Annotated in this window: 57 protein-coding genes and 1 tRNA gene (2 of these 58 only partly in view); 20 read left to right on the top strand and 38 right to left on the bottom strand. The window is 67.7% G+C overall.

What is annotated here, in order from left to right; translation table 11 throughout:
• Both ACU5E9_RS18200 and ACU5E9_RS18195 read right to left on the bottom strand, forming a co-directional pair.
• A protein-coding gene (locus tag ACU5E9_RS18200; protein ID WP_456811296.1) for an ABC transporter ATP-binding protein crosses the window boundary here: on the bottom strand, nt 1-1342 show its 5' portion. The gene continues 392 nt to the left of window position 1, outside the view; only the first 1342 of its 1734 coding nucleotides appear in the window; it begins with the start codon at nt 1340-1342; its stop codon lies off the left edge, out of view.
• Nucleotides 1342-2304, bottom strand: a complete 963-nt coding sequence (locus tag ACU5E9_RS18195; protein ID WP_456811295.1) for an aldo/keto reductase — start codon at nt 2302-2304, stop codon at nt 1342-1344. Before ACU5E9_RS18195 ends, ACU5E9_RS18200 begins: the two co-directional genes overlap by 1 nt.
• Nucleotides 2305-2436: 132 nt before the next feature.
• Between ACU5E9_RS18195 and ACU5E9_RS18190 the strand changes: the two genes are divergently transcribed.
• Entirely contained in the window at nt 2437-2946 is a 510-nt protein-coding gene (locus tag ACU5E9_RS18190) for a methylated-DNA--[protein]-cysteine S-methyltransferase (RefSeq protein WP_456811294.1), read from the top strand.
• Nucleotides 2943-3545 carry a DNA-3-methyladenine glycosylase I gene (locus ACU5E9_RS18185; protein WP_456811293.1) on the top strand — a complete coding sequence of 201 codons (603 nt, stop codon included), beginning with the start codon at nt 2943-2945 and terminating at the stop codon, nt 3543-3545. Before ACU5E9_RS18190 ends, ACU5E9_RS18185 begins: the two co-directional genes overlap by 4 nt.
• Before the next feature lie 18 nt (nt 3546-3563).
• Here ACU5E9_RS18185 and ACU5E9_RS18180 read toward each other — a convergent pair whose 3' ends face one another.
• The 15 genes from ACU5E9_RS18180 to prmC all read right to left on the bottom strand — a co-directional run bounded on the left by ACU5E9_RS18180 (nt 3564) and on the right by prmC (nt 16373).
• The gene (locus ACU5E9_RS18180) at nt 3564-4556 is read right to left on the bottom strand and encodes a malate dehydrogenase (protein WP_456811292.1); all 993 of its coding nucleotides are present in this window, start codon (nt 4554-4556) and stop codon (nt 3564-3566) included.
• A 34-nt stretch (nt 4557-4590) separates the two neighbouring features.
• The gene (locus tag ACU5E9_RS18175; protein WP_456811291.1) at nt 4591-5343 is read right to left on the bottom strand and encodes a YaaA family protein; all 753 of its coding nucleotides are present in this window, start codon (nt 5341-5343) and stop codon (nt 4591-4593) included.
• Nucleotides 5344-5364: 21 nt separating this feature from the next.
• A complete protein-coding gene (locus ACU5E9_RS18170; protein WP_297366726.1) occupies nt 5365-5631 on the bottom strand; it encodes a F0F1 ATP synthase subunit epsilon in 267 nt (88 codons plus the stop codon).
• 2 nt (nt 5632-5633) lie between these two features.
• The gene (gene atpD / locus ACU5E9_RS18165; RefSeq protein ID WP_456811290.1) at nt 5634-7097 is read right to left on the bottom strand and encodes a F0F1 ATP synthase subunit beta; all 1464 of its coding nucleotides are present in this window, start codon (nt 7095-7097) and stop codon (nt 5634-5636) included.
• 17 nt (nt 7098-7114) lie between these two features.
• Nucleotides 7115-8017 carry a F0F1 ATP synthase subunit gamma gene (locus ACU5E9_RS18160; protein WP_456811289.1) on the bottom strand — a complete coding sequence of 301 codons (903 nt, stop codon included), beginning with the start codon at nt 8015-8017 and terminating at the stop codon, nt 7115-7117.
• 90 nt (nt 8018-8107) lie between these two features.
• On the bottom strand, nt 8108-9745 hold the full coding sequence (gene atpA / locus ACU5E9_RS18155) for a F0F1 ATP synthase subunit alpha (RefSeq protein ID WP_456811288.1): 1638 nt from the start codon (nt 9743-9745) through the stop codon (nt 8108-8110).
• Nucleotides 9746-9832: 87 nt separating this feature from the next.
• Nucleotides 9833-10630 carry a F0F1 ATP synthase subunit delta gene (locus tag ACU5E9_RS18150; protein ID WP_456811287.1) on the bottom strand — a complete coding sequence of 266 codons (798 nt, stop codon included), beginning with the start codon at nt 10628-10630 and terminating at the stop codon, nt 9833-9835.
• Nucleotides 10631-10634: 4 nt separating this feature from the next.
• Nucleotides 10635-11204, bottom strand: coding sequence for a F0F1 ATP synthase subunit B (locus tag ACU5E9_RS18145; RefSeq protein ID WP_456811286.1), 570 nt, complete (start codon nt 11202-11204; stop codon nt 10635-10637).
• Nucleotides 11205-11235: 31 nt separating this feature from the next.
• Entirely contained in the window at nt 11236-11469 is a 234-nt protein-coding gene (atpE, locus tag ACU5E9_RS18140; RefSeq protein WP_066593671.1) for an ATP synthase F0 subunit C, read from the bottom strand.
• A 48-nt stretch (nt 11470-11517) separates the two neighbouring features.
• Nucleotides 11518-12405, bottom strand: coding sequence for a F0F1 ATP synthase subunit A (gene atpB, locus ACU5E9_RS18135; RefSeq protein ID WP_456811285.1), 888 nt, complete (start codon nt 12403-12405; stop codon nt 11518-11520).
• Nucleotides 12406-12529: 124 nt separating this feature from the next.
• Nucleotides 12530-12991 carry a hypothetical protein gene (locus tag ACU5E9_RS18130; RefSeq protein ID WP_456811284.1) on the bottom strand — a complete coding sequence of 154 codons (462 nt, stop codon included), beginning with the start codon at nt 12989-12991 and terminating at the stop codon, nt 12530-12532.
• Complete coding sequence (locus ACU5E9_RS18125; RefSeq protein WP_456811283.1) at nt 12988-14217, bottom strand: MraY family glycosyltransferase; 1230 nt, start codon at nt 14215-14217, stop codon at nt 12988-12990. The genes ACU5E9_RS18130 and ACU5E9_RS18125 overlap by 4 nt, the downstream gene beginning before the upstream one ends.
• Entirely contained in the window at nt 14214-14915 is a 702-nt protein-coding gene (locus ACU5E9_RS18120; RefSeq protein WP_456811282.1) for an L-threonylcarbamoyladenylate synthase, read from the bottom strand. The genes ACU5E9_RS18125 and ACU5E9_RS18120 overlap by 4 nt, the downstream gene beginning before the upstream one ends.
• Nucleotides 14916-15009: 94 nt before the next feature.
• Nucleotides 15010-15525 (bottom strand): GNAT family N-acetyltransferase, encoded by a 516-nt coding sequence (locus ACU5E9_RS18115; protein ID WP_456811281.1) that lies wholly within the window; start codon nt 15523-15525, stop codon nt 15010-15012.
• Nucleotides 15522-16373: a peptide chain release factor N(5)-glutamine methyltransferase gene (prmC, locus tag ACU5E9_RS18110; protein WP_456813573.1), complete on the bottom strand. Its 852-nt coding sequence runs from the start codon at nt 16371-16373 to the stop codon at nt 15522-15524. The genes ACU5E9_RS18115 and prmC overlap by 4 nt, the downstream gene beginning before the upstream one ends.
• A gap of 227 nt (nt 16374-16600) precedes the next feature.
• On the opposite strand from prmC, the gene cysK reads away from it, so the two are divergent.
• The 3 genes from cysK to ACU5E9_RS18095 all read left to right on the top strand — a co-directional run bounded on the left by cysK (nt 16601) and on the right by ACU5E9_RS18095 (nt 19311).
• Nucleotides 16601-17539 carry a cysteine synthase A gene (gene cysK / locus ACU5E9_RS18105; RefSeq protein ID WP_456811280.1) on the top strand — a complete coding sequence of 313 codons (939 nt, stop codon included), beginning with the start codon at nt 16601-16603 and terminating at the stop codon, nt 17537-17539.
• A 38-nt stretch (nt 17540-17577) separates the two neighbouring features.
• Nucleotides 17578-18156 (top strand): serine O-acetyltransferase EpsC, encoded by a 579-nt coding sequence (gene epsC, locus ACU5E9_RS18100; RefSeq protein ID WP_456811279.1) that lies wholly within the window; start codon nt 17578-17580, stop codon nt 18154-18156.
• A 126-nt stretch (nt 18157-18282) separates the two neighbouring features.
• A complete protein-coding gene (locus ACU5E9_RS18095) occupies nt 18283-19311 on the top strand; it encodes an isopenicillin N synthase family dioxygenase (protein WP_456811278.1) in 1029 nt (342 codons plus the stop codon).
• Between the two features lie 17 nt (nt 19312-19328).
• Here ACU5E9_RS18095 and ACU5E9_RS18090 read toward each other — a convergent pair whose 3' ends face one another.
• From ACU5E9_RS18090 to argS, 10 genes are all read right to left on the bottom strand, one after another.
• The gene (locus ACU5E9_RS18090; protein WP_456811277.1) at nt 19329-19970 is read right to left on the bottom strand and encodes a LysE family translocator; all 642 of its coding nucleotides are present in this window, start codon (nt 19968-19970) and stop codon (nt 19329-19331) included.
• A gap of 1 nt (nt 19971) precedes the next feature.
• The gene (locus tag ACU5E9_RS18085) at nt 19972-20454 is read right to left on the bottom strand and encodes a GNAT family N-acetyltransferase (protein WP_456811276.1); all 483 of its coding nucleotides are present in this window, start codon (nt 20452-20454) and stop codon (nt 19972-19974) included.
• Nucleotides 20455-20525: 71 nt separating this feature from the next.
• Entirely contained in the window at nt 20526-21605 is a 1080-nt protein-coding gene (gene prfA / locus ACU5E9_RS18080; protein ID WP_456811275.1) for a peptide chain release factor 1, read from the bottom strand.
• Entirely contained in the window at nt 21605-24274 is a 2670-nt protein-coding gene (gene rho / locus ACU5E9_RS18075) for a transcription termination factor Rho (protein ID WP_456811274.1), read from the bottom strand. The genes prfA and rho overlap by 1 nt, the downstream gene beginning before the upstream one ends.
• A 317-nt stretch (nt 24275-24591) precedes the next feature.
• Nucleotides 24592-25545 carry a homoserine kinase gene (thrB, locus tag ACU5E9_RS18070; protein ID WP_456811273.1) on the bottom strand — a complete coding sequence of 318 codons (954 nt, stop codon included), beginning with the start codon at nt 25543-25545 and terminating at the stop codon, nt 24592-24594.
• Nucleotides 25542-26663, bottom strand: a complete 1122-nt coding sequence (thrC, locus tag ACU5E9_RS18065; protein WP_456811272.1) for a threonine synthase — start codon at nt 26661-26663, stop codon at nt 25542-25544. Before thrC ends, thrB begins: the two co-directional genes overlap by 4 nt.
• Nucleotides 26663-28000: a homoserine dehydrogenase gene (locus tag ACU5E9_RS18060; RefSeq protein ID WP_456811271.1), complete on the bottom strand. Its 1338-nt coding sequence runs from the start codon at nt 27998-28000 to the stop codon at nt 26663-26665. The genes thrC and ACU5E9_RS18060 overlap by 1 nt, the downstream gene beginning before the upstream one ends.
• Nucleotides 27997-29466: a diaminopimelate decarboxylase gene (lysA, locus tag ACU5E9_RS18055; RefSeq protein ID WP_456811270.1), complete on the bottom strand. Its 1470-nt coding sequence runs from the start codon at nt 29464-29466 to the stop codon at nt 27997-27999. Before lysA ends, ACU5E9_RS18060 begins: the two co-directional genes overlap by 4 nt.
• A 144-nt stretch (nt 29467-29610) precedes the next feature.
• Nucleotides 29611-30399, bottom strand: coding sequence for an LmeA family phospholipid-binding protein (locus ACU5E9_RS18050; protein WP_456811269.1), 789 nt, complete (start codon nt 30397-30399; stop codon nt 29611-29613).
• Between the two features lie 2 nt (nt 30400-30401).
• Nucleotides 30402-32078, bottom strand: coding sequence for an arginine--tRNA ligase (gene argS, locus ACU5E9_RS18045; protein ID WP_456811268.1), 1677 nt, complete (start codon nt 32076-32078; stop codon nt 30402-30404).
• 43 nt (nt 32079-32121) lie between these two features.
• Here argS and ACU5E9_RS18040 point away from each other — a divergent pair, with 43 nt between their 5' ends.
• From ACU5E9_RS18040 to ACU5E9_RS18025, 4 genes are all read left to right on the top strand, one after another.
• Complete coding sequence (locus ACU5E9_RS18040; RefSeq protein WP_456811267.1) at nt 32122-32769, top strand: hypothetical protein; 648 nt, start codon at nt 32122-32124, stop codon at nt 32767-32769.
• Nucleotides 32770-32914: 145 nt separating this feature from the next.
• Nucleotides 32915-34381: a DUF222 domain-containing protein gene (locus ACU5E9_RS18035; RefSeq protein ID WP_456811266.1), complete on the top strand. Its 1467-nt coding sequence runs from the start codon at nt 32915-32917 to the stop codon at nt 34379-34381.
• Nucleotides 34382-34455: 74 nt separating this feature from the next.
• Nucleotides 34456-34527 (top strand) — tRNA-Arg (locus tag ACU5E9_RS18030).
• 1139 nt (nt 34528-35666) lie between these two features.
• Nucleotides 35667-36227, top strand: a complete 561-nt coding sequence (locus ACU5E9_RS18025; protein ID WP_456811265.1) for a GNAT family N-acetyltransferase — start codon at nt 35667-35669, stop codon at nt 36225-36227.
• 46 nt (nt 36228-36273) lie between these two features.
• Here ACU5E9_RS18025 and ACU5E9_RS18020 read toward each other — a convergent pair whose 3' ends face one another.
• Nucleotides 36274-37347, bottom strand: coding sequence for a DNA polymerase IV (locus tag ACU5E9_RS18020; protein ID WP_456811264.1), 1074 nt, complete (start codon nt 37345-37347; stop codon nt 36274-36276).
• A 90-nt stretch (nt 37348-37437) separates the two neighbouring features.
• Between ACU5E9_RS18020 and ACU5E9_RS18015 the strand changes: the two genes are divergently transcribed.
• Nucleotides 37438-37878 carry a VOC family protein gene (locus tag ACU5E9_RS18015; RefSeq protein WP_456811263.1) on the top strand — a complete coding sequence of 147 codons (441 nt, stop codon included), beginning with the start codon at nt 37438-37440 and terminating at the stop codon, nt 37876-37878.
• 48 nt (nt 37879-37926) lie between these two features.
• Here ACU5E9_RS18015 and pgi read toward each other — a convergent pair whose 3' ends face one another.
• Nucleotides 37927-39642 (bottom strand): glucose-6-phosphate isomerase, encoded by a 1716-nt coding sequence (pgi, locus tag ACU5E9_RS18010; protein WP_456811262.1) that lies wholly within the window; start codon nt 39640-39642, stop codon nt 37927-37929.
• 150 nt (nt 39643-39792) lie between these two features.
• Nucleotides 39793-40146, bottom strand: coding sequence for a VOC family protein (locus ACU5E9_RS18005; RefSeq protein WP_456811261.1), 354 nt, complete (start codon nt 40144-40146; stop codon nt 39793-39795).
• 76 nt (nt 40147-40222) lie between these two features.
• Between ACU5E9_RS18005 and ACU5E9_RS18000 the strand changes: the two genes are divergently transcribed.
• From ACU5E9_RS18000 to ACU5E9_RS17985, 4 genes are all read left to right on the top strand, one after another.
• Nucleotides 40223-40852, top strand: coding sequence for a dihydrofolate reductase family protein (locus ACU5E9_RS18000; RefSeq protein WP_456811260.1), 630 nt, complete (start codon nt 40223-40225; stop codon nt 40850-40852).
• Nucleotides 40853-40950: 98 nt separating this feature from the next.
• On the top strand, nt 40951-41973 hold the full coding sequence (locus tag ACU5E9_RS17995; protein ID WP_456811259.1) for an NYN domain-containing protein: 1023 nt from the start codon (nt 40951-40953) through the stop codon (nt 41971-41973).
• Between the two features lie 84 nt (nt 41974-42057).
• Complete coding sequence (locus ACU5E9_RS17990; RefSeq protein WP_456811258.1) at nt 42058-42708, top strand: class I SAM-dependent methyltransferase; 651 nt, start codon at nt 42058-42060, stop codon at nt 42706-42708.
• A gap of 134 nt (nt 42709-42842) precedes the next feature.
• On the top strand, nt 42843-43757 hold the full coding sequence (locus ACU5E9_RS17985; RefSeq protein WP_456811257.1) for an alpha/beta hydrolase fold domain-containing protein: 915 nt from the start codon (nt 42843-42845) through the stop codon (nt 43755-43757).
• A gap of 63 nt (nt 43758-43820) precedes the next feature.
• On the opposite strand, the gene ACU5E9_RS17980 is transcribed toward ACU5E9_RS17985, so the two are convergent.
• Together ACU5E9_RS17980 and ACU5E9_RS17975 are read right to left on the bottom strand one after the other, a co-directional pair.
• A complete protein-coding gene (locus ACU5E9_RS17980; protein ID WP_456811256.1) occupies nt 43821-44639 on the bottom strand; it encodes an SDR family NAD(P)-dependent oxidoreductase in 819 nt (272 codons plus the stop codon).
• Entirely contained in the window at nt 44636-45316 is a 681-nt protein-coding gene (locus ACU5E9_RS17975; protein WP_456811255.1) for an acetoacetate decarboxylase family protein, read from the bottom strand. The genes ACU5E9_RS17980 and ACU5E9_RS17975 overlap by 4 nt, the downstream gene beginning before the upstream one ends.
• Before the next feature lie 294 nt (nt 45317-45610).
• Between ACU5E9_RS17975 and ACU5E9_RS17970 the strand changes: the two genes are divergently transcribed.
• The 6 genes from ACU5E9_RS17970 to ACU5E9_RS17945 all read left to right on the top strand — a co-directional run bounded on the left by ACU5E9_RS17970 (nt 45611) and on the right by ACU5E9_RS17945 (nt 52562).
• Nucleotides 45611-45913, top strand: a complete 303-nt coding sequence (locus ACU5E9_RS17970) for a hypothetical protein (protein ID WP_456811254.1) — start codon at nt 45611-45613, stop codon at nt 45911-45913.
• Nucleotides 45914-46074: 161 nt separating this feature from the next.
• The gene (locus ACU5E9_RS17965) at nt 46075-48465 is read left to right on the top strand and encodes an ATP-binding cassette domain-containing protein (protein WP_456811253.1); all 2391 of its coding nucleotides are present in this window, start codon (nt 46075-46077) and stop codon (nt 48463-48465) included.
• A 76-nt stretch (nt 48466-48541) separates the two neighbouring features.
• Entirely contained in the window at nt 48542-49777 is a 1236-nt protein-coding gene (locus tag ACU5E9_RS17960) for a hypothetical protein (protein WP_456811252.1), read from the top strand.
• Between the two features lie 48 nt (nt 49778-49825).
• Complete coding sequence (locus tag ACU5E9_RS17955; RefSeq protein ID WP_456811251.1) at nt 49826-50659, top strand: class I SAM-dependent methyltransferase; 834 nt, start codon at nt 49826-49828, stop codon at nt 50657-50659.
• 66 nt (nt 50660-50725) lie between these two features.
• Nucleotides 50726-51109: a thioredoxin gene (trxA, locus tag ACU5E9_RS17950; protein ID WP_456811250.1), complete on the top strand. Its 384-nt coding sequence runs from the start codon at nt 50726-50728 to the stop codon at nt 51107-51109.
• 64 nt (nt 51110-51173) lie between these two features.
• Nucleotides 51174-52562 (top strand): AAA family ATPase, encoded by a 1389-nt coding sequence (locus tag ACU5E9_RS17945; RefSeq protein ID WP_456811249.1) that lies wholly within the window; start codon nt 51174-51176, stop codon nt 52560-52562.
• Here ACU5E9_RS17945 and ACU5E9_RS17940 read toward each other — a convergent pair.
• The 6 genes from ACU5E9_RS17940 to ACU5E9_RS17915 all read right to left on the bottom strand — a co-directional run.
• Entirely contained in the window at nt 52559-53509 is a 951-nt protein-coding gene (locus tag ACU5E9_RS17940; RefSeq protein WP_456811248.1) for an alpha/beta fold hydrolase, read from the bottom strand. The two genes, ACU5E9_RS17945 and ACU5E9_RS17940, sit on opposite strands and share 4 nt — an antisense overlap.
• 31 nt (nt 53510-53540) lie before the next feature.
• Nucleotides 53541-53729, bottom strand: coding sequence for a hypothetical protein (locus ACU5E9_RS17935; protein ID WP_456811247.1), 189 nt, complete (start codon nt 53727-53729; stop codon nt 53541-53543).
• Between the two features lie 76 nt (nt 53730-53805).
• A complete protein-coding gene (locus ACU5E9_RS17930) occupies nt 53806-53955 on the bottom strand; it encodes a hypothetical protein (protein ID WP_456811246.1) in 150 nt (49 codons plus the stop codon).
• 7 nt (nt 53956-53962) lie between these two features.
• A complete protein-coding gene (locus ACU5E9_RS17925; RefSeq protein ID WP_456811245.1) occupies nt 53963-54676 on the bottom strand; it encodes a phosphotransferase in 714 nt (237 codons plus the stop codon).
• A 20-nt stretch (nt 54677-54696) separates the two neighbouring features.
• Nucleotides 54697-55368, bottom strand: a complete 672-nt coding sequence (locus tag ACU5E9_RS17920; protein ID WP_456811244.1) for a CG0192-related protein — start codon at nt 55366-55368, stop codon at nt 54697-54699.
• A 38-nt stretch (nt 55369-55406) separates the two neighbouring features.
• Nucleotides 55407-55780: the 3' end of a hypothetical protein gene (locus ACU5E9_RS17915; RefSeq protein WP_456811243.1), read on the bottom strand. The gene runs 862 nt beyond the window's last position; the window shows 374 of its 1236 coding nt (coding positions 863-1236); the start codon falls outside the window, past its right edge; its stop codon occupies nt 55407-55409.

The raw sequence follows: 55780 nt of genomic DNA, 5'->3' as shown, positions 1-55780 counted from the left end.
CGGTCTCGAGCGCCTGCCAGATCTCGGCCTCGGTGGCATCCGGTTTGCCGTAGAGCAGGTTGCTGCGCACGGTGCCGGAGAACAGGTACGGCTTCTGCGGCACCAGGCCGATGTGGCCCCAGAGCAGGTCGGGGTTGAGCTCCCGCACGTCGACGCCGTCGAAGAGCACGGTGCCGCTGGTGGCGTCGAACAGGCGGGGCAGCAGGTTGACCAGGGTGGTCTTGCCCGAGCCGGTGCTGCCGATGATGGCTGTGGTGAAGCCGGGCCTGGCCACGAAGCTGATATCGCTGAGCACCGGCTGCTCCGCCCCCGGGTAGGCGAAGCCCACCCCGCGCAACTCGAGTTCGCCGTGGCCGGTGGTCTGGTTCACCGGGCTCGCCGGCGGGACCACGCTGGACGCGGTGTCGAGCACCTCGCCGATCCGGTCGGCGGACACGGTGGCCCGCGGGATCATCACCGCCATGAAGGTAGCCATCATCACGGCCATCAGGATCTGCATCAGGTAGCTGAGGAACGCGATCAGGGTGCCCACCTGCATGGACCCGTCCTCGATGCGGAACGCGCCGAACCAGATCACGGCGACGCTGGAGACGTTGAGCACCAGCATCACGACGGGGAACATCAGCGCCATCAGCCGCCCGGCCTGCAGGGCGGTCTGGGTGACGTCGGTGTTGGCCTGGCCGAAGCGAGCGGTTTCGACGTCTTCCCGCACGAACGCGCGGATCACGCGGATGCCGGTGAGCTGCTCCCGCAGCACCCGGTTGACGGTGTCGATGCGCACCTGCATCACCCGGAACAGCGGAACCATCCGCACGATGATGAGCCCGACGCCGATGAGGAGAACGGGGACGCTGACCGCGATCAGCCAAGACAATTCGAGGTCCTGCCGCATCGCCATGATGATGCCGCCGATGCAGAGGATGGGCGCGGAGACCAGCAGGGTGCAGGTGGTCAGCACCAGCATCTGCACCTGCTGCACGTCATTGGTGGAGCGGGTGATCAGCGACGGGGCGCCGAACCGGCTGACCTCCTGCTCGGAGAATTCACCCACCCGGGTGAAGACGGCGCCGCGCAGGTCACGGCCCAGCGCCATGGCCGCCTTGGCGCCGAAGTAGACGGCGATGATGGCGCAGATGATCTGGCCGAGCGTGATCAGCAGCATCATCCCGCCGGTGCGGAGGATGTAGCCGGTGTCGCCCGTGGCCACACCCTCATCGATGATGTCGGCGTTCAGCGCCGGCAGGTACAGCGACGCGATCGACTGGGCCAGCTGGAACACGATGACGGCGACCAGCAACCGCCAGTGCGGCCGGAGGTAGCGGACGAGCAGTGTCCAGAGCATCAGGCGAACAACGCTGAGATATAGGCGACGTCGTCGCTCGTGGGGCGCCAGCTGGTGGCGGCGTCGGCGTTCTGCAGGATCTGCTCCGGCTTGGTGGCGCCGGCGATCACGCTGGTCAGGCCGGGCTGGGCCAGCAGCCAGGCGAGGGTGGCCGCGAGCATGGTCACGCCGCGGTCGTCGCAGAACTGCTGGTAACGCTCGATGGTGTCCCAGGGGGCGTCGTCGAGCAGGTGCCGGCGCACCATCATGATCCGGCTGTCCGCCGGGCCGCCGGCGCGGGTGAACTTACCGGTGAACAGGCCGTTGTAGAGCGGGAAGAACGGCAGGAAACCCAGGCCGTACGCGTTCACGGCCGGGATCACCTCGTCCTCGGCGTCTCGCACCAGCAGGCTGTACTCGTTCTGCGCGGAGATGAAGGCCGGATGCCCTGCCATTCTCGCGGTGAACTCGGCCTCGGCGATCTGCCAGCCGGCGAGGTTCGAGTGGCCGATGTAGCGGATCTTGCCCTCGCGGATGAGATCGTCCAGCACCGAGAGGGTCTCCTCGATGGGCGTGTTCGGGTCGGGCCGGTGCAACTGGTACAGGTCGATCCAGTCCGTCTGCAGGCGGGTGAGGGAGGCCTCGACGGCCAGGCGGATGTACCGGCGCGAGCCGCGCGCGTCCCAGTCGGGGCCGTTGGCTCCGCCCATGTCCATCCCGAACTTGGTGGCGAGCACGATCTTCTCCCGCTTGCCGCGCAGGGCGTGTCCCATCAGGGTCTCGCTGAGGCCCCGTTCGGCGCCGTAGATGTCCGCGGTGTCGAACAGCGTGACGCCGGCGTCGATCGCCGCGTCGATCACCTGCGACGTGCCGTCCTGGCCTTCGGTGGTGGTGCCCGTTCGGCCGAAGTTGTTGCAGCCGAGCCCGATCGTCGAAACGACGAGACCTGAGTTGCCGAGAGTGCGATAGTCGATCTGAGCCATTTCACAATGCTATTCCTCCGACGCGCCCGGATGACGACCTTTCGCCCCTCCTCCACAGCCCCCGATCGGACGGAACATTCCCGTGTCCGAAACCCGCCGGATGCGCATCGTGCCGCCGACTACAGTCGCAGTATGAGCAGCCCAGCCATCCTCCCCCCGAACCTGATCCGTCTGCCGAGCCCGCTCGGCGGACTCGAACTCACCGGCGACGACGACGAAATCTGGTCGCTGGCCATCATCCGGAACGGCCACCTGCCGTTCGAGGGCCTGCCGGAGGCCCCGAACCCCCTCCTGCAGTCGGCGGCACAGCAACTCACGGAGTACTTCGCCGGCGACCGGGTTGCCTTCGACGTCCCCGTACGGCTGTCCCGCGGCACCGAGTTCCAGCGCAGCGTCTGGCTGGGTCTGGCCGCGATCCCGTTCGGTGACCACCTCTCCTACGGCGAGCTCGGCCGGTCGATCGGGAAGAGCGGGGCGGGGCGGGCCATCGGCGGCGCCGTAGGCGCGAACCCGGCGCCCATTCTCGTGGGCTGCCACCGGGTGCTCGCGTCCAACGGCCGGATCACCGGCTTCAGCGCCGGCGAGGGCATCCCCACCAAGCAGTGGCTGCTGCGCCACGAGCGCATCGAGTACGTCGGATGACTGACCTTCCCGCGCCGGCGCGGGTCTCGGTGGTCGTCGGCGACGACGGGCTCCCCCGCTGCGGCTGGGCGGCCAACGATGCCGAGTACCAGCGCTACCACGATGAGGAGTGGGGTCAGCCGCTCCGCGAAGACCGGGCACTGTTCGAGAAGCTCTGCCTGGAGGGGTTCCAGGCGGGGCTGTCCTGGATCACCATCCTGCGCCGCCGGCCGGCGTTCCGGGCCGCGTTCGCGGGCTTCGACATCGCGGCGGTGGCCGCGTTCACCGATGAGGACGTGGAGCGCCTGCTCGGTGACGAACGGATCATCCGGCACCGGGGCAAGATCACCGCGACAATCGACAACGCCCGCACCACCCTCGCGCTCGGCGAGAGTCTCGCCGAGCTGATCTGGAGCTTCGCCCCCGCCCCGCGGCCGCTGCCGCTGCCCAGCCTGGCCGACGTGCCGGCGATCACCGACGAGTCCACCGCGCTCAGCACGAAACTCCGCTCGCGCGGCTACCGGTTCGTCGGCCCCACCACGATGTACGCGCTGATGCAATCCAGCGGCCTGGTGAACGACCACGTGGCCGGCTGCCACCGTGCGCCGACGCCCGCCTAATGGAACCGGCGGGTGTCGTCAGCGCGGGCCGAGCAGGCCCAGCGCGCTGACGGCCTCCCGTTCGGCGGCGAGCTCTGCGACCGACGCGTCGATCCGCGCCCGCGAGAACGCGTCGATCTCCAGGCCCGGTTCGATCGCCCAGCGCCCGCCCAGGGAGCGCACCGGGTAGGACGACACCAGGCCCTCAGGCACCCCGTAGGACCCGTCGGACACCACGCCGGCGCTGGTCCAGTCGTCGCCGGTGCCGTTGACCCAGTCGTAGACATGGTCAACGGCGGCGCTGGCTGCCGAGCCCATCGAGGAGGCGCCGCGCACGGCGATGATCTCGGCCCCGCGGTTGGCGACCCGGGGGATGAATTCGTCCACCAGCCAGGCTTCGTCGACGAGGTCCCGCACCGGGCGCCCGTCGACGGTGGCGTGCGACACGTCCGGGTACTGCAGCGTGGAGTGGTTCCCCCAGATGGCGACGCCCCGCACCGAGGTCACCGGCACGGACAGGTGGGCGGCGAGCTGGGCGACCGCCCGGTTGTGGTCGAGCCGGGTGAGGGCGGTGAAGCGGTCGGCGGGAACGTCGGGCGCGTGGCTGGCGGCAACGAAGGCGTTGGTGTTGGCTGGGTTGCCCACCACGACCACCCGCACGTCGTCAGCGGCACCGGCGTTGATCGCGGCGCCCTGGGGGCCGAAGATGCGGGCGTTGCCCTCGAGCAGGTCGGCGCGTTCCTGGCCGGGGCCGCGCGGCCTCGCGCCCACCAGGATCGCGACGTTGGTTCCGTCGAAGGCCTGCGCCGGATCATCCGTCACCCGTACGTCGTCGAGCAGCGGGAACGCGCTGTCCTGCAGCTCGAACGCACTGCCTTCGGCGGCGCGGAGTCCGCTGGGGATCTCCAGTAATCGCAGGGCCACCGGGACATGGTTGCCGAGCAGCTGCCCGGACGCGATCCGGAACATCAGCGCGTAGCCGATGTTGCCTCCGGCGCCGGTGACGGTGACCGTTACTCGTTGTCTCTGCACGAGTTCATCCTAGGAGCCCGACGATGCAAAAAGGTCAGTGCCCGGAAACGACGAGTTCCAGTTCACCGGCGGCACCGGGTCGGAGGGTCAGGCCGGCAGCGTCTGCCCAGCCGAGCAGCTGGTCGACGGAGGCGAAAACCTGGCCGTTTTCGAGCAAGGCGCGGGTGAACTCCCCTTTGGATTTCTTGTTGAAGTGATTGAGCGCGCGCGTCTGCCCGTCGGCGCCCTCGGTCACGACCCGCAGGAAGTACCGCTCCGCGTGGTCAGCGGCGGGACCGAGCGACACGTACCCTTCCGAGCGGAGGTCCAGGAGCAGCCCCTCGGAGGTCTCCAGTACGGCGGATACGTCGCTGGCCCAGTGCTTCTTGAGGGGCAGCCCCGGCAGCCGGGAGTCGTGCGAGAGCCGGTAGGCGGGAACCCGGTCGAGGCCGCCGACGGGCCCGAGCAACGCGGAGTGCACCAGCAGGTGCCGGCCGGCGAAGGCGCGGGCGTCCGCGGACAGCGTCGCGGCATCCAGGGCGTCGTAGAGCACACCGGTGTACCTGTCGATGACCGGGGTCGTCGCGGAGGAGCGCAGGGCAGCGTTCCGGTCCACCTCGGCGAGCTGCGTGCGGCCGAGCTTGAGGGCCCGGACGGTGGCCTCCGGGTCGCCGGCCAGATCCGCCAACGCCTGCACGAGAACGTTGCGCCGGGCAGTCAGGGCGGGAAACCGCAGGGAGTCCAGCTCCAGGGGCAGAAAACCGCCGCCGGAGCGTTTAGTCTCCGACGGCGGTAACAGTACTAACAATTCAGCACTAACAAGTACGTCCTAAACGAGCGCGGCCTTGCGGGCCACGATGGTGATGGTGTCGTTCTCGACCGAGAGGAAACCGTCTGCCGCCTCGGCGACGACCTTGGTTCCGTCGGCGAGCGTGACCCGAACCTCACCGCTGGAGAGGATCGCCAGCAGCGGCTCGTGGCCGGCGAGAATACCGATCTCGCCTTCCACGGTGCGTGCCACGACCATGGTCGCCTCGCCGGACCAGACCTGCTGGTCCGCCGAGACGACACTCACGGAAAGCGGAGCCGAAGCCATGCTTAGCCGTTCTCCTTCTGGATCTGAGCCCACTTCTCTTCGACGTCGCCGATGCCACCGACGTTGAAGAAGGCCTGCTCGGACACGTGGTCGAAGTCACCGTTGGCAATGGCCGTGAACGACTCGATGGTGTCCTTGAGCGACACCGTCGAACCCTCGACGCCCGTGAACTTCTTTGCCATGTAGGTGTTCTGCGACAGGAACTGCTGGATGCGCCGGGCACGGGCCACGGTCACCTTGTCTTCTTCAGAGAGCTCGTCAACACCGAGGATCGCGATGATCTCCTGGAGTTCCTTGTTCTTCTGCAGGATCGCCTTCACGCGAACGGCCGTGTTGTAGTGATCGGCGCCCAGGTAGCGGGGGTCGAGGATACGGCTGGACGAGGTGAGCGGGTCGACGGCCGGGTACAGGCCCTTCGACGCGATCTCACGCGAGAGCTCGGTGGTGGCGTCGAGGTGCGCGAACGTGGTCGCCGGGGCCGGGTCGGTGTAGTCGTCGGCAGGCACGTAGATGGCCTGGAGCGAGGTGATCGAGTGGCCACGGGTCGACGTGATGCGCTCCTGCAGGATGCCCATCTCGTCGGCCAGGTTCGGCTGGTAACCCACGGCGGAGGGCATGCGGCCCAGCAGGGTCGACACCTCCGAGCCGGCCTGGGTGAAGCGGAAGATGTTGTCGATGAAGAGCAACACGTCCTGCTTGGCGACGTCACGGAAGTACTCCGCCATGGTCAGCGCGGAGAGCGCGACACGCAGTCGCGTTCCCGGCGGCTCATCCATCTGGCCGAATACGAGGGCGGTCTTGTCGAAGACGCCGGCCTCTTCCATTTCGCCGATGAGGTCGTTGCCCTCACGGGTACGCTCGCCGACACCGGCGAACACTGACACTCCACCGTGGTCCTGCGCAACGCGCTGGATCATTTCCTGGATCAGGACGGTCTTGCCGACACCGGCACCACCGAAGAGGCCGATCTTTCCACCGAGCACGTACGGCGTCAGCAGGTCGATGACCTTGATGCCGGTCTCGAACAGCTGGGTCTTGGACTCCAGCTGGTCGAAGGGCGGCGGCTTGCGGTGGATGGGCCAGCGTTCGGTGATCTCGATGGTCTCGCCGGGCTTGGCGTTGAGCACCTCGCCGATGACGTTGAAGACGCGACCCTTGGTGACGTTTCCGACCGGGACCATGATGGGCGATCCGGTGTCCCGGACCTCCTGGCCGCGGACGAGTCCGTCGGTGGGGTTCAGGGCGATGGCGCGAACGAGGTCGTCACCGAGGTGCAGGGCAACCTCGAGGGTGATCTCGGTCGACTCGTCGCCAATGACGATGGTCGTCTTGAGCGCGTTGTACATTCCAGGGATCGAGTCGTGCGGGAACTCAATGTCCACGACGGGTCCCGTAACGCGTGCGATCCGGCCCACAGCGCCGGCTGTGCCCTCCTCGAGGACTGGCGCGATTGCGGTGTCAGTCATAACTCTCTCTTCTCTGGTTAGTTCTTGGCGGATGAGAGCGCGTCGGCTCCACCCACGATCTCGGAAATCTGCTGCGTGATCTCGGTCTGGCGCGCGTTGTTCGACAGCCGCGTGAAGTCCTTGATGAGCTTGTCTGCGTTGTCGCTGGCCGACTTCATGGCCTTCTGACGGCTGGCGTGCTCCGAAGCGGCCGACTGCAACATGGCGTTGAAGATGCGGCTTTCGATGTACACCGGGAGCAGGGCGTCGAGAACAGTCTCGGCCTCCGGCTCGAATTCGTAGAGCGGCAGAACGGCGGACGCTTCGGGCGCTTCTTCGCCTTCGACGACCTCGAGCGGCAGCAACCGGACAACCTCGGGAACCTGGGTGACCATGCTCACGAAGCGGTTGTAGACGATGTGAATTTCGTCCACGCCACCGTCGTCGGCTTCGCGGAGGAACGCCTCGAGGAGGGCCTCACCGATTTCCTGGGCCGTGTCGAACTGCGGCTGGTCCGTCGCGCCGGTCCAGGATCGCTCCGAGACGCGGCGGCGGAAGCTGAAGTACGCGAGCGCCTTGCGGCCGACCAGGTAATAGACGACGTCCTTGCCCTGGCTGCGCAGCAGCTCGGTGAGCTGCTCGGCCTCGCGGAGCACCTGGGAGCTGAACGCTCCGGCCAGGCCACGGTCGGACGCGAAGATGACGACCGCTGCGCGGTTGATGGTCTCGGGTTCGGTGGTCAGGACGTGCTCGATGTTCGAGTACGTGGCGACCGCGGAAACTGCCCGTGTGATCGCACGCGAATACGGGGTGGACGCAGCAACCCTCGCCTGCGCCTTCTGGATGCGCGAGGCGGAGATCAGCTCCATGGCCCGAGTGATCTTCTTGGTCGTCTGGGCAGATTTGATCTTCTGCCGGTAGACCCGAAGTTGCGCTCCCATGTGTCTCCTGTGCTTACTTGTCTGTCGTGTCGGTGGGTGTCAAGCGGTCCGGTTCGCGCCGCGGCTGGCGGCGCGAACCGGGTGAAGCGACTAGCGCTTGTGCTTGACGATCTTTTCCTGGTTGACGTCTTCCGCCTTGGTCGCGACGAACTCTTCGCGGCCGACGGAGGCGAGTGCCTTGCCCTCACCGGTCTGGAATTCGCGCTTGAAGGTGTCGACCGCGCCAGTGAGCTCGGCGACAGTGTCGTCGGAGAGCACGTTGGTTTCGCGCAGGGTGGTGAGAATGCCCGTGTTACGGCCCAGGTAGTCGAGCAGTTCGCGCTCGAAACGCAGGATGTCTTCGAGGGGAACCTCGTCGAGCTTGCCGTTGGTGCCGGCCCAGATCGAAACGACCTGGTCCTCGACCGGGTACGGGGAGTACTGCGGCTGCTTGAGCAGCTCGGTCAGGCGGGCGCCACGAGCAAGCTGGCGACGGCTGGCCGGGTCGAGGTCCGATGCGAACATCGAGAATGCCTCGAGCGAGCGGTACTGGGCCAGTTCGAGCTTGAGGGTACCGGAGACCTTCTTGATCGACTTGACCTGGGCGTCACCGCCAACTCGGGAGACCGAGATTCCCACGTCGACAGCGGGGCGCTGGTTGGCGTTGAAGAGGTCGGACTGCAGGAAGATCTGGCCGTCGGTGATCGAGATCACGTTGGTCGGAATGTAGGCGGCAACGTCGTTGGCCTTGGTCTCGATGATCGGCAGGCCGGTCATCGAGCCGGCGCCGAGCTCGTCGGAGAGCTTGGCACAACGCTCGAGCAGGCGGGAGTGCAGGTAGAACACGTCGCCGGGGTACGCTTCGCGTCCCGGCGGGCGACGCAGCAGCAGCGACACCGCACGATAGGCCTCGGCCTGCTTGGACAGGTCATCGAAGATGATGAGGACGTGCTTGCCGGAGTACATCCAGTGCTGGCCGATGGCCGAGCCGGTATACGGGGCCAGGTACTTGAAGCCGGCCGGGTCGGAGGCGGGGGCGGCGACGATGGTGGTGTACTCCATCGCTCCGGCATCCTCGAGCGCACCCTTCACCGAAGCGATGGTGGAGCCCTTCTGGCCGATGGCGACGTAGATGCAGCGAACCTGCTTGTTGGTGTCGCCGGACTCCCAGTTGGCCTTCTGGTTGATGATGGTGTCCACCGCGATCGCGGTCTTACCGGTCTGGCGGTCACCGATGATCAGCTGGCGCTGGCCACGGCCGATCGGGATCATCGCGTCGATGGCCTTGATGCCGGTCTGCATCGGCTCGTGGACCGACTTGCGGTGCATGACGCCGGGAGCCTGCAGCTCGAGGGCGCGGCGGCCGTCGGTCTTGATCTCGCCGAGACCGTCGATCGGTGCGCCGAGCGGGTCGACGACCCGGCCCAGGTAGCCGTCGCCGACGGGTACGGAGAGCACCTCGCCGGTGCGGTACACCTCCATGCCCTCCACGATGCCGGCGAACTCGCCGAGGACGACAACACCGATCTCGTCTTCGTCGAGGTTCAGCGCGAGGCCCAGGGTGCCATCGGCGAACTTGATGAGCTCGTTGGCCATGACGCCGGGGAGACCCTCAACGTGGGCGATGCCATCGCCCGCGGTGGTGACGTAGCCGACCTCAGTCGTCGCGGTCTTGTTCGGCTCGTAGGACTTGACGAAGTCCTGGAGAGCGTCGCGGATCTCATCGGGGCTGATCGTTAGTTCTGCCATCATCTTCCCTTTTCTGTACAGCAGTACAGGCTTTGTCTTTTCGACACGTTACCGTCTCGAGGTTTGTGTGATCTGGGAACCCGAAGGTTACCCAGCAAGCTGCAGTCTCAAGTCCTTGAGACGGGTGGCGATGCTGCCGTCAATGACGTCATCGCCGATCTGTACTTTCAGGCCGCCGACGACGGATGCGTCGATGACCTGGTTGATGGTGAGGTTACGTCCGTACCGGGCTGACAGGGTCTTGGCGAGCCGGTCCAGCTGCGCGCTCTGCAACGGTGTCGCGGAGGTGACAGTGGCGATGACGGAGTCAGCCTGGTCGGCGACGATCGTGGCCGCGTCCCGGAGCAGTTCGCCGATGCGGCGTCCGCGGGGCTGCCGCACGAGGTGACGCACGATGGTGAGCGTCTGGTCGCTCGCCTTGCCTTTCAGCAGGGCGTCAACGAGACTCACCTTGGCGACAGCCGGGGTGAGCTTGCTGGTCAGCGCCAATTCGAGCTCGGCGTCCGACGAGACCGCCGCACCAAAGGTGAACAGCTCGGCGTCGATCGACACGTCCGCCGGGGCGGATGCTGCGACGACGCGGAGGCCGAGCGCTTCGATGCCTGCGAGCAGGTCCTGGTGGTTCGACCACCGAGCTGCGGCAGCGGACTGCAGCAACTCGAGTGCGACCGGCGTCACGGTCGGCGCGAAGACCGCCCGGACGAGGGCGGTCTTGGCGGCCTCATCAGCCGAGGCGTCGCCGATGGCGGCCAGCAGCTGAGAGGAGTTGCCGATGACCCGGCCGGCGTCGAACAGGCTTTCGCCCGTCGCCAGATCGGCCGAGTCGGCGTGGGCGGCCAAGGCCGTCCGCGACGAGGCCAAGGCTTCTCTGGTGGCGCTTCCCATGTGTCTAGTGCTTTCCGGCCGACGGGGCCGTGTTCTCGGAGGACTCGATGTCGGCGAGGAACCTGTCGACGATGGCGCTTGCACGCGCGTCGTCGTTCAGGCTTTCACCGATGACACCGGAGGCCAGGTCGAGAGCCAGGGTGCCGACCTCGCTGCGAAGCGAGGTGATGGCGGCCTGGTGCTCTGCCTCGATCTGGGTCTTGGCGGTGGCCAGGATCCGGCCGGCGTCCGAGGACGCCTGCTCACGAAGCTCGGCGACGATCTGCTGACCGTCGGCGCGAGCCTGCTCGCGGATCTGACCGGCCTCGACGCGGGCTGCAGCGAGCTGGGCGGTGTACTGCTCGAGAGCAGCCTCTGCCTTGCGCTGAGCTTCGTCGGCCTTCGCGATGTTTCCTTCAATGGCCTCTGCGCGGTCGTCGAGGAGCTTCTGCATCCGTGGAAGCACAAGCTTCCAGAAGAAGAAGAGAATGACGACGAAGACGAAGGACGACCAAATGATGTCGTAGATCGCGGGAATGAGCGGGTTGACCGTCTCTTCCGCTTCTGCGGCGGCTGCAATCACTGAGTGAAGCATCGTGCCTCCTAACTAGTTGTAGAAAAGAGGACTAAACGAAGATGAAGTACGTAGCGATACCGATGAACGCAAGCGCCTCGGTGAATGCGATACCGATGTACATCAGCACCTGCAGGCGGCCGGCCAGCTCAGGCTGACGTGCGACACCCTCGATGGTCTTGCCCACGACGATACCAACGCCGATTGCCGGGCCGATAGCCGCGAGGCCGTAGCCGACGGTGGCAATGTTGCCGTTGATTTCCGCGAGAACGGTAACTGCGTCCACGTGTGTTTCCTTCCGTAGTGACGTATCCGGCGATCGCCGGGTACGAGGTTAGTGCTCGTCAGCCAGCGCGAGCTGGATGTAGACAGCGGTGAGCAATGCGAAGACGTACGCCTGCAGCGTCGCCACCAAGAGTTCGAACAATGTGAACACGAAGCCGAACGCGAGGGTACCGACACCGAACAGCTTGAAGCCGCCGTCCGCGGTGAAGAAGAAGAACTGGGTCGCCGCGAAGAACAGCACCAGCAGGAGGTGGCCGACAACCATGTTCATCAGCAGTCGCAGGGTGAGCGTGACCGGGCGGATCAGGAACGTGGAGACGAACTCGATCGGCGTGACGATGATGTACAGCACCGGGGGAACTCCGGGCGGGAAGAGCGAGTTGCGGAAGAACTTGCCCGGGTGCTTCTTGATGCCGGCGTAGAGGAACGCGCCGTACGCGACCAGGGCGAGCACCAGCGGAACGCCGATGACCGAGGTTCCCGCGATGTTCAGGAACGGGATCACCCCGGTGAGGTTCATGAAGAGCACCATGAAGAAGATGGTGGTGATCAGCGGAAGGAAGCGTTTGCCATCCTTCTTGCCGAGCAGGTCCTCTGCGATGTTGACACGCACGAGGTCCAGGCCCATTTCGACCAGGCTCTGGAGGCGGGTCGGGACGATCTTCATGCGACGGGTTCCGGCCCAGAAGAGCAGCATCATCACGGCAACCGCAATGAAGCGGATGAGGATGATGCGGTTCATCTCGAACGGAGTGTTCGCGAAGAAGATCGCATCGGGGAAAAACTCGTTGATCGTTGGACCGTGGAACTCACCGTCGTCAGACGCGAGCGGAACGAGCAGGTTTACGGCGGTTTCTAGCAGCGCTTTCTCCTGTTTCGGGGCGTGGAGCTCTGCTCTCGCAACGACGAATATAGATGCCGGTCTTCGCGCCAGCATGGGCAACGTCGGTCCGGGGTGAATCGCTCATAACCCTAGCAATAAACGAGCCCAGCTTACGAATCGAGTGCGGCCTGCTCAGTGGCTGATTGGGCCGTGCGGCGAGTCGCGGGTTAGGTGAGCCTCAGTCGTCGTGCGGCGCGGGCGGCAGCACGACGTCGCTGGCGTAGGGCATCCGGCTCTTGAAAAGCACTATCGCGTCGACGACGAGCGACCCGATAACACCGGCGATGATGCTCAGGAACAGCACCAGCGGGTGAATCCAGGGCTGGTCCTTGAGCAGGATCAGCAGAACCAGGAAGACGATGAACTTGAGCAGCCAGCCGCCCATCACGATGCCGAAGAACGCGCCGATGGAGTTCTCGTTGCCGGCGTAACGATTGGCCAACAGAATGCTGGCGGCGGTGATGCCCATGAACACCACGGCCATCAGGGTGCCGATCAACGCGCTGAGCACTCCGATGCCGCCGACGGTGAGCCCGCCGACGACCATGCCGACCACCGCGATCGCGAGGGCGAGGATGCCGCCGTAGACGAGAACCTGCCGGAAGACGGGGATGGAGGTGGGCTGGGTGTTGGTGCTCATGCGTGCTCCTTGGCGTCGTCTGACGCCTCGTCGAGGGGGTCGAGTACGGCGCTCGGCTCCGTGCCGATGGCCGCCGTGACGGGCGCCAGCTGGCTGGCCGCCTCGATGGCCTTGCGGCGGCTCAGAGGCGCGAGCGTCACGATGGTGCAGATGACCAGGGCGGTCACCAGGAAGACTGTGGCCCAGCCGCTCGGCAGCCCGAGGAACACGGGCAGCACGTAGTAGAGCAGGCACCCGACCGAGGCCGCCGCTGTCCAGCCGTAGAAGATCAGCACGGCGTGCAGGTGGGAGTGGCCCATGTCGAGCAGGCGGTGGTGCAGGTGCTTACGGTCGGCGCTGAACGGGGACTTGCCCGCCCGCACCCGCCGGAAGACGGCGAGCCCGAAGTCGAGCAGCGGGATGATCAGGATCGCCACCGGCAGGATCAACGGGATGAAGGCCGGGAACAGCTGGGCGCGGTTGATCGAGGTGGGGTCAACCTGACCGGTGATGGCGATGGCGGAGGTGGCCATCAGCAGGCCCACCAGCAGCGCGCCGGCATCGCCCATGAACATCTTCGCCGGCCGCCAGTTCACCGGCAGGAAGCCCACGCAGGCTCCCACCAGGATCGCCGCGATGAGGGAGGCGAGGTTGAAGTAGTTGGTGGGCGACGTGTCGCGCACCAGCAGGTAGCTGTAGATGAAGAACACGCCGTTGGCGATGAGCGCCACCCCGGCGACGAGGCCGTCCAGGCCGTCGATGAAGTTGATCATGTTCATCACGATGACGATGGCCATCACCGTGATCACGATCGACATCCACGACGACCCCACCGTGAGACCGCCGATGGGCAGCGAGAAGACCTGCACGCCCTGCCAGGCGACCAGGCCGGCGGCGATGAACTGACCGAGGAGCTTGGTCATCCAGTCCAGGTCCCAGATGTCGTCGGCGACGCCCAGCAGCACGATCAGCAGCGCGGCCCCGAGGATGGCCATGATCTGGTGCGGGTCGGCGAAGATCAGCCGGAGCGGCGCGAATTGGGAGGCCACCAGGTAGGACACCCCGAAGGCGACAAGGATGCCGCAGAACATCGCGATGCCGCCGAGCCGCGGGGTGGGCCGGGTGTGCACGTCACGTTCGCGGATCTTGGGGTACAGCCGGTACTTGTGTGTGAGCTTGAGCACCACCAGCGACATCAGGTAGGTCACCACCGCCGATACGAGGGCGAGGATGACGAACAGGGTCATTGGTCGGCTACCGGGGCGAGCGCCTCCCCGATCACGGCCTCGATGGCGGCACGGGAGATGACGCCGTTGCGCACGATCACCAGTTTGCCGCCGTTGGTGTCGAACCCGGTCGCGTCGATGATGGTGGAGGAGGTGTCGCCGGGGCGGTCTCCGATCGCTTCGTAGTCCAGGCCGGCCACTCCCCCGTCGAGGTAGACCGCGACGTTGACGCCGAGCATGTCCTCGGCGCCGATGACGTCGATGGCGGACGGGAGCCCGGTGGTGTTGGCGCTGGAGACGGCGAGCGGGCCGGTTTCGGCGAGGAGGTCGAGGGCCACCTGGTTGCGCGGCATCCGCAGGGCGACGGTGCCCCTGGTCTCGCCGAGGTCCCAGACCAACGACGGCTGGGCGGTCAGGATGACGGTGAGCCCGCCGGGCCAGAACGCGGCGACGAGGTCCCGCACCGGCTGCGGCACGTTCTCGGCCAGGGCATCCAGGGTGGGGATGCCGGGAACAAGGACGGGCGGCGGCGATTGCCGGTCGCGACCCTTGGCTTCCAGCAGCTTCTGCACGGCGTCGGGGTTGAAGGCGTCGGCGGCGACGCCGTAGACGGTGTCGGTGGGGATGACGACGAGCGCGCCGCGGCCGATCGCCGAGCGTGCCAGTCGCATGCCGGTCGCGTATTCCTCGTCGACCGAGCAGTCATAGATACGTGTCATCGCGCCTGATTCTACTGCAGCCCACCTGTGAGGGCTGGGAGCCGCCCGCTCGCGAGCCGTGACCTGGGCCCCGAAAACCCGGGACTTTTGGGGCTCAACTCACGGCTCGCGGGAGGGAGAGCGTCTTTTCCAAGTAGATTTTGGTGGGCTCGTAGGCCAGGGACGCGTAGAGGGCTCGGGCGGCAGCGTTGCGGGCGAACACGTTCAGGGTGATCTTGGCGGCACCCAGTCGGGCTGCCTCGGTCTCGGCGAGCAGCATCGCCCGGCGGCCGTGGCCGCGGCCGCGGAATGCTTCGAAGATCAGGATGTCTAGAATCCACCAGTTGGTGGGGTCGTCGGCCGGTCCGGCCGCGAGCCAGAGCACACCGACGTGCTCACCGGGGACCGTCACCGCGTAGACGTGCTGGCCGGGGGCGGGGAGGCCGTCCGGGAACTCGCGCGCGGTGGACTCCCCCGCTTTCCTCTCGGCCGCGGCCCGGCTCAGTCCCGCCGGCTCAAGGTCCTCGGCGTAGTCGAGGGTGCTGGTGACGAGCCAGGCCTCGAGCTCTTCCGGCGTCATCGGGCGCAGGCCCGCGGCGGCGGCGGCGCTGGGGCGTATGGATGCGGTCACGGGCGCAGGGCGGTAGTGGTGCGGTCCCGGGTGGTGAGGTCGCGGTGGGTGGCGGTGGCCCGCCAGCCGTCGGCGTCGAGCAGGTCACGGATCTCGGCGCCCTGCAGCTCGCCGTGCTCGATGATGAGCACTCCCCCGGCCCGCAGCAGGCGCAGGCCGGTCTGTGACACCAGGCGCACCACGTCGAGGCCGTCTTCGCCCCCGAACAGGGCGGCGGCGGGATCGAACAGGCGCACCTCGGGGTCGCGCGGGATGGCGTCGGCGGGGATGTACGGCGGGTTGGAGACGACGACGGAGACGGTGCCGTCCAGCTCAGTGAACGCGTCGGCGAGGTCGGCGAAGACGAGGGTGGAGTTCGGTGCCCCGACCTCCGCGAAGTTGCGGCTGGTCCAGGGGAAGGCATCCGGCGAGTTCTCGCAGGCGAACACGCGGGCGTGCGGCACCTCGGTGGCCAGGGCCAGGGCGATCGCCCCGCTGCCCGTGCCGAGGTCGACGCCGATGGGTTCGGGGTCGGCCATGGAACGCAGCGCGTCGATCGCCAGCTGGGCGACTCCCTCGGTCTCGGGGCGCGGCACGAAGACCCCTGGGCCCACGTTCAACTCCAGGGAACGGAACGGTGCCCGCCCGGTGATGTGCTGGAGCGGTTCGCGCTTCTCGCGGCGCTCGAGCAGCGCGGCGATCGCCGTCGTGTCGGCTGCGGAGAGGACGGTGCCCATGATCGCGGCGGCCTGGACCTGCCCGCGGCTCGTGCCCAGCACGTGGCCGATGAGCAGATCGGCATCCACCTCGGCGTCTTCGATGCCCGCGTGGGTGAGCCGGGCGATCGCGTCGGCGCGGGTCCGGTCCACCGTCGCCGGCTCCGCAGACGGCTCGCGGGCCGACTCATCGAACGAAGAAGCTGGGGTGTTGCTGGGAGCTGTCACAAAGTGAAATCTTACGCACCTCCCTGAGTATCGTCAGGGCTCTAGGCTGAACGAGGCATACTGCAGAGCTCCCCGTTACGGCGTTACCCACCCCAGCGGCTCGTCCGCAGAAACACGAGGCTCCCTGATGAGCCCGCAGGAAAGGTCTACCGATGTCCGCACGGATCTACTCAGACATTACCGAAACCGTCGGCAACACCCCGCTGGTGAAGCTCAACCGCCTGCCCGGCGATTCCACGGCAACGGTGCTCGCCAAGCTTGAGTTCTACAACCCGTCCAGCAGCGTCAAGGACCGCATCGGCGTGGCGATCGTCGACGCCGCCGAGAAGTCCGGCGAGCTGAAGCCCGGCGGCACCATCGTCGAGGGCACCAGCGGCAACACCGGCATCGCCCTCGCGCTCGTGGGCGCCGCCCGCGGTTACAAGGTCATCCTCGCGATGCCCGAGACCATGAGTAAGGAGCGCAAGATCCTCCTGCGCGCCTACGGCGCCGAGCTGGTGCTCACCCCGGGCCCCGACGGCATGCGCGGAGCGGTCGAGAAGGCCAAGGAGATCGCGGCGGCCACGCCCGGTGCGATCTGGGCCCGCCAGTTCGACAACCCGGCCAACCCTGCCATTCACAAGGCCACCACCGGTGTGGAGATCTGGGACGACACCGACGGAGCCGTCGACCTCCTGGTCGCCGGCATCGGCACCGGCGGCACCATCACCGGCGCCGGCCAGCTGCTCAAAGAGCGGAAGCCCGCGATCCGCATCGTCGGCGTCGAGCCCAAGGACTCACCTATCCTCAACGGCGGCGCCCCCGGCCCGCACAAGATCCAGGGAATCGGCGCCAACTTCGTGCCGTCGGTGCTCGACACGCACATCTACGACGAGGTCACCGATGTGACCCTGGCCGACTCGATCGCCACCGCTCGCGCCCTCGGCACCCAGGAAGGCATCCTGGCCGGCATCTCCGGCGGCGCCGCGGTCTGGGCCGCCCTCGAGCAGGCCAAGCTGCCCGAGAACGCCGGCAAGACCATCGTCGTGATCGTGCCCGGCTTCGGCGAGCGGTACATCAGCACGGTGCTCTACGAAGACCTCGTCGACTAAGCATTCATCACCCGAGATTCAACAGACAGGTACCCGGCATGGGAGTGTTCGCCCGCATTCGCGAGGACATCGCGATGGCAGAGAGGCACGACCCTGCCGCGCACAGCAAGGTGGAGGTCGTGCTCGCCTACAGCGGAGTGCACGCCGTCTGGGCCTACCGGGTCACGCACATGCTGTGGTCGCACGGGTACCGCCTGCCGGCCCGGCTGCTCTCGCAGTTCGCCCGCTTCCTCACCGGGGTGGAAATCCACCCCGGTGCGAGCATCGGGCGCCGCCTGTTCATCGACCACGGCATGGGTGTCGTGATCGGTGAGACCGCCGTCGTCGGCGACGACGTGATGCTGTACCACGGGGTCACGCTCGGCGGGAAGAGCCGCCACGGGATCGTGCCGGGCGCCCAGCGCCACCCCACCCTCCAGGACGGCGTGACCGTGGGCGCCGGCGCCAAGATCCTCGGCCCGATCACGCTCGGCGCGTGGAGCACGGTGGGGGCCAACGCTGTCGTCACGAAGGACGCCCCGCCGCGGTCGATCCTGCTGGGCATCCCTGCGCGGGCCCAGCCGGGCACGGCCGAAGACATCAAGGCCGCCCGCCTCCTGCTGAAAACCACGGCCTGACCGTCCCATTCCGACGCTTCCTGCGACCCCGGGCATCCCCGGGGATGCTGACGCGCAGGATCTTCGACCCCGGCAATCCGCTGTAATACTCCGGGTTTGCGGCCGGAGTTTGGCAGAATAGTTGTCATGACAACTTCCCCCGCCGCTGCCAAGCCCGCCGCCCTGTCCCTTCCGATCCTGGACCTGTCCAGGCTCGATGCCGGCGGCGACGAAGCCGAGGCGTTCCGAACCGAACTGCGCGAGGTCACCCACGAGTACGGGTTCTTCTACCTCACCGGGCACGGCGTTCCGGCAGAACTGATCGAGCGGGTGATGACCACATCGCGGGCCTTCTTCAACCTGCCCGAAGACGACAAGATGGCCATCGAGAACCTGCAGAGCCCGCACTTCCGCGGCTACACCCGCGTGGGCGGGGAACTCACCCAGGGCAAGGTGGACTGGCGCGAGCAGATCGACATCGGACCGGAGCGGCCCGCCCTCGACCTCGGCCCCGACGACGCCGACTATCTGCGTCTCGAGGGTCCCAACCAGTGGCCCGAGAACCTGCCCGCACTGGAAGAGGTCATGACCCAGTGGCGTGAGGAACTCAACGACGTCGCCCTCCGGCTGATGCAGGCCTGGGCCCTCTCCCTCGGGGCCGACCAGCACGTCTTCGACGAGGCCTTCGCCCAGAAGCCGTCCACGCTGATCAAGATCGTGCGCTACCCCGGCAAGTCGGACCCCACCCCGCGGCAGGGTGTCGGCGCCCACAAGGACTCCGGCGTGCTCACCCTGCTCTTCGTGGAGCCCGGCAAGGGTGGCCTGCAGGTGGAGAAGGACGGCGAGTGGATCGACGCTCCCCCGCTGGACGGCGCGTTCGTGGTGAACATCGGCGAACTGCTCGAGGTGGCCACGGATGGCTACCTCAAGGCCACCGTGCACCGGGTGATCTCCCCGCTGATCGGTGACGACCGCATCTCGATCCCGTTCTTCTACAGCCCCGCGCTGGACGCCACCATCCCGGTGCTCACCCTGCCGGACGAACTGCACGCCCCGGGCATCACGATTGACCCGGAGAACCCGATCTTCACCACCTACGGTGAGAACTCGCTGAAGAGCCGCATGCGCGCGCACCCCGACGTGGCGGCGATCCACCACTCCGACCTGCTCAAGTAGGCGCCGGCCGACGCCGGTTATGCCGCCGGTGCGGGGGCGTCGAGCGCGAGCTTGACGCCCACCGCGCCCAGCAGGGTGCCGGTGATCCAGCGCTGTGCGGTCACCCAGGCCGGACGCCGTCCGAGGAACACCGCGATGCCGCCGGCGGCGAGAACGATGGCGGCGTTCACGATGATGCTCACCGTGATCTGCACTCCGCCGAGGATGAAGCCCTGAAGCAGGACGTTGCCGTGTGCCGGGTTCACGAACTGCGGGATGAGGGCCAGGTACATGATCGCGGCCTTGGGGTTGAGCAGGTTGGTGATCAAACCCATGCGGAAGAGCTTGCGCCGGGAATCGCGGGGAAGGTCGCGGGCCTCGAACAGGGACAGCCCGCCCGGCTTCAGGGTCTTCCAGGCGAGGTAGATCAGGTAGGCGGCACCGGCGAGTTTGACCACGGTGTAGAGCCACGGCACCACCAGGAACACTGCGGCCAGCCCGAGGTTGGCCATGGTCATGTAGACCAGGAAGCCGACGAATGTGCCGGCCAGGGACACCATGCCGGCGCGCCAGCCCTGCCCGATGCTGCGGGAGACCAGGTAGATCATGTTGGGACCCGGCGTGAGGACCATGCCCAGCGCGACCAGCGCCATGCCGAGAACTGCGGTGATGGACACCATGTCAGGTCAGCTCCTTCGCGAGCCAGTGGTCGGCATAGGGGTCGGTGGTGAACGGGGGCACGTCGACGTAGCCGAGCCGGCGGTACAACCGGATGGCTTCGACGAGGTCGCTGCGCACGGTGAGGCGGAGCGTCCGGCGACCTGCGTCGACCGCGAGCTCTTCGAGCCGGCCGATGAGCGCGGCTCCGGCACCGCTGCCGCGGGCCCCGGACGCCACATAGATCCGGGTGAGCTCCCCGGTGGTGGCGTCGATGTAGCGCACTCCCCCGCAGGCGACCGCGACGCCGTCAACCACGCCGAGCAGGAGCACCCCGGTGTGGGCCTGCAGGTCGTCACTCGGTTCATCCCCCATCGCGGTGTCGACCTCGGCGGCCAGCGCGGCCCGGCCGTAGTACCGGCCGACGATGTCGGTGTAGTACTCCCGTAGCAAGGCGGCGGCAGCGGGCGAGCCCGGGTCGGCGGTGACGAAGGTGAGCCCGGGCATGACCAACAGCCTAGCCAACGAGAAGAGGCGCCCCAGCCTGAGCTGGAGCGCCTCGTCGTGCGGGTCACGAGCTAGTCGTGGTCGCCGATCTCGGCGAGGCGGGTGGCCTCGTCGGCGGTGATGCAGGAGTCGATGACGGCATCCAGGGCGCCGTTCATCACGGTGTCCAGGTTGTACGCCTTGTAGCCGGTGCGGTGGTCCGCGATCCGATTCTCCGGGAAGTTGTACGTGCGGATGCGCTCTGACCGGTCCATGGTGCGGATCTGGCCCTTGCGCACCAGCGAGGCGGCCTCGTCGATCTCTTCCTGCTGCCGGGCGAGGACGCGGGCGCGAAGGACCCGCATACCCGCTTCCTTGTTCTGCAGCTGGCTCTTCTCGTTCTGCATGGCTACCACGATCCCGGTGGGGAGGTGGGTGATGCGCACGGCGGAGTCCGTTGTGTTGACGGACTGGCCACCGGGGCCGCTTGAGCGGTAGACGTCGATCTTGAGGTCGTTCGGGTGCAGCTCGACCTCTTCGGGCTCATCGACCTCGGGGAAGACGAGAACGCCCGCCGCCGAGGTGTGGATGCGTCCCTGCGACTCGGTGGCCGGCACCCGCTGAACGCGGTGCACACCACCCTCGTACTTCAGGTGCGCCCAGACGCCTTCGGCGGGGTCGGCCGAGTTGCCCTTGATGGCCAACTGGATGTCCTTGATGCCGCCGAGGTCGCTCGTGGTCTGCTCGATGATCTCGGTTTTCCAGCGCTTGGACTCTGCGTAGTGCAGGTACATGCGCAGGAGGTCGGCGGCGAACAGCGCGGATTCCGCACCGCCCTCCCCCATCTTGATCTCCATGATCACGTCGCGGGCATCCAGCGGGTCGCGCGGGATCAGCAGGCGGCGCAGCTTTTCGGCCGCGTCCTCCAGCTGGTCCGTGAGCCCGGGGATCTCGTCGGCGAAGGAATCATCCTCGTCGGCGAGTTCCCGGGCGGCTTCGAGATTGTCGCCAATCTCTTTCCACTCGTTCCAGGCCGCGATGATGCGGCTGAGCTCGGCGTAACGACGGTTGACCTTTTTGGAACGGGCGGGGTTCGCGTGCAACTCCGGGTCCGCCAGCTGGGACTGCAGCTCGTCGTGCTCAGCCTGCAGAGTCAGGACAGACTCGAACATCAGTGATCCTTGTCTGACCCGTTCGGGGTCGGCATCGACTTCTGAACCTGCATCAGGAACTCGACGTTGGACGAGGTCTCCTTCAGCCGGCCCAGGATGACCTCGAGCGCCTGCTGCTGCTCGAGTCCGGCCAGTGCGCGGCGCAGCTTCCAGGTGATCTTGACCTCATCGGCGCTCATCAGCATTTCTTCGCGGCGGGTGCCGGATGCGTTGACGTCGACGGCCGGGAAGATGCGCTTGTCGGCCAGGTGGCGCGACAGGCGCAGCTCCATGTTGCCGGTGCCCTTGAACTCCTCGAAGATGACCTCGTCCATCTTGGACCCGGTCTCCACCAGCGCGGAGGCGAGGATGGTGAGCGAGCCACCGTTCTCGATGTTGCGGGCAGCACCGAAGAAACGCTTGGGCGGGTACAGCGCGGATGCGTCCACTCCACCGGAGAGGATACGACCCGACGGCGGGGCCGTCAGGTTGTAGGCGCGGCCCAGACGGGTGATCGAGTCGAGCAGCACGACCACGTCGTGGCCCAGCTCGACGAGACGCTTGGCACGCTCGATGGCGAGCTCGGCGACCGTGGTGTGGTCCTCGGCGGGACGGTCGAAGGTGGAGGCGATGACCTCACCCTTCACCGTGCGCTGCATGTCGGTGACCTCTTCGGGGCGCTCGTCGACCAGGACGACCATGAGGTGGACCTCGGGGTTGTTCGTGGCGATGGCGTTGGCGATCTGCTGCATCACGATGGTCTTGCCGGCCTTGGGCGGCGCGACGATCAGGCCGCGCTGGCCCTTGCCGATCGGGGCGACGAGGTCGATGATGCGCTGGGTCAGCTTGCCCGGCTCGGTCTCGAGGCGCAGACGCTCCTGCGGGTAGAGCGGGGTGAGCTTCTGGAACTCGACGCGGGTGGCGGCTTCCTCAACGGTCAGGCCGTTGATGGAGTCGACCTTGACGATCGCGTTGTACTTCTGGCGGCCGCTCTGGTCGCCCTCGTGCGGCTGACGGATCGAGCCGACGACAGCGTCACCCTTGCGCAGGTTGTACTTCTTGACCTGGCCGAGCGAGACGTAGACGTCGCTGGCACCGGGCAGGTAGCCGGAAGTGCGCACGAAGGCGTAATTGTCGAGAACGTCGAGGATGCCGGCGACCGGGATGAGCACGTCATCGTCGGTCAGTTCGGGCTCGAAGTCGTCGTTGCTGGTGGCGCCGCGACGCTTGCGGTCGCGGAAACGGCTGCGGTTGTTGCGGCCGTTCAGCTCGTCCTCGGGGCCGGAGTTGCGGTCCAGACCCTGGTTGCGGTCCTGGCCCTGACGCTCCTGCTGGGCGCGGTCGCTCTGCTGGCGATCCTGCTGCTGGCGGTCCTGGCCCTGGCCGCGGTTGCCGGCCTGGCGCTGGTTCTGCTGGCGGTCGTCGCCACGCTCGGCTGCGGCGCGGTCGTCGCCGGCCTGCTGGCCACGGTCGCCCTGCGCGCGGTCGCCCTGGGCACGGTCGCCCTGGGCACGGTCCTGGCCACGGTCGCCCTGGTTGCGGTCGCCGCCGCGGCTGCGGTTGCGGTTGCGGCCCTGGCGGGGCTGGTCGGACTGCTCGGTGTCGGCAGTGGTGATGTCGTTCTGCTCGGTCGGCTCGGCCTGCTCGGCTGCCTCGACCTGCTCGGTCGGCTCGGCGGCCTGCTCGGTCTGCTCGGCCCGGGCGCCGCGCTGGTTGCGCTGGCGTCCGCCGCGCTCGTTGCGCTCGGCACGCACGACGCCCTCGGGGCGCTGGATGCGGGATTCGGTGCTCTCGGCGTCGACGGTGTCGGTCTCGACCGGTGCGGCGTCGACGACCTCGGCGGGAGCCTCGTAGCCGTCTTCGGCGTTCTGCGCGTCGATCAGGCTGCGGGCGTCGAAGGCGTTGCGGGCGGTGGCAGCGTTGTTGTTGTTGCCGCCGTTGCGTCCGCCGTTACGGCCGTTGTTGCGGCTTTCGTTGCGGTTCTCGCTGCGGTTGTCGTTGCGGGTGTTGCCGCCGCGACGGTTGTTGCGGGTGTTGCCGGCGGCGCCGTCGGTGGCGGGCTCGGTGGCGGCAGGCGCCTGGGTGGCAGCGGGTGCCTCGACGACGGATGCTGCGGCCTCGGCGACGAGTGCGGCGGCGACGGCCTCGGTGATGGTGGCGGTGCTGGCGCGCTTGCGGGCCTGGCGAACCGGCTTCTCGGTGGCGGGTGCATCCGCGACGATGTCGCCTGCGGTGGCGCCGGCGTAGGTGGTGGGCGCGGTGGTCTTGCGACGGCTGCTGCCGGCCTCGGGGAGGATCAGGCCGAGGCCCAGTTCACCGTCGGCGTTGACGTGGGCGACGGCCGGAGCGGACGCGGCGGTGGTGACCCGGCGGGAAACCCGCTTCTTCGGGGCTGCCTCGGCGGCGGGCTCGGCCTCGACGGCCGGAGCGGCAGCTTCGGTCGCTACCTCGACGGGGGCGTCGACGACGACAGCTGCGGCGGCAGCCGGCTCGGCCGGGGTGGACTCGGTCGCAGTGGACTGGGTCGCGGTGGACTGGGTCGCGGTGATGGCCTCGACGAGTTCTCCCTTGCGAAGCTTGGAAGCGCCCTGGATGCCCAGTTCGCCGGCCAGAGCCTGAAGCTCGGCAACGCGAAGGGTGGAGAGGCGAGAGATGTCCACGCCATCGGCGTGGAGGTTGACGTTTGTCACGAAGTATTTTTCCTTTCCCCTGGCGCTTACGAGCGGGCCAGAGAAGATGTGCAGCGCCGGTGCGCTGCGGGTGATCCAATCCCACACAGTGGCGGATTGGAGTGAACACACACAGCCACGCGAAGACGCAGTAGCAGTGAGTTACAGGGAATACACCAGAGAACAGATCCGCGAGTGGCGGTTTCTATCGGGTGCGCAACCACTCTAGCAGGTTCGGACGGCCATGCAGGCGCGCCGCCGCCGCTTGGCATGAGAAAACCCTCCCCCGCATTGCGGGAAAGGGTTTCACTCGGCGCTGACGGTTCAGAGCTGACGGGTCAGACGTCGGTGCGGATGACCGTTGCGCCCTTGAAATCCACGGCGAGCATCAGCGACTGCCACGGGGTGTCGGAGTGCTCGGCCACCAGGTCGGCGGCGACCAGACGCTGGCCGGGGTCACTGGCCAGCACCAGGATCGACGGGCCGGCTCCCGAGACGACGGCCGCGAAGCCGTTGTCGCGGAGCAGCGTGATCAGCCGGTTGGTCTCCGGCATGGCTGCTGCCCGGTAGTTCTGGTGCAGCTTGTCCTCCGTGGCCACGAGCAGCAGCTCCGGGCTCTGGATGAGGGCCGCGATGAGCAGGGCGGACCGGGACAGGTTGAAGACGGCGTCCTCGTGCGGGACCGATTCGGGCTGCAGGCTGCGCGCCAGCGCGGTGGACATGACGTGCTCGGGCACGAACACCATCGGCGAAACGCCGCGGTGCACCATCAGCTTCTTGTGCCGGGGGCCGTCGGGCTGCATCCAGGCGATGGTGAGTCCGCCGAAGAGGGCGGGCGCCACGTTGTCCGGGTGCCCCTCCATCTCGGTGGCGAGCACCAGGAGCGCGTCGGAGTCGATGTCGACGATGCCGTCGAGCAGGCCCTTGGCGGCCATGATGCCCGACACGATCGCGGCACCGGACGATCCCATGCCGCGGCCGTGCGGGATCTTGTTGTCGGCGATCAGCTTGAGCCCCGGCAGCGGGATCCCGTACGCGTTGAAGGTGTGGGCGATGGCACGCACCACGAGGTTGCTCTCGTCGGTGGGCACCTCGCCGGCGCCGATTCCGTGCACCTCGACGAACACGCCGGGCGTGTCCGTCACCTCGACCTGCAGGTGGTCGTAGTGCGCGAGGGCGAGGCCGAGGGTGTCGAAGCCCGGGCCGAGGTTCGCCGTGGTGGCGGGCACCTTCACGACGACCGATCGACCGGCCAGGGCGTTGCGTCCCGCGACGGGGAGCGCGGTGGTCACTTCTGGCCCAGCCCCAGCAACTCGGCGATGGCCGCGGTGTCGACCGGCACGATGGTCGGCTTCACGTCGGAGCCGTCGGCGGTGCGGAGCGCCCACTGCGGGTCCTTCAGGCCATGGCCGGTGACGGTGAGCACCACGGTGGCGCCCTTGGGGATCTCACCGGCGTCGGAGCGTTCGAGCAGGCCGGCGACGCTGATCGCGGAGGCGGGCTCCACGAAGATTCCCACCTCGGCGGAGAGGATGCGGTAGGCCTCGAGGATCTTCTCGTCGCTGATGGCGCCGAAGTATCCGTCGCTCACCTCGCGTGCGGTCAGGGCGAGGTCCCAGGAGGCCGGGTTGCCGATGCGGATGGCGCTGGCGATGGTCTCGGGGTGCTCGACGCGGTGGCCGAGCACGATCGGGGCGCTGCCGGCGGCCTGGAATCCGAACATCCGCGGCAGCTTGGTGGTGGCGCCGCGGGCGAGTTCTTCGCTGTAGCCGCGGAAGTACGCGGTGTAGTTGCCGGCGTTGCCGACGGGCACGATGTGGAAGTCCGGTGCGTCTTCGAGAACTTCGACGACCTCGAACGCGGCGGTCTTCTGGCCCTCGATGCGGTCGGGGTTGACCGAGTTGACCAGGTGCACCGGGTAGTTCTTGGCCAGGTCGCGGGCGATGTCGAGGCAGTCGTCGAAGTTGCCCTGCACCTGCAGCAGCTGCGCGTTGTGCGCGATGGCCTGGCTGAGCTTGCCCATGGCAATCTTGCCCTCCGGCACCAGCACGACGGCCTTGATGCCGGCGTGGGTGGCGTAGGCGGCGGCGGATGCCGAGGTGTTGCCGGTGGAGGCGCAGATGACGGCCTTGGCGCCGTCTTCGACGGCCTTGGAGATCGCCATCGTCATGCCGCGGTCCTTGAACGACCCGGTGGGGTTCATGCCCTCGTACTTGACCCAGACCTTGGCGCCGGTGCGCGCGGACAGCGCGGCGGCGGGGATCAGGGGGGTTCCGCCCTCACCGAGGGTGATGATCGGGGTGGCGTCGCTGATGTTCAGCCGGTTGGCGTACTCGCGCAACACACCGCGCCACTGACGGGACTGGGTCTTGACCATCTGGTGCTGACCGGTCTCTCGTTCGCTGGACATCAGACTCCTTCAACTCTTAATACGGATGCGACTTTGGTGACGACACTGTTGGCGGCAAGGTCGATCACGGTCGCGGCAAGCGCAGCCTCCGTGGCCTCGTGCGTTCCAATGACAAGGGTAGCTGTGCCTGAGACGGGCTCGTTACTGGCAGTTCCGGGCTCTGCGGGCGTCATCGACTGTTCAACGAGCGCGAGCGAAACATGGTTTTTGCTGAACACTCCGGCAATCGTGGCGAGAACGCCCGGTTCGTCGGTGACCTCGAGGATGACCGCGTACCGGGTGGTGACCTTGCCGATTTCCAGCACCGGCAGGTCGGCGTGGATCGACGCGGCGAATCCGGGGCCGCCGACGACGTGGCGGCGGGCCACCGAGACGACGTCACCGAGCACGGCGGATGCGGTCTGCACTCCCCCGGCGCCGGCGCCGTAGAACATCAGCGGACCGGCGGCCTCGGCCTCGACGAAGACGGCGTTGTTGGCGCCGTGCACCACCGCGAGCGGGTGGCTGTTGTGCACCATCGCCGGGTAGACGCGGGCGGAGACGCCCTCGACGCCGGTCTCCGGGTCGGTGAGGCGTTCGCAGATGGCGAGCAGCTTCACCACGTAGCCGGCCTTGCGGGCGGATTCGATCTGCTGCTGGGTGACGCCGGTGATGCCCTCACGGTAGACCTTCTCGATCGGCACGTTGGTGTGGAAGGCGAGGCTGGCCAGCAGCGCGGCCTTCTGCGCGGCGTCGTAACCCTCGATGTCCGCGGTGGGGTCGGCTTCGGCGTAGCCGAGCTCGGTGGCGGTGGCGAGGGCCTCTTCGAGGGTGTCGCCGGCCGAGTCCATGCGGTCGAGGATGAAGTTGGTGGTGCCGTTCACGATGCCGAGGATGCGGTTGACCCGGTCCCCCGCAAGGCTGTCGCGCAGCGGGCGCACGATCGGGATGGCGCCGGCGACGGCGGCCTCGTAGTTGAGCTGGGCGCCGACCTGGTCGGCGGCCTCGAACAGCTCGGCGCCGTGCTGGGCGAGCAGCGCCTTGTTGGCGGTGACGACGTCGGCGCCGGAGTTGATGGCCTGCAGGATGTAGCTGCGGGCCGGCTCGATGCCGCCCATCAGCTCGATCACGATGTCGGCGCCGAGGATGAGCGCGTCGGCGTCGGTGGTCAGCAGGTCCTTGGGCAGGTCGACGGTGCGCGGGGCGTCGAGGTCGCGCACCAGGATTCCGACAAGCTCGAGGCTCGCGCCCACCCGGTTGGCGAGCTCGTCGCGGTGCTCGAGCAGCAGGCGGGCCACCTGGGCTCCGACCGAACCACCGCCGAGCAGGGCGACGCGCAGATTGCGGTATTCGATCATCGGGTGGTTTCCTTAACATCTTCGCTAGTCGTACTGGTCGAACCCCCACCGCTGGTCGAGCTTGTCGAGACACCGTGAGCCGATCTCTCAACGCCCGCATCCCTCGCGAGCAAGTCCTCAATCGTCTCCCCCCGAATGATGACCCTGGCCTCGCCATCCGCCACCGCTACAACAGCCGGCCGCCCCAGATAGTTGTAGTTGCTCGCCAGCGACCAGCAATACGCGCCGGTGGCCGGCACCATCAGCAAATCCCCGGGCGCAACGTCCCCGGGCAGGTAGTCGGCGTCGACGACGATGTCGCCGCTTTCGCAGTGCTTGCCGGCGATGCGCACAAGCGCGGCGTCGGCATCCGACACCCGGTCGGCCAGACGCACCGAGAACTCGGCGCCGTAGAGCGCGGGTCGGGCGTTGTCGCTCATGCCGCCGTCGACGCTCACGTACAGCCGGGTGTTATCGCCGATGCGCACGGGCTTGGTGGTGCCCACTTCGTACAGGGTGACGCCGGCCGGGCCGACGATGACGCGGCCGGGTTCGATGGCGATCACGGGCACGGGGATGCCGCGGGTCGTGCATTCGGCGGCCACGATGTCGGCCAGGCCCGCCGCCAATCGGCCCACCGGGGTGGGGTCATCGACGCTGGTGTACGCGATGCCGAAGCCGCCGCCGAGGTTGAGCTCGGGCACGGGACCGCCGGTGAGGAGTTCGGTGTGCAGGTTGAGCAGTCGTGCGGCCGATTCGGCGAACCCGTCCACGCCGAAGATCTGCGAGCCGATGTGGCAGTGCAGGCCGAGGAACTCCAGGCCCTGCTCGGCGCGGATCGCCGCGACCAGCGCGGGGGCGTCCTCAAAGACGACGCCGAACTTCTGGTCCTCGTGCGAGGTGGCGAGGAACTCGTGGGTGTGCGCGTGCACGCCGCTGTTCACGCGCAGGCGCACCCGCTGCACGACACCGTGACGCACGGCGGCGGCTGCGACGCGTGCGATCTCGATCGGGCTGTCGATGATGATGGTGCCGACGCCCACGCGGGTGGCTTCGTCGATCTCCGCGAGCGACTTGTTGTTGCCGTGGAAGCCGATCCGGCCGGGGGTGACGCCCGCGGCGAGAGCCACGGCGAGTTCGCCTCCACTGCAGACGTCGATGTTGAGGCCGGCGTCCACCATCCAGCGGGCGATCTCGGTGGAGAGGAACGCCTTGGCGGCGTAATAGACGCGCACGGTGGTGCCGATGCGGGCGAACTCGGTGTCGAACGCGTTGCGCAGTTCGACAGCGCGGGTGCGCACATCCGTCTCGTCGACCACGTAGAGGGGGGTGCCGAAGCGGGCCGCGAGGTCGGTTGCGCTGACGCCGCCGATCGTGATGGCGCCGTCGTCGGCGCGGTGCGCCGAGGCAGGCCAGAGGCCGTCGGTGAGCATGTTGGCATCAGCTGGGGGGCTGAGCCACTCGGGGGCGAGTGGATTATGGGCCACGGGTGAAAACCTCACAGGAGTCAAGTGGGTGTCTCACGAAGTGGCGAGCGAACCCGGATTGGTCCCTGAAGCCAGCGAAGAGACGCGCCGAAACGGCGCGGAAAGCTACCGGAATTCTAGCGACTGCGAGTTGCGCGCGCCGAATCAAGCGGGCGAACAGGTGCCCATGGTGGTGAGCGACTGTTCGGTGAGCATCAATGTGCTCGACTCCAGCTTAATGCGTGCGCGCTCCGCCGTGACGTCCACACCGGTGAGTGTGACGCCCTGCGGCAGGTATTGGGCCACGCAGATGCTGACCGGCTTCTCCCCGAGGATCAGCTGCAGCAGGCCGCTGGCGTCGAGGGTGCCGACGCCGCTGCTGACTTCGGCGCCGGTGGCAGTGAGCACGAGGGAGTCGGCGGTGGTGGATGGCGCGGCGGTGGCCTGGTAGCCCAGCTCGAAGCCGAACACGCTGACGGAACCGGCGTAGGTGACTTCGCCGGCCCCGAGTTTCAGCTCGGTGGCGCCGGCCTGGATCGGACCGCCGGAGTCGGACGTGTCCTGCTCGTGGCTGGCCTGCAGCAGTGTGTTGAGTGCGGCCTCGTCGAGGTCGAGGGTGCCGTCGACCTGCCCGATCGGCTGGGTAGTGTCCACGGGCACGCCGGTGGCGCGGATGTGCACGGCGGCGGTCGCGCCATCGATGGTGAGCTCGGGTGCGGTCAGGTCCACCTGGTCGAACGAACCGGTCAGGTACTGGCCGATGACGGAGAAACCGCCGATGGCGACGGCGACGTCGCCGGTGACGTTCGCGGGCAGGCGTTCGGCGATCTCCGCCTGCGCCCGATTCTGCGCGTAGCTGCGCAGCACCGCATCCGCGATGAAGAAGACGCCGACCAGCGCGACAACCAGCACACCGGTGACAATGAGGCCGCGGCCGCGGCGACGCCGGGCCATCCCTACATCCGCTCGGGCGCGCTGACGCCGAGCAGGCCAAGGCCGTTGCGGATGACCTGGCCGGTGGCGTCGTTCAGCCACAGCCGGGTGCGGTGCAGGTCGGTCACCGGCTCCTCGCCGAGCGGGATGACCCGGCAGTTGTCGTACCAGCGGTGGTAGTAGCCGGCGACCTCTTCGATGTAGCGGGCGATCCGGTGCGGCTCCCGCAGCTCGGCGGCCTGGGCAACGACCCGCGGGTACTCCTGCAGCACACCGAGCAGGGCGGATTCGCTGTCGTGGGTGAGCAGTTCGGGGGCGAACGCGCTGCGGTCCACCCCGGAGTCGGCGGCATTGCGGCCGACGGAGCTGGTGCGGGCGTGGGCGTACTGCACGTAGAACACCGGGTTCTCGTTGGTGCGCTTGCCGAGTAGGTCGAGGTCGATGTCGAGCTGCGAGTCGCTGGAGGAACGCACCAGGGAGTAGCGGCCGGCGTCCACGCCGACAGCGTCGACGAGGTCGTCGAGGGTGACGATGGTGCCGGCACGCTTGGACATGCGTACGGGCTCGCCGCCCTTGAGCAGGTTGACCATCTGGCCGATGAGGATCTGCAGGTTCACCCCGGGCACGTCACCGAACGCCTCGACCATGGCCATCATGCGGCCGATGTAACCGTGGTGGTCGGCGCCGAGCATGATCAGGTTCTGGTCGAAGCCGCGCTCGCGCTTGTTCAGGTAGTAGCCCAGGTCGCCGGAGATGTACGCCGGTTCGCCGTTGGAGCGGATGATGACGCGGTCGCGGTCGTCACCGAAGGTGGTGGTGCGCAGCCAGATGGCGCCATCCGCCTCGAAAATGTGGCCGAGCTCGCGCAGCCGGGCGATGGCGCGTTCGACGGCGCCCGACTCGTGCAGGGAGTCCTCGTGGAAGAAGACGTCGAAGTCGACGCCGAAGCCGTGCAGCTTCTCCTTGATCTCGGTGAACATGAGGTCGACGCCGATGGAGCGGAAGATCTCCTGCTGCTCGTCGCGGGGCAGGACGGAAATGTCACCGTCGTGGATCTCGACGACCTTGTCGGCGATGTCGCCGATGTACGCTCCGCCGTAACCGTCTTCCGGGGTGGGCTCGCCGAGGTAGGCGGCCAGCACGCTGCGGGCGAACCGGTCGATCTGCGAGCCGTGGTCGTTGAAGTAGTACTCGCGCGTCACATCCGCGCCCTCGGCCTTGAGCACGCGGGCGAGGCTGTCGCCCACCGCGGCCCAGCGCACGCCGCCCATGTGGATGGGGCCGGTGGGGTTGGCGGAGACGAACTCGAGGTTGATCTTGATGCCGTCGTACATGTGGCCGGTGCCGTAGACGGTGCCGGCGTTGACGATGGTCTGTGCGAGGGCGCCGGCGGCGGATGCCTCGAGGCGGATGTTGATGAAGCCGGGGCCGGCGACCTCGACGGAGGCGACCTCGGGCATGGCTTCGAGGCCCGTGACGAGCTCGGCCGCCACGGCGCGCGGGTTGGTGCCGAGCGGCTTGGCGATCTTCATTGCGACGCTCGAGGCCCAGTCACCGTGGTCGCGGTTGCGGGGGCGCTCGAGAGACATATCGGCGACGCTCAGACCGAGGTCGGCGATCTCCGCACCCTCGCCACGTCGGCGCTCGACCAGGGAGTTGACGAGGTCGAGCAGGGACTGGGAAAGTTCGGCAGGGGTCACGGCGAACAATCCTACCCGGCGCCCCAGTTGATAAGGTCAACGCGTGACCCACTCCAGCTCGACCTCGCTCGTCGCCCGCCGCAGCATCCGCACCGGCCTCGCCCTCACCGGCGCCACGCTCGCACTCATCGGCCTGGCCGGCTGCGCACCGGAATCCAGCGCCGAGCCCACCGCGTCCGTCGCTCCCAGCGCCACCGCGACGGCGGAGCCAACGGCCACGGCTACCGCGGAGCCGACCGAGACCGCCACGCCGGAGCCCGTCGTGCCGCCGGCCGGTACCGCCGTGGACAAGACCTGCGAGCAGCTGCTCTCCCCCGATGACGTGTATGCGATCAACCCCAACCTCGGCGTCGACCCGGAGTATGCCGCCACCAGCGACTACGCCGTGACCGCCGCCACCTACAGCGGCATCTCCTGCGGCTGGCTCAACCAGTCCAGCGGTGAGACCTTCGAAGTGGCGCTGGCCATGCCGAACGAATCGCTTACCAACACTCTCAAGGACCAAGCGCTCGCCACCGGCGAGATCGTTCCCACCTACGGCAGCGCTCCCGACGTTGAGGGTTACTTCAGCGCCGAGACCACCACCGCGCAGGTCTTCACTCGCGGATACTGGGTGACCGTCACCGACCCCACCCTGGTCGAGCCCGGCGACGCCGAGCCCATCCTCGCCACGGTGCTCGGCAACCTTTAAGTTCGCCGCGCTCGGCTGGCGATTCGGACGCTCTTTCGCTGAGTCTTGCCGGGCTGCCACTCCTCCACAGGTGGGTGCTTTTCGGGTTCTCCACCAGTGATTCACTGGGATCGGGAGTGTCAGTGGTGCATGGTTCTATAGGCGTATGGCCACCTCAGATGCCACACCCGAAGACACCCCCAACGACGCCCCCGATGCCGCCGTGGATCCGATCGCGGATCTCGTCGCGCAGGCGATCAGCACGGTCATCGACCCGCTGATCGAGAATGAGAAAGCCCTCGCCGGCTGTTACGCCGAACGGGTCCGCCTGCTCGCCGAACTGGACCGGCTCGGTCACCAACCCCGCATCCTCGCCGGGCTGCGCGGCGACCCGATCGAGTCCGGCCACAACGACCCGGACACCGCCGCGCACGGCCCGGCCTGGGACGACGACGAGCTCGCCCGACGCACCATGGCGGCCGAGGCGGCGATGGTGTTGCGGGTACGGGCGAACACCGCCGGCAGCATGATCTTCGACGCCACCCGGCTGGCCGGTGACCTGCCCGCGTTCCACCAGTCGCTGACGGCGGGCCGGATCACCTGGGGGCACGCACTGAAGATGCTCGAACTCACGGTGAACCTGCCCGAGGAGGTGCTGCCCCGGTTCGAAGCGGCGGTGCTGGGGGCGGCCGAAAAGCGTACCTCGACCCAGTTCGCCAAGGCCGCTCTCCGGATCCGGGAGCGGATGCACCCGGTCCCGCTGCAGGAACGCGCCGACGCCGGCTTCGCGACCCGGCGGGTGGTGTTCCGGCCCGACGCCGACGGGATGGCGTGGCTGAACGCCTACCTCAAGGCGGACGAGGCGCAGGCCGCGTATGACCGGCTCAGCCGGATCGCCGCCGACCTCGACACGGACGACAACGCGGCCCATGACGCACCCGGTGCCGCGGACGGCGGGGCGGAGGAGCCGGAGCAGCACCGCACCAAGGACCAGCGGCGGGCCGACGCCTACCGGGATCTGCTCCTGGACGGGGTTGGTCCGGGCGGGCGTGGGCACGGTATACGCGGCACCGTGCACATCACCGTCCCGGCGCTGACGTTGCTAGGCCGCAGCGACGAACCCGCGATCCTCGAAGGGTACGGGCCGATCGACCCGGAGACGGCCCGGCGGATCGCGGGAACGGCGACCAGTTGGACCCGCATCCTCACCCACCCCGAGACCGGGGCCCGGCTCAGCGTCGGAAGCGAGCAGTACGCGCCGCCAGCGGACATGCGCCGGTACGTGGAGATCCGGGATGAAACCTGCCAGGGCATCGGGTGCAATCGGCGGGCCACGTTGAGTGAGATCGACCACACCCAAGCCTGGAACACCGGCGGTAAAACTCACGTCGACAACCTCGTCTGCCTCTGCAAAGGCTGCCACCGCCTCAAACACCAATCCAGCTTCACCACCCAACAAGGGCCCGGCGGCGCCCTGACCTGGACCAGCCCCGGCGGCAAGAAATACACCAACACACCCGACTCCAGAGGCGAATCAGGTGACTTGGCCCGTGCGACGGCCCCGCCTGTACCACCGCCGCCGGCAGCAGAGCCCGCATCTAGGCCGGTCACCGAAGATCCTCCCCCGTTCTGATCGATCCCGGTAACGACGGGGGTCGCCACGGCGCAAAAGCGCTGGCCCAGGGATGCTAACCTAGAGGTTCCTGGGCCCCCATAGCTCAGGGGATAGAGCACTGCCCTCCGGAGGCAGGGGCGGCAGTTCGAATCTGCCTGGGGGCACACTTCCTACCTGACATCCCAGTCGGACACCTGCCCGCTAGTTCGGACACATCCTGGATTTCGACGGGTGCACTGGACCACTGCCAGTTTCTCGGGCTGCGGTCTGCGGTCTGCGGTCTGCGGTCGAGCGCATACCGCTCTCGAAGCCAATGAATTTCTTGGCGAGCCGCTGCGTCGTCGGCTTCGCCACCCCCGTGTGGAGGGTGGTCGGAAAGCGCGCTCGGCGGTACTGTTTCCTGATTCCGGGGGTGACCATGAAATTCAAAGCAGTCAGCACGCTAGGCGCCCTCAGCGTTGCTCTCGTGCTGCTCAGCGGTTGCGCGAAAACACCCGGAAGCAATATATCGAGCTCTCAGGACCGCGAATGCTGGACAATGTCATCTGCCGTCGCTGAAGGGGCGGTTGGCGAGTCCAGTGCTCGCGAAGCACTACGGAAATGGGTGGATGACGCCGAAGGCCTCTCTACTGATCTCCCCGGCTCTGACTGGGTCGAGACGGAATCGTCGACTGACCGTGTCCGCTTCGAAGGAGGAGAAAAAGATTATGCCGAGGCCACTCATCTCCCAGGGGGATGGTTGGTTCTTGAGGCGGGCTCGTGCGGCTAATCGGGCAAACAGTCGATAGCGCCGGAGTCAAAACATGAGTCACTCATCGATATTGCAAGCGGCGGCCCGGACAGATGCAATCGACGGCACGCTGTGGAGACAAATCTCGGCTTTCGAAGTCCCACTGAGCCTGGCCCTCTATCAGTCGCCAGCGACTCAACCGGCCGGTCACCTCCAGTCCCTCCAGGGCGAGCGTTGGAGCGCTTCCGGACCTCGACCCGATGTTCCAACCGGTGACGGTGGGGACTACAACGGCCCATTACAGGTATTCACCTGCTACCGGGTTGAGGTCAACTTCTCCCGGGGATTGGAACCTTCTGCATTTCCGGTCACGTTCGATGGCTGCCCGGCGGCCCTCGTCGAAATACTGCCTACAGATGCGGCCTTCGCCAGCGCTGAGGTATTTGACGGTGGAACCCTCGGACCAGCAGCTTGCGAAAAGACCTCGACGTTGCCCCTGGTACCGTCGCCAAGGCATACAAAGCCCTGGGGACGCGAGCAGCGCCGTAATAAGGGCGAGCAAGAATGGATGTTGTGACCGCCAAGCATGACTTCTCACCGACTATGACCAAACGCCTCGTTCTTACCACCCCGGTGGACGCTGATATCGCCGAATTATTCGATCTTCACGCCGATCCACGTGTGTGGAAACATCTCCCTTCCGGCAGACACATCGAGCGTGTGCAGACCGAGAAGTTGCTCGAGAATTACCTCGCCGGATGGGCCGAGAACGGGCTGGATGTGTGGGTCGCGCGAAACCGCGAGACCAATCTCCTCATAGGCATAGGAGGCCCAAGTCTGCGCGGCGAACGCGCGTGGAACCTCTATTACAGGCTTGCGCCTACCGCGTGGGGGCAAGGCTATGCACAAGAGATTGTGGCGGCTGCGCGTGCAGCTACCGCATCACTCGGAAGTGAGCTTCCACATGTCGCCTTGCTTCTCGAACACAACGAGGGCTCCCGCCGCGCAGCCGAACGGGCGGGTCTTCAACTAGCCTGGCGCGGCATGGACCGTGGCAACCCGGACCCGTCAGCGATTCGCTTGGTCTATGCAGACCGCCCACTGAGCAGTGACGAGCTTGCCGTATTCGTCTAGTCCAATCCGGGTGGAGTCGTGCATCGCATCACGTGCCCGCCTCCCGTCACCAACCGCCGCGCGTCGGCGTATGACCCTTTCGGGCTTCGTCGGGCATCGCCATTTCGGCCCGGAGGCCCAGCAGCCGGATGGGACGGCCCGCTTCGATCTCGGTGGCGAGGTCCAAGACCCGCGCCAGGATCTCGTCGCCGTCAGACGTGTCGGGAATCTTCCTCGCTCGGGTGGTGGTGACGAACGGCGCGTAACGGACCTTGAGGGTCAGCCCAATGACCGGCCGGTCCTCGGCCACAACATCCTCGAGGACACGCGCCGTCAGCTCCCTCATGGCGGCGTCCACCTGGGCGGGGTCGACCAGGTCGCTCTGGAAAGTGGTCTCCCGGCTATGTCCGCGAGCGACCCACGGGGTGTCATCCACGACGCTGGCGCCGTCCCCGCGACCGAGCTCCGCGTACCAGAGCCCCATCTTGGGTCCGAATTCCGGGACCAGGTCTTGGGGGTCGGATGCGGCGAGTTCGGCGACCGTTGTGATGCCGAGTTTGGCCAGCCGGCCCGACACTTTGGCTCCCACGCCCCACAGGTCCCTGGTGGGCCGAGTGCCCATGACCTCGAGCCAGTTGCCCGCCGTGAGCCGGAAGACGCCGGCCGGCTTGCCGAATCCGGTGGCGACCTTGGCCCTCACCAGGGTGTCGCCGATGCCCACGCTGCAGTGCAGCTGAGTTCGCCCCAGAACGGCTTTCTGTACGTGCCGGGCGTACTCTTCCGGATTCTCCGTTTCGATGCCGATGAAGGCTTCATCCCAGCCCAGCACCTGCACGGTGGCGCCTGGTTGCGCACGCAGGGTTGCCATCACCGTGTCCGACGCCTCGAGGTATGCCTCATGATCGACGGGCAGGATCACGGCGTCGGGCACCTTTCTGGCCGCTATGCGCAGCGGCATCCCGGAACCCACGCCGAACGTCCTGGCTTCGTAGGATGCTGTCGACACCACGGCGCGTTCCGTGGGATCGCCCCGACCGCCGACGATGATGGGCTTGCCCGCGAGCTCCGGCCGCCGCAGCACCTCGACGGCCGCGATGAACTGGTCAAGGTCGACGTGCAGCACCCACCGGTTTCCGCTCACGCGACCAGTCTGCCTCAAACGTTATTGTGCGTCTTGAATTCGAGGTAGATTCCGTTCGTCCGCATGTCACGAACCTTGGAGGCAGTTCACATGGCACGAATCACGCGGTTCGATCACGTTGGTGTCACCGTTCGGGACCTTGACACGGTCACCGCCTTCTTCGTGGGGCTCGGTCTCGAGGTCGAGGGACGCACCTTCGTCGAGGGCGAGTTCATCGACACCGTCATCGCGATACCCGACTCCCGGACGGAGATCGTGATGCTCAAGGCGCCTGGCGGAGGGACCACGGTAGAGCTCTCCAGCTTCGTGCGACCGGACCCCGTCCCGGGATCCCCCGACGCCATGGCCAACGAGCTCGGGCTTCGCAGCCTGTCTTTCGAGGTCGACGACCTGCAAGCGCTGGTGGACCGGCTGGCCGCGGACGGGTACGGGCTGGTCGGCGGCATCGGCCAGTACGAGGGCGTCTGGAAAATGGCCTACGTGCGCGGCCCGGAGGGAATCATCGTGGCCCTGGCCGAGCGGATCGGCTGACGCGTATTGCGAGCCGGGGCGGCCAAGCAGCCGCCCCGGCTGGGTGAATCAGTTGCGCAGTTCGAGGTACTTGGCGATCAGCGACTTGGTCGACGAGTCCTGGGACTGCAGCGTCTCGGCGTCGCCCTCGACTGCGGGAGCGATCTGGACTGCCAGCTGCTTGCCGAGTTCGACACCCCACTGGTCGAACGAGTCGATGCCCCAGATGGTGCCCTCCACGAACACGATGTGCTCGTAGAGCGCGATGAGCTGTCCCACCACGCTCGGCGTGAGGGCCGGCGCGAGAATCGACGTGGTCGGACGGTTGCCGGCGAAGGCGCGGGCCGGCACGACAGACTCCTTGGTGCCTTCGGCGCGCACCTCGTCAACGGTCTTGCCGAACGCGAGCGCCTTGGTCTGCGCGAAGTAGTTCGCCATGAACAGGGCGTGCACATCCTGGCCGGGCTTGTCAGCAGCCTCGTCCTTCAACGGATGAGCGGGGTTCGCGACCGCGATGAAGTCGGCCGGCACCAGACGGGTGCCCTGGTGGATGAGCTGGTAGAAGGCGTGCTGGCCGTTGGTGCCCGGTTCGCCCCAGAAGATCTCACCGGTGTCGGTCGTGACGGGTGAGCCATCCCAGCGCACACTCTTGCCGTTCGATTCCATCGTGAGCTGCTGCAGGTAGGCCGGAAAACGGTGGAGGTACTGGGCGTAGGGCAGTACGGCGTGGCTCTGCGCCTTGAGGAAGTTGGTGTACCAGACGTTCAGGAGACCCATCAGCACGGGCACGTTCTGCTCGAGCGGAGCGGTTCGCATGTGCTCGTCGAGAGCGTGGAAGCCCGACAGGAATTCGCGCCAGTTGTCGGGGCCGATAGCGATGACAACGGAGGTGCCGATGGCGGAGTCGACCGAGAACCGGCCACCCACCCAGTCCCAGAAGCCGAAAGCGTTCTCCGGGTCGATCCCGAAGGCGGCGACCTTGTCGAGAGCGGTCGACACGGCCACGAAGTGCTTGGCGACGGCGCCAGTGCGGGCGGCCTCGACATCGTCGATCGCGCCAGCGCTGAGGAGTTCGTTCCACAGCCACTCACGGGCCAGGCGGGCATTCGTGAGCGTTTCGAGTGTGCCGAAGGTCTTGGAGGCGACGATGAAGAGCGTGGTCTCCGGGTCCAGGCCCGCCGTCTTCTCGTAGACGTCGTTGGGGTCGATGTTGGACACGAAGCGCACCTCGAGGCCGGCCTTGACGTACGGCTTCAGGGCCTCGTAGACCATGACGGGGCCGAGGTCGGACCCGCCGATCCCGATGTTGACGACGGTCGTGATCGGCTTGCCGGTCACACCGGTCCACGCGCCGGAGCGCACCTTCTCGGCGAAGGCGTAGACCTTGTCGAGCGTGGCGTGCACGTCGGCGTCGACGTCCTGGCCGTCGACGACGAAACCGGTCGGCGGCACGAGGTCAGTGCCGTCCTTCGGGCGGCGGAGCGCCGTGTGCAGAACCGCACGGTCTTCGGTGACGTTGATGTGCTCGCCGGCGATCATGGCGTTGAAGCGCCCCGAAACGTCGACGTCCTTGGCGAGCTGCAGGAGCTGGGTGAGGATCTCGTCGGTCAGGAGGTTCTTCGACAGGTCGATCGTGAGGTCGGCCGCCTGAAAGGTGTACCGAGCGGCTCGCTCAGCGTCGGTGGCGAACCACCCGCGCAGGTCGGGAGAAAAGCCGTCGGCGATGCTCGCGAGCTGCTTCCACGCGTCAGTCGAGGTGGGATCAACGGGGGCAGATTCGGTCATGGGTTCTCCTGAATGCGGAACTATAGATCTGAAGGATGCCCGCGACTCCCGCAGCGCAGCGAGGCGGACCGCTTTCAAGCCTATTGCCGTACCGGCATGAGCGGAACGCACCCGACGTCGGGTGCGTCCTCAGATGCCTGCAGGATGTGGTTAGACCGGCTGCCACAATTCCACCCGGTTGCCCTCGGGATCGGTCACCCAGCCGAAACGACCGACACCGTCCATGTCCTCGGTCTCGTCGGCCACATCCGCTCCCCCGGCCCGCAATTGCGCCAGCATCGCGTCCAGGTCGCGCACCCGGAAATTGAGCATGGCCTGCTGGGCCCGACGCCCGAAGTAGTCGGTCTCGGGCTCGAAGGTTGCGAACACCGTCGGCCCCGGGGCCTGGCGCCACAGCCCGTTCTCACCGGAATCCAGGCCCAGACAGTCCCGGTACCACGCACTCAGGGCCGCGGGGTCGGCCGCCCGCATGAAGTATCCGCCGATTCCCAGCACTCGTTCCATGGCACCATGTTGCCACGCGGGCTACCATGCCGGACGGAAGCACTGCGTGAGATGGTGCCAACGGAAGGAGCCCTTCGTGGCCGGTCGTATCCACCTTGATCTCTTCAGCACCCTCGACGGGGTCTCCCAGGCGCCCGGCGGGCCCGAGGAGGACACCGATGGCGGCTTCGCCTTCGCCGGCTGGCAGGCGCCCCTGATCGATGGCACCGTCGGCGCTCAGGTCTCGGCGGGGATTCAGGCGATGGATGCCCTGCTGCTGGGCCGTCGAACCTACGACATCTTCGCGGGGTACTGGCCGAATCAGCTCGAGGGCGGCGAGTCGGAGATCGCGCTCAAGTTCGACGCGATCCCCAAGTACGTCGCGTCCCGGGGCACACCGGCGCTTGGTTGGCGGGACTCGCACCTGCTCGGCCGCGATCTCGTGGCCGAGGTGGCGGCCCTGCGCGAGCGGCACCGGGAGATCCACGTGATCGGCAGCATCGACTTCGCGCGCACCCTCGTCGCGGAGGGCCTGATCGACCAGTTGAACCTGTGGGTGTACCCGATCGTCGTCGGTGCCGGCAAACGTCTGTTCACCGACGACGGACCACCCGCATCCCTCGAGCTGGTCACGGCCGAGGCGGCGTCGGAGAACGGCGCGGTTCTGCTGCGCTACCGCTGGCGGGGATCGACTCCGGCGACCGGCGACATGACCCGGACGGACTGACTCAGCACAGCCCCGAGTTGCTCTGGCCGCACCGCTCGGACCAGACTGGAAGCACCGGATCGCTATTGAGTCTTCCGCCTGTGGCTAAGGAGCTCACCATGACTGAACCGAACGACGCCCGCGTCGGCCTGTACATCGACTTCGACAACATCGTCATCTCGCGTTACCAGCAGCTGCACGGCCGCAACGCGTTCCAGCGCGACGGCATCCGCAACTTCGACCGCACCAGCAGGGATGCCGACCCCGAGATCGCCGCCCGCCTCGCCGCCGCCACGGTCGACTTCAACGCCATCATCGACTTCGCTGCCTCGTTCGGCACCCTCGTGGTGAACCGTGCCTACGCCGACTGGTCGGTTCCGGTCAACGCGAGCTACCAGCGCCAGCTGATGTCCCGCGCCGTGGACCTCACCCAGCTGTTCACCACCACCACCCGCGGCACCAAGAACGGCGCGGACATCCGCCTGGCCGTCGACGTAGTCGAAGACCTCTTCCGGCTGCCCGACCTCACCCACGTGATCATCATCGCCGGCGACTCGGATTACATCGCGCTCGCCCAGAAGTCCAAGCGGCTCGGCCGCTTCGTGGTTGGCATCGGCGTCGCCGGCTCCACGAGCACCTCCCTCGCGGCCGCCTGCGACGAGTTCGAGGACTACGACTCCCTGCCCGGCATCGAGAAGGTCATCGCCAGCGAGGCTGCCGAACCGGCGCCCGCCCCGAAGCGCGGCTCGGGCCGGAAGGCTGCAGAGCCCGTGGAGGTGGAACCGGAACCGACGGCCAGCAAGGCTCGCAAGTTCACGACGATTCCGATGTTCTCCCACACCGAGGATTCCCAGTTCGATGAGCCGGAACCGGCCGACGACATCGACCCGCAGACCCTCGCGACCGAGCTTCTCGTGCGCGCCCTGCAGATCGGTCACGCCAAGGGCGACGCCGACGAGTGGCTGAACACGGGAACGGTGAAGAACCAGATGCGCCGGATGGACCCGTCCTTCAACGAGAAGCCGCTCGGCTTCCGCTCGTTCACCGACTTCCTCTCCTCGCGGGACAAGCTCGTCGAGCTGGACGAGGACGGCTCGCAGCGCCTCATCCGGCTGCGCCCGAGTTCCGACTCGCGACGCTGATCGGCTGTTCCCGCCGGATCCTCTGTAGTTGCCGGTTTAGCAACCCGATTGTGTGCCGGCGCCCCGACGATGCAGGCTGCTGACATGGATCACACGCCCGACGACACCGTCCACACTCCGCAGGACCGGGACGCGGTGCAGGCGCTGTGGGACGAGCGATACGCCGACCGGGACAGGCTCTGGAGCGGGAAGCCCAACGCCGTGCTGCTGAGCGAGACGAACGGGCTCCGGCCTGGCCGGGTGCTCGATGTCGGCTGCGGCGAGGGCGCCGATGCCCTCTGGCTGGCCGAAGAGGGCTGGGATGTGACCGCGCTGGATGTCTCGCAGGTTGCGCTGGACCGTGCCGCCCGCGAAGCCGATCAGCGCGGCGTCGAGGTGCGCTGGCTGCATGCCGGCCTCGTTGAGGCGGCGCTGCCGCCGGCATCCTTCGACCTGGTCTCGGCGCAGTACCCCGCGCTCCTCCGCACCGACGACCACCGGGCCGAGCACGCCCTGCTCAACGCGGTAGCCCCGGGCGGTGTGCTCCTGATCGTGCATCACCCGGCGCCCACCGAGGCTGAAGCCCGAGCGCACGGCTTCCATCCCGACGACTACGTGAGCCCGGCGGATGTCGCGGCGCTGCTGGACGACCGCTGGCTGGTCGAGCTGGACGAGACCCGTCCTCGGCATGTGGCGACCGGTGCCGGCGCCCACCACACCGAAGACGTCGTGCTGCGAGCGCGCCGGCTCCGCTAAGGATGCGGAGCGTCGACTTATCAGGATCTCGCGCGGTTGTTAGGACGCATCCGCCGAAAACGTCCTCATAAACTCACTATTTCCTTATTTGCGCGTGTCATCCTCACGGGTCTGCGCCCCACCAGACTGTAGGCATGGTCACCGTCCCGAGCAGCGTCATTGTTCCCGCCCTGCGCCTCATGCGCGCAAACCGGGTTTTCGTCACGGCGGATGCGGCCCGCCGGCGCGTGCGGGCTCTCGAGATCCGGCCCGCCGCCTATGGCCCTCCGAGGCGGCTACGCCCGGATGTGCGGGTGGACGTCTCGCATCAGGGCTGGCCGGTGTACACGATCACTCCTAACGGCACCGCCCCGGTCGGCAGCGTCGTCTACGTGCACGGCGGCGGGTGGGTCAACCAGATCGCCCGGCAGCACTGGCACTTGGCCGCGCAAATCGCCGCCGAGGCGAACACCACCGTCACGGTGCCGATCTACCCGCTCGTGCCGTCCGGAACCGCCGCTGCCGTGGCCGCCGGCGTGGTGGACCTCGTGCAACAGAACCGGGATCGTTTGGGCGCCACCAGCCTCGCTGGCGACTCCGCCGGCGGGCAGATCGCCCTCTCGGCCGCGCTCGCGCTACGTGACGAGCACAACGTGACCCTGCCCCGCACGGTCTTGATCTCCCCCGCCCTCGACCTCAGCTGGAGCAATCCGCTCATCCCCAGCGTGCAGCCAAGCGACCCGTGGCTCGCCACCCCGGGTGGACAGGTTCTGGCCGAACTCTGGCGCGGTGAGCGCGACATCCTGGACCCGGTGGTAAGCCCGTTGACGGGCGACCTGGCCGGGCTCGGCCCGATCACCCTGTTCAGTGGCACCCGGGACGTATTGAACCCGGATGCGCATCTGCTCGTGGACAAGGCCCACCAGGCCGGCGTGGACCTCGAGTTTCACGAGGGCAGCGGGCAGGTACACGTGTACCCGCTGCTGCCCACCGCTGTGGGCCGTGCGGCACGCGCGACGATCGTGCAGCGGCTCCGCGCCGGCGCGACTGCGCCCGCGACATCCGCTTAACAGGACAAAGCGAGTTTTTCAGGACGCAAAAGCCGAACGGGTCCTCATAACCTCGCTACGTCCTTATTTGCCGGTCAGGCCGGCCTGGTAGGCGGCCCGGGCGGCCGGGTCACCGCCCAGGCCGATGCGGTCGGTGCCGATGCGGTCGTCCAGCCAGTCCTGCACGGCCGTGGGCAGCATCCGTGAGATACGTAGGACCGGCCCGAGCACCCTCGGTACGGTGACAGCGAACGGCCCCGAATCGATCGTTCGGAGCACCGCCCGGCTGACCTGCTCGGGTGTGACCGCGGGCGAGAGCCGCGGTGGGGTGATGCCCGCGCCCATCGGCGTGGACACCAGGTTCGGCAGCACGACCCGCACCCGCACCCCGGTGCCGCGGAGTTCCCGTCGCAGCGCGTCGCTGAAGCCGATCACCGCTGCCTTCGCCCCGGAGTACACGGCCAGGCCCGCCAGCGGCTTCAGCCCGGTGGCACTGCCAAGGTTGATCAGAGTGCCGGCATCACGAGCCAGGAACCGGGGCAGGATGGCCGCGGTCACCTCCACGAGGGCGGCGTAGTCCACGTCGATGACGGCGCGCGCCAGGGCCACGTCCTGACCGGTAAAGGCGCCGGTGGGCATGATGCCGGCGTTGTTCACCCACACCGCGATCGGCCCGATGGTGCTCTCCACGAACTCGATGGTCTGCGCCACCAGCTCGCGGTCGGTGATGTCCAGCCGCACGGCCGTCGCCGCTGGCCCGAGTTCGTCGGCGGTGTGCCGGGTTGCCTTCTCGTCGAGATCGCCGATGACCACCCGGTAGCCGCGCATGATCAGGTCCGCGGCAATCTGCCGGCCGATCCCCCGAGCGCCGCCGGTGATCACCGCAATCGGGCGGCCGGTCATGAGCGCGTCACATCCATCCCGAAGATGATTGCCGCGTCGTGAAGCGCAACGTTCAGCAGCGGACGACGCCCGCTCAGATACCCGAGAGGCCCGCCCGCCGCGAACCGCCAGGATGCGCGCAGCCCCGAAATCCGGCCGATGACCCGGTTGTGCGACAGCGTCACCCGCCCGTCGAGGCGCTGCAGGATGGGCAGGGCCAGCTGTCGCAGGCCCGGCAGCAACGGTAGGCCACGGGTCGCGCGCAGCTCGGCGACGGGTGCGCCTTCGACGGTCATCGTCATGCTGGCGCGGCGAGCGCGGGCGGTGCTCCGGAATGCGGCGAGCTGCTTCGGGATGCCCCAGAGTTCCCGCCCGCCTCGCATCGAGGCGGGGCTGTCGACCCAGATCTGCGGGATCGTCACCCGCAGGCCGCCACGGCCGAGGCTCGGCACCGCCACCAGGAGTTCGTCATAGTCCAGGGCACCGCCGGGCAGATAGTTCACGGCAGCGACGCCCACCAGCACCCGACCGCCCAGGCGAATCGGTCGGCGACCGTTCGGCAACTCGAAGCCCGCGGGCAGGCTGCTGCTCGGAACAAGGAACACCGATACCTGCAGAGTTCCGCCCAGGTACCAGGGCCCGGGTGGATAGTCGGTGCTGGTGGTCCCGCCGTGGCGTGCCGCTATGTCATCCGTCACTCTGTAGCCCCCTCGCCGTTACGCGCGTCTGGCACCCAGTGTGTCAGCACGAAGGAAAGGGAAGGCATCCGCTACCAAGGATTTCGCGCGTTTTCTAGGACACACCTGCAGCGGATGTCCTAGTAACTTCGCTATTTCCTTATTTGCGCCGCGATGCCATGCTCGATCGTGAGCAGAATCCTGCACCGACCTGGCGTGGTCCTCGTCGTCGTGGCGGCCACAGTGGCCCTCGCATCCTGTGCCGCACCAGACCCTCCGTTCCTGGAGTCCTCGAGCGGTGTCGTGGCAGTCTCCGTGTACGACAGCGATTACGTCAACCAGGCGCTCTACCAGGGGGTCATCTCGTGGGGACCCGACGGCTGCATGATGGCCGGAGCCGGTGACGAGGCGCGCCTCATCGTTTTTCCCAAGGGCACGACACTCAATCAGAACGATGAGGTCATTCTCCCGGATGGGTTCCACATTCAGGCAGGCGACGAAGTCGGGCTCGGCGGAGGTTTCCTTCCTCCGAACCCCGACAGCAAAACGCTGATCTCGATCCCCGAGGAATGCCTGACCGACGAGATCTTCTACGCCAGCGGCGAGGTGGCGGAGTGATGTGGGCATGCCTGCACGCATCAGCCCCGCGCCGGTGACAAGCGAACGTCGGTTGCCGGTCGGCGAACCCGACGTATGCTCGGAACTGGTTAGATCGACTCAGGCGGCGCCAGCGAGGACTGTGACGGTGCGCGCTCACCCCAGTTAGAGACAGGATGACCATGGCCACGAGCACCAGCATCGACACTCAGCCGGCAGAGCTGCAGACCGCCGACAGCCACGACCTGATCCGGGTGCAGGGCGCCCGCGAGAACAACCTCAAGGACATCAGCGTCGAGATCCCCAAGCGCCGCCTGACGGTCTTCACCGGGGTGTCCGGCTCCGGTAAGAGCTCGCTGGTCTTCAGCACCATCGCCGCGGAGTCGCAGCGGATGATCAACGAGACCTACAGCTCCTTCGTGCAGGGCTTCATGCCGTCATTGGCCCGGCCGGACGTGGACCTGCTCAGCGGCCTGACCACGGCGATCATCGTGGACCAGGAGCGGATGGGCGCCAATTCCCGTTCCACGGTGGGCACGGCCACCGACGCCAACGCGCTGTTGCGCATCCTGTTCAGCCGGCTCGGCCAGCCCTACCTCGGCGGGCCGCAGGCGTTCTCCTTCAACGTCGCCTCGATCTCCGGTGCGGGCGCCGTCACCATGGAGAAGGGCGGCGTCACCACCAAGGAGCGCCGCAGCTTCAGCGTCACCGGCGGCATGTGCCCGCGCTGCGAGGGCATGGGCAAGATCAACGACATCGACCTGTCCCAGCTGTACGACGACTCCAAGTCGCTGAACGAGGGCGCACTGACTATCCCCGGCTACACCGCCGACGGTTGGGGCGTGAAGATCTTCACCGGCTCCGGCTTCCTCGACGCCGACAAGCCGATCCGCGACTTCACCAAGAAGGAACAATACGACTTCCTGTACAAGGAGCCGGTCAAGGTAAAGGTCGGCGACATCAACATGACCTACGAGGGCCTGGTCCCCAAGGTACAGAAGTCGATGCTCTCCAAGGACCGTGAGGCCATGCAGCCGCATATCCGCGCCTTCGTGGACCGGGCCGTCACCTTCGCGACCTGCCCGGATTGCGACGGCACCCGGCTCAGCGAGGGCGCACGGTCGTCCCGCATCGACGGCGTGAACATCGGGGATGCCTGCGCCATGCAGATCAGCGACCTCGCCGCCTGGGTGCGCACCATCAAGGACCCGTCGGTTGCCCCGCTGTTGACAGCGCTGCAGCACCTGTTCGACTCGTTCACCGAGATCGGCCTGGGCTACCTGTCGCTGGACCGGCCGGCCGGCACCCTTTCCGGCGGTGAAGCCCAGCGCACCAAGCTGATCCGGCACCTCGGCTCGTCCCTCACCGACGTCACCTACGTCTTCGACGAACCCACCATCGGCCTGCACCCGCACGACATCCAGCGGATGAACGAGCTGCTGCTGCGGCTGCGCGACAAGGGCAACACCGTGCTCGTGGTGGAGCACAAGCCGGAGATGATCGCCATCGCCGACCACATCATCGACCTCGGGCCCGGCGCCGGCACGGCCGGCGGCAACGTCTGCTTCGAGGGCACCCTCGACGGCCTCCGCGCCAGCGACACCCTCACCGGCCGGCACCTCGACTACCGAGCCCGGGTCAAGGACACCGTGCGCACCGCCACCGGGGCGCTCGAGATCCGCGGCGCCACGGAGCACAACCTGCAGGATGTCGACGTCGACATCCCCCTGGGCGTGCTGGTCGTCGTCACCGGCGTGGCCGGCTCAGGCAAGAGCTCGCTCGTGCACGGCTCGATCCCGGCCGGCGCCGGCGTGGTCTCGATCGACCAGGGCGCCATCCGCGGCTCCCGGCGGAGCAACCCGGCCACCTACACCGGCATGCTCGAACCGATCCGCAAGGCCTTCGCGAAGGCCAACGGCGTGAAGCCGGCCCTGTTCAGTTCCAACTCCGAGGGTGCCTGCCCCAACTGCAACGGCGCCGGCGTGATCTTCACCGACCTCGGCCCGCTGAACACCGTCTCGACCACCTGCGAGGTGTGTGAGGGCAAGCGGTTCGACGCATCCGTGCTGGAATACAAGCTCGGTGGCCGCGACATCAGCGAGGTGCTCGGCCTATCGGTGACCGACGCCGCCGAGTACTTCGGCGCCGGTGAGGCCCGCACGCCGGCCGCGCACGCGATCCTCACCCGGATGGTCGACGTGGGGCTGGGCTACCTCAGCCTGGGCCAGCCGCTCACCACGCTGTCCGGCGGCGAGCGCCAGCGCCTGAAGCTGGCCAACCAGATGTCCGAGCAGGGTGACGTGTACGTGCTGGATGAGCCCACCACCGGCCTGCACCTCGCCGACGTGGAGAACCTGCTCGGCCTGCTCGACCGGCTCGTCGACTCCGGCAAGTCGGTCATCGTGGTGGAACACCACCAGGCCGTGATGGCGCACGCCGACTGGATCATCGACCTCGGCCCCGGCGCCGGGCGAGACGGCGGACTGGTCGTCTTCGAGGGCACCCCCGCCCAGCTGATCGCCGACAAGTCCACCCTCACCGGCGAACACCTCTCCGCCTACGTCGCCCGCTGACCCGCGCGGCGGTGCGGCCGGGAACCGCCTCGACGGCACCGGACATTCCTTAGTACACAGCGTCTAAGGGGTAGCGATGAACCGGTACGGCTCCTGGCTCACGATCGCCGCGGCGCTGACGCTGCTTGTGTCCGGCTGTGGGGCCGGCGGCGTGGGCTCGGCGGCCACCCCGAGCCCGTCGGCGGCCGAGGAAGTGCCGGAGCCGGTCGCCCCGTTGGACCTCCCGATAGACGAGTCCTGGGGTGAGCTGCCGAAGAGCCCGCTGTCCGCCCGGCGCTCGAGCGTCGGCGCATGGGTCGAGGGCAGGTTCCTGGTGGTGGGCGGCTGGTCGGACCCGCCGTGCCCGCCTACCGCGGACTGCGCCTACACCGAACCGGCCCAGCGGGACGGAGCCAGTTTCAATCCCTACAGCGGCGTGTGGGCCCGCATCGCGTCGGCGCCGGTCCCGGTGAGCGAGTACAGCTCGGCCGTCCTGAACGGCGACCTCTTCCTGTTCGCCTACGACGTGGCGAACGGCGGCCTCGAGGTCGACGGGGATGGCCAGATGCTGGTCTCCTTCCTGCGCTACAACTCCGAGGCGGATGCCTGGACCGCGCTCCCCTCGCCACCATCCGGCGGCCACCTCGTTGCGGCCGGGGAACGGGTGCTGTCCATTTCGGGGTCCGACGAGAACATCGTCGGCGTCGACGCGGTCTTCGACCCGGAACGCTCGACCTGGACGGCCTTGCCCGACGACCCGCTCGGCCCCAGCTATGACCGCGAGGCCGTGTGGCTGGGCGAATCGCTCCTCCTCAGTGCGAAGCCGCTGAAGAGCGTGGGCGAAGACGGACCGTCGCTGGTGCGACTGGCTACCCTGGACGGCACCTTCACGTCCTGGAGCGCACTGCCGGACTCCGCGATCACGGGGATCGGCGCCATCGCCGTGGCCGGGTTGGCGGTGTTCCCCTTCTACGGGACCACCGACCAAGGCCACGCCCTCGGCGCGGGAGAGAAAGCGTTCGCCGAGGGCGGCATCTTCAACCCGGCCGACCAGACCTGGACTGCTCTGCCGGATCTTCCCGCCGGCACGCCCCTCGCCGAGTACGCCAACGGCCGCGCACCCCAGGCGGTCGGCGACCAGGTGCTCATCGGCGGCCGATTCGTGCTTGATCCCGTTGCCCGCGAGGTGACCGCGCTCCCGCAGCCGTCGTGGGGCGAGCGGGGCGAAGCGACCGTGATCACCGGGCCGGACAGCATCCTCGTCTGGGGCGGAGCGACCTACGACGGCTTCGACGGCGAGAATCGTGCGGATGGGTACCTGCTGGGCCTCTGATCGGCTAATCTGGCAGGCTCGCCACCGCCGGGCAGGATGAGGCTCAACATGCAGGACTATCTCGACACCAACCGTGCCAACTGGGACGACCGGGCATCCGCCCACGCCGCCCGCACCGGACTCGGCTACCAGGTACAGCGCTACGTCGACGACCCCACGCTCCTGTCGGAGGTGGTTCGCTTCGACCTCGACCGGCTCGGCGACATCAGGGGCTTGCGCACCGCGCACCTGCAGTGCCACATCGGCACGGACACCCTGTCGTTGGCGCGGCTGGGCGCCCGCGTCACCGGGCTCGACTTCTCCCCGGTGGGCGTCGCCGAAGCGCGCGCCCTGGTGGCGGAGACCGGCGATGCCGTCGATTTCGTCGAGTCGGATGTCTATGCCGCACTGTCGGTGCTCGACCCGGGCGGTTTCGACCTGGTCTACACGGGCATCGGGGCGCTCTGCTGGCTGCCCAGCATCGACCGGTGGGCGGCCGTGGTGGCCGGGCTGCTGGCACCGGGCGGGCGGCTGTTCCTGCGGGAGGGGCATCCGATCCTCTGGGCCATGGACGAGAGGCTCGCTGACGACCTGCACCTGCGATTCAGCTACTTCGAACAGGAGGCGCCTCTGGAATGGGACGATGACTCCACCTACGTGCCGACCGACCGACCGATGACCGCGACGAAGACCTATGAGTGGAACCACGGCCTCGGCGAGATCGTGACCGCGCTCCTGAACGCGGGGCTCACGCTCACGATGCTGGTCGAGCACGACAGCGTCCCCTGGGAGGCACTTCCCGGGCAGATGGTGGAGCGGGCCGGCGGCGAGTTCGCCCTCGACGGGCTGGCCGGGGTCGCACCGCTCTCGTACACCATCCAGGCAATCAAGCCGACGCTTTGAGCAGGCTCACAGGGGGCTCTGAGAGGCTGGTGAACTGTTTTTCACCGATCAGGCAAGGAGACCTGCATGAGCACCATTGATGTGACCGACACCACCTTCGCCGACACCCTCGCGGCCAACGACATCGTCCTGGTCGATTTCTGGGCCGACTGGTGCGGCCCGTGCAAGCAGTTCGCGCCGACCTACGCCGCGTCGTCCGAGCAGCACCCGGATGTGACCTTCGCCAAGGTGGACACCGAGGCCGAGCAGCAGCTGTCCGCCGCCGCCGGCATCCAGTCGATCCCCACCCTGATGGCCTTCCGCGAGGGCATCCTGGTCTTCTCCCAGCCCGGAGCCCTGCCGCCGGCCGCCCTGGAGCAGGTTGTCACCGCAGTGAAGGGCCTGGACATGGCCGAGGTTCACCGCCAGGTGGCCGCGCAGAAGGAAGCCCAGGAGCAGCCGTCCGCCTGACCAGACTCCGGTCGTACCCACTAGCCTGAGCAGCACAAGCACCATCGATGATGCGGGGGCATTCGTGGACGAACAGCAGGCAGCTTTCCTGGAGACGTTCCGCCAGTTCATGGACGAGCTCATTCTGGTTCCCCGCCCACAAGTCGACGTCCGCACTCCATTGGGCGATCTGGTGCAGGACTTTCTCCGGGCGGACGTCGACACCCTGCCGTCGGTCACCGAGAACATCCCGTCGCACCGGCTTATCGACGCTGACGTTGCTCTCGATGAACTGGGCCAGGAAGTCGTCGGCGTGTCCGGTCAGCAGAGGGAACATTCTTCCTTCTCCGATCTGATCAGCAGCCCGCATGTGCGTTTCGCCCCGGGGCCGGTCGACTACATCTCGGTAGCGACCGGGCCGGATGCCGAAAGGCCGGTCGTCGCATTCGGCGTGCGGCTCCTCATCGTCGACGGGCACCGGGTGGCGGTGCTGCAGCGCAGCGCCCGGCCTGAGTTCGGATTCAACAGCGCCCGGTTGGAGATACTGGCCGCCGAGCCAGCCGGTGCGGCGGCACTGCTCTCCACCCTCCGCCGCCTGATGCTCGAGCGCAGCGTGCTGCGCGGCCAGGTGCTCTCCTTCAGCGGCAACGAGTTCGGCCACGGCGCGGCCGGGGTCGATTTCCTGCCCCGCCCCCAGGTCACTGCGGCCGACGTGATCCTCCCCGCCGGGATTCTCGACGACATCACGCGGCACGTGGTCGGCATCGGTGTGCACCGCGAGACGTTGCGCGCAGCCGGCCGCCATCTGAAGCGCGGCGTACTGCTCTACGGTCCTCCCGGATCGGGAAAGACACTCACGGTGCGGCATCTACTCAGCGCCACGCCAGGAACCACGGCGGTGGTGCTCGCCGGCAACAGCATCCGTTTTGTCACAGAAGCCGCCGAACTCGCGCGTGCCATGCAACCCGCGATTGTGGTGCTCGAAGACGTCGACCTCATCGCCGAGGACCGAGATCTGGCCCACGGCCCGCAGCCCCTGCTCTTCGCCATGCTCGACGCCTTGGACGGCTTCGACGGCGATGCCGACGTCGCCTTCGTGCTCACGACGAACCGAGTCGAAGTGCTCGAGCACGCCCTGGCTGACCGACCCGGCCGGATCGACCTCGCCGTCGAGATCCCGCTACCCGACACGGCCTCCCGCCACCGGCTGCTTGAGCTGTACGCCCGCGGCCTGTCTGTGTCGCCGCAGGCCATCGCGGAGGCCGCCGAAGCCGCGGAGGGCGTCTCCGGGGCCTTCGCCAAGGAGCTGATGCGCCGCACGGTGCTGCTCGCGGCCGAGGACGACCGGGCTGTCACCGACGACGACCTCCGTACCGCCCTCTCGACGCTGCTGCACGCTCGCGACACACTCACGCGCCAGCTGCTCGGTTCCGCGCCGGCCGAGCACGACGTCCAGACCGGCGGAAAGGTCTAGGAGCGCCCGAGGTAGCCATCGGCGGCCGCGCACATGGCCTCCGCCATCAGCGGCCCGCCGTGACCCTCGGACTCGACGATCGTCAGCGTGCTGTTCGGCAGCCCCTGGTGCAGCCGGTACGCGGTGATCGCCGGGCCGCTCACGTCGTGCCGGCCGTGGATGAGCGTGGCGGGGATGTGCGCGATAGTGGGCAGGTTCGCCAGGACCCCGTTCCCCTCCGTCAGGAAGCCGTCGCGCGCCCAGTAATGCGTGACCAGCGTCGCGAAGTCCTGCCCATGCGCGCCGCCGGGCTGGCCGGCGGGCTGCCAGTTCGGGTCGAGCGACACGTGGATGTCCTCCCACGCGTTCCAGTCGATCGCGGCCCGGATGCGGTCGGCCGGGTCGGCCCCGGCCAGGCGCCGGGCGTAGGCCTCGACCACGCGCTCGCCCGGTCGGCGTCGCGACGCGAGTTCGAACGCCGCCCACGCCTCGGGGAAGATGCTGCCGACGCCTTCGGTGATCCACTGCACTTCGTCCCGGCTGGTGGTCGTCACTGCCATGAGCACCAGCTCGCTCACCCGGTCGGGATGCGCCTGGGCGTACGCCAGCGCCAGGGTTGTGCCCCAGGAGACGCCGGAGACGAGCCATCGCTCGACGCCGAGGTGTGCACGCACGGCCTCAATGTCGCCGATGAGGCCCTGAGTGGTGTTGGCACCGAGGGTGGCCAGCGCGTCGCTGACCAGCGGCCGGCTGCGGCCGCATCCGCGCTGGTCGATGCCCACGATCAGGTGACGCAGCGGGTCGAAGTTGCGGCGGTAGCCACCCGACCGGAGGCCGCCGCCGGGCCCGCCGTGCAGGTAGAGCACCGGTTTGCCCGCGGGGCTACCGCTGGTCTCCCAGTAGATTTCGTTGCCGTCGCCCGTGGCGACGTGGCCGCTTGCGAACGGTTCAATCGGCGGATGGGTCATCCCCCGATGCTAGCCACCCGGTTCCGGCCGGCTACCCGCGGCCGACCGCCAGCGCGCCGATGCCCGTGGCGAAGACCCCCAGCGCGAGGATCAGGCCGAGGAACGCCGGCTCGTATCCCGTGCCCCAGGACACCAGCGAGGCCAGGAACAGCACACCGGCTAGTGAAACGCACCCCACGCCGAACACGCGCATGCACGTGCGGAAGGCTGGCGTCAGCATGGCCTCAGTCTGCCGGTTGCCGGTGAACGGGGGAAGGCCGGACGCAGGCCAGTGTGCGAACGCTGTCGCGGTCCGGTCAGAGTCCGGGCAGGACGATGACGAGCTTGCAGCGCGGGCACCGGTGGCAGGACTCGAGCCCCTCGGCGGTGTCCACACCATCCGGGGTCATCTCGGTGCCGCAGGCCGGGCATGCGGGGCCGGGTTCGTCGATGTCGTCGAAGTCCATGAGCAGCTCAGTCCCGCAGGGCCCCGAGGAACCGGGCGTCGCGCTCGTAGAAGTCGGCCTCGTCGTTCAGGTGTGGCTTGGCGAGTTCCACGGCCTTCTGCCGGGACATCTCCGCGAGGTCCCAGAGGCGGATGACCGCGACGCGGATGATGTCGTTCCAGGTGGCGTCGGAGCCGTACGCGGCGAGGATCAGGCCCACGCGGTGCCGGGCCTGGTCCATGCCGGGTGCCCCGGCGGGGGTCTCGCCGGTGAGGGGCACCGCCCGGGTGGCGAAGTAGGCGATGTCCCACAGCCGTGGTCCGGGTGAACACATGTCGAAGTCGATGGCGCCCACGAAGGCACCGTCGATGAAGGCCAGGTTGTGCGGGGCGAAGTCGTTGTGGCAGATCACCTCGCTGGGCACCTTGGAGCGGGACTGCCACACCGCGTCATCCAGCGGGAAACCGATGCTGGCGTCGTGCAGCTTCCGCAGCCGCGTGGCGCCGTCAGTCAGCACCGTCTCCTGCCACACCCAGTCCGGCATCGGGTAGACCGGAACGTCACCGTCGATGAAGGAGAGACGCTCCCGCTCCCCCTCGATCGCCAGCGGGCGGGGTGCCCACGTCACCCCGGCCATCCGGAGATAGTCCAGATAGCGGTGCACGGTGGTCGTCCACGGGCCGGCCAGTCGAAGGACGGTGTCGCCGGATCGTTCGACGACGTTCATGTTCCCGCCGGACATCAGCCCGTCCATCTGTGCCTCTACCCCTCGAGCTGCTCGACGAGCACGAGGACGCGCAGCTTGGGCTGCTCGGGCCAGGTGCCGGCGAGGACCTCGTTCACGGCGGACGCCGGGGCGCGGCCCAGGAGGACGTCTTCGTCGCCGAGAGTGCGGGCCACGACCAGCCGCAGCGCACCGGCCGTGACGACGGTTGCGCCCGGCTCCTGCTGGCTCCGGATGTCGGTCACCGGTGGCGACGTCACGACCGCGGCGCCCTCGGTTCCGCTGCCGGCGACGACGGCGGTGGGCTCGCGCAGCACCATCTCGCCGTCGATCTCGATGACCAGCTCGGCCTGCCGGCCGCCGGACAAGGCGGCATTCGCGACCGCAGCGAGGTAGGCGGGGTCTCCAAGGGCGTCGTAGACCCACCGCTTCCCCAGCACCGAATGCTCGGTAGTGCCGATCAGGGCGGCGTCGGCACCGATGAGCGGGGCGTCTCGGTAGGTCACGGGCACCTGCAGCAGCGGACCGGTACCGGCGCGTACGAGGATCGTTTCGATGCCGACCTGCCCGTCGGGGTCGTCGAACCGGTACGCGGCAACGTTCGCGAGCGGCGCAGCCGGCTCCCCCGTGAACCAGGGCTGGGTGGGCAGCCAGCCGGTGAGCAGCTCAATCTTGGTGGGCGTGATGGTCGCGTTGTGGAGGAGTGCCATCCTTCGATCCTACGGGCGACGTTCTCCGGGCGCCGGGCTCAGTCGACGGGCCGGAGGGCCGACTGCACCACGGCGACACCCGCGCCCCACTGGTCATCGAAGAACTGCTGCACCGACCCGTCGTCGTAGATCACGTCGATGGCGAGGTAGCCGTTCTCGATGCCGGCGCCGAGCAGCGTGATCGTGGACCAGTCCGCGTTCCCGGAGGGGAAGTACACGTTGAGCTCCTCCTGGCGTCCCGCCAGTTCGGCCTGGTCGGTCGTGCCCGGGTTGTCGTCGTCGACCAGCCGGGGATCCTGCCGCGCGTAGTGGTCTGCGCGGGTCACCGGGAAGGCGGCCCGGGTGATGGTGAACACCCCGCCCTGCCAGGTGCCCGTGACGGCGTAGGTGCCCCAGGTCACACCGGATGCCG

The organism is Cryobacterium sp. AP23, from assembly GCF_054075385.1.
This window is presented reverse-complemented; position numbering and strand designations above follow the sequence as displayed.

Coding starts and splice junctions, on each gene's coding strand:
- ACU5E9_RS18195 (WP_456811295.1), bottom strand. CDS start 2,304: ATGGCTCAGATCGACTATCGCACTCTCGGCAACTCAGGTCTCGTCGTT.
- ACU5E9_RS18190 (WP_456811294.1), top strand. CDS start 2,437: ATGAGCAGCCCAGCCATCCTCCCCCCGAACCTGATCCGTCTGCCGAGC.
- ACU5E9_RS18185 (WP_456811293.1), top strand. CDS start 2,943: ATGACTGACCTTCCCGCGCCGGCGCGGGTCTCGGTGGTCGTCGGCGAC.
- ACU5E9_RS18170 (WP_297366726.1), bottom strand. CDS start 5,631: ATGGCTTCGGCTCCGCTTTCCGTGAGTGTCGTCTCGGCGGACCAGCAG.
- atpD (WP_456811290.1), bottom strand. CDS start 7,097: ATGACTGACACCGCAATCGCGCCAGTCCTCGAGGAGGGCACAGCCGGC.
- ACU5E9_RS18160 (WP_456811289.1), bottom strand. CDS start 8,017: ATGGGAGCGCAACTTCGGGTCTACCGGCAGAAGATCAAATCTGCCCAG.
- atpA (WP_456811288.1), bottom strand. CDS start 9,745: ATGGCAGAACTAACGATCAGCCCCGATGAGATCCGCGACGCTCTCCAG.
- ACU5E9_RS18150 (WP_456811287.1), bottom strand. CDS start 10,630: ATGGGAAGCGCCACCAGAGAAGCCTTGGCCTCGTCGCGGACGGCCTTG.
- ACU5E9_RS18145 (WP_456811286.1), bottom strand. CDS start 11,204: ATGCTTCACTCAGTGATTGCAGCCGCCGCAGAAGCGGAAGAGACGGTC.
- atpB (WP_456811285.1), bottom strand. CDS start 12,405: ATGCTGGCGCGAAGACCGGCATCTATATTCGTCGTTGCGAGAGCAGAG.
- ACU5E9_RS18130 (WP_456811284.1), bottom strand. CDS start 12,991: ATGAGCACCAACACCCAGCCCACCTCCATCCCCGTCTTCCGGCAGGTT.
- ACU5E9_RS18125 (WP_456811283.1), bottom strand. CDS start 14,217: ATGACCCTGTTCGTCATCCTCGCCCTCGTATCGGCGGTGGTGACCTAC.
- ACU5E9_RS18120 (WP_456811282.1), bottom strand. CDS start 14,915: ATGACACGTATCTATGACTGCTCGGTCGACGAGGAATACGCGACCGGC.
- cysK (WP_456811280.1), top strand. CDS start 16,601: ATGTCCGCACGGATCTACTCAGACATTACCGAAACCGTCGGCAACACC.
- epsC (WP_456811279.1), top strand. CDS start 17,578: ATGGGAGTGTTCGCCCGCATTCGCGAGGACATCGCGATGGCAGAGAGG.
- ACU5E9_RS18095 (WP_456811278.1), top strand. CDS start 18,283: ATGACAACTTCCCCCGCCGCTGCCAAGCCCGCCGCCCTGTCCCTTCCG.
- ACU5E9_RS18090 (WP_456811277.1), bottom strand. CDS start 19,970: ATGGTGTCCATCACCGCAGTTCTCGGCATGGCGCTGGTCGCGCTGGGC.
- ACU5E9_RS18085 (WP_456811276.1), bottom strand. CDS start 20,454: ATGCCCGGGCTCACCTTCGTCACCGCCGACCCGGGCTCGCCCGCTGCC.
- prfA (WP_456811275.1), bottom strand. CDS start 21,605: ATGTTCGAGTCTGTCCTGACTCTGCAGGCTGAGCACGACGAGCTGCAG.
- thrC (WP_456811272.1), bottom strand. CDS start 26,663: ATGTCCAGCGAACGAGAGACCGGTCAGCACCAGATGGTCAAGACCCAG.
- ACU5E9_RS18060 (WP_456811271.1), bottom strand. CDS start 28,000: ATGATCGAATACCGCAATCTGCGCGTCGCCCTGCTCGGCGGTGGTTCG.
- ACU5E9_RS18050 (WP_456811269.1), bottom strand. CDS start 30,399: ATGGCCCGGCGTCGCCGCGGCCGCGGCCTCATTGTCACCGGTGTGCTG.
- ACU5E9_RS18035 (WP_456811266.1), top strand. CDS start 32,915: ATGGCCACCTCAGATGCCACACCCGAAGACACCCCCAACGACGCCCCC.
- ACU5E9_RS18015 (WP_456811263.1), top strand. CDS start 37,438: ATGGCACGAATCACGCGGTTCGATCACGTTGGTGTCACCGTTCGGGAC.
- pgi (WP_456811262.1), bottom strand. CDS start 39,642: ATGACCGAATCTGCCCCCGTTGATCCCACCTCGACTGACGCGTGGAAG.
- ACU5E9_RS18005 (WP_456811261.1), bottom strand. CDS start 40,146: ATGGAACGAGTGCTGGGAATCGGCGGATACTTCATGCGGGCGGCCGAC.
- ACU5E9_RS17995 (WP_456811259.1), top strand. CDS start 40,951: ATGACTGAACCGAACGACGCCCGCGTCGGCCTGTACATCGACTTCGAC.
- ACU5E9_RS17990 (WP_456811258.1), top strand. CDS start 42,058: ATGGATCACACGCCCGACGACACCGTCCACACTCCGCAGGACCGGGAC.
- ACU5E9_RS17985 (WP_456811257.1), top strand. CDS start 42,843: ATGGTCACCGTCCCGAGCAGCGTCATTGTTCCCGCCCTGCGCCTCATG.
- ACU5E9_RS17980 (WP_456811256.1), bottom strand. CDS start 44,639: ATGACCGGCCGCCCGATTGCGGTGATCACCGGCGGCGCTCGGGGGATC.
- ACU5E9_RS17965 (WP_456811253.1), top strand. CDS start 46,075: ATGGCCACGAGCACCAGCATCGACACTCAGCCGGCAGAGCTGCAGACC.
- ACU5E9_RS17960 (WP_456811252.1), top strand. CDS start 48,542: ATGAACCGGTACGGCTCCTGGCTCACGATCGCCGCGGCGCTGACGCTG.
- ACU5E9_RS17955 (WP_456811251.1), top strand. CDS start 49,826: ATGCAGGACTATCTCGACACCAACCGTGCCAACTGGGACGACCGGGCA.
- trxA (WP_456811250.1), top strand. CDS start 50,726: ATGAGCACCATTGATGTGACCGACACCACCTTCGCCGACACCCTCGCG.
- ACU5E9_RS17940 (WP_456811248.1), bottom strand. CDS start 53,509: ATGACCCATCCGCCGATTGAACCGTTCGCAAGCGGCCACGTCGCCACG.
- ACU5E9_RS17935 (WP_456811247.1), bottom strand. CDS start 53,729: ATGCTGACGCCAGCCTTCCGCACGTGCATGCGCGTGTTCGGCGTGGGG.
- ACU5E9_RS17930 (WP_456811246.1), bottom strand. CDS start 53,955: ATGGACTTCGACGACATCGACGAACCCGGCCCCGCATGCCCGGCCTGC.
- ACU5E9_RS17925 (WP_456811245.1), bottom strand. CDS start 54,676: ATGTCCGGCGGGAACATGAACGTCGTCGAACGATCCGGCGACACCGTC.
- ACU5E9_RS17920 (WP_456811244.1), bottom strand. CDS start 55,368: ATGGCACTCCTCCACAACGCGACCATCACGCCCACCAAGATTGAGCTG.